Raw genomic sequence first — 55,765 nt, 5'->3', positions numbered from 1 at the left:
TGCCTCGACCCCCGCTTCGTCGAGCAACGCCGTCACCGCCGCCGCATGCCGCTCGGTCAGTTCGCGGGCGACGCTGTCGATTTCGGCGTGCGGCCCGGGAGCGGCCATCGCCAGCGCAGCCGTCATTGCGCCGCGCAACCGGGCGCGGAAGGCTTCGTCATACGCCTCGGTCGAGAACGCGATCCGGCGGACCGCGTCGACCCCGTCGGTCTCGATCAACGCCGCATCGATCCCGTCCATCGACGTTCCCGACATGAGTCCGACTGCGAGCATCACCCACTTCTTTCGATCGCCGTCACCGCGGCTTTCGCAGGGATGACGAATGTTTGCGGATGCTTTAGGCCAATTTCACCATGACCCACGCCTCCACCTTTCTCCGCACCTTGGACGAACGCGGCTTCGTCCACCAGATCACCGATGCCGCCGCGCTGGACGCCGCCGCGCTCGCGGGGCCGGTGACCGCTTACGTCGGCTACGACTGCACCGCGCCGTCGCTTCATGTCGGCAATCTCGTCTCGATCATGATGCTCCGCCACCTCCAGCAATCTGGCCACAAGCCGGTCGTGCTGATGGGCGGGGGGACGACCAAGGTCGGCGATCCGTCGGGCAAGGACGAGGGGCGGCAGCTGCTCGACGATGCGCGGATCGCCGCCAACATGGCGAGCATCCGCCGTATCTTCGAGCGTTTCCTCGACTTCGAGGGCCCGAACGCGGCGGTGATGCTGAACAACGCCGACTGGCTCGACGGACTCGCGTACATCCCGTTCCTCCGCGACATCGGGCGGCATTTCAGCGTCAACCGGATGCTGACCTTCGATTCGGTCAAACTCCGCCTCGACCGCGAGCAGCCGCTGAGCTTCCTCGAATTCAACTACATGATCCTCCAGGCGTACGACTTCCTCGAGCTGTCGCGCCGCACCGGCTGCTCGCTCCAGATGGGCGGGTCCGACCAGTGGGGGAATATCGTCAACGGCACCGACCTGATCCGCCGCGTCGACGCCAAGCCCGCGTTCGGGCTGACGACGCCGCTGATCACCACCGCCGACGGCGCGAAGATGGGCAAGACCGCGGCGGGGGCGGTGTGGCTCCACGAGGATTCGCTTCCCGCGTACGACTATTGGCAGTTCTGGCGGAACACCCACGACGCCGACGTCGGGCGCTTCCTGCGGCTGTTCACCGACCTGCCGCTCGACGAGATCGAGGCGTTCGAGGCGCTGCCGGGCGCGGAGATCAACGCCGCGAAGATCGCGCTCGCCAACGCCGCGACTGCGCTGTGCCGGGGCGAGGCGGCGGCGGTTGCGGCGGCGGAGACCGCGCGCGCGACATTCGCCGGGGATGCGGGCAACGACCTGCCGAGCTTTGCGATCGCGGGCGAGGTCTCGCTGCTCGACGCGCTGATCGGGCTCGGTTTCGCCGCGTCGAAGGGCGACGCGCGGCGGCTGGTCCGTGGCGGCGGCGCGCGGGTCGACGGGGTCGCGGTGACCGATGAGGCGATGCTGGTCAGCGCCCCGGCGAAGGTGTCGGCGGGGAAGAAGCGGCATGGGGTGTTGGTCGAGGGCTGAGAAGCCACTCGACTTGCTGTCATCACCGCAAAAGCGGGGAGCTCTACAACGACTCATTGGTCCGGCGATCCTGAATCTGACCAGCATCATAGCCTTATTGGCAGCGTAACAACCGTTCTGGTGTGACGTAGGTCAGTCCAAAAGCCGCAGCTATAGTTGCGATCAAGCGGGGTTGGGGTCCGCAAGTCGAAACATCAGGACTGTCCCCGCGCGCCGGGTCACCGCGCGGGGACACCGGTGCCGCTAAGCCGCGACGATCGCGGCTCCCCGGTTGCGTCGCGCCATTGCGCCGACGAAGCCAAATCCGGCCAGCAACATCGCCCAGACCGTCGGTTCCGGGACGGCGGCGAAGCTGATGTTGGTGACTTCGAAGCTCGCAGTCGCCGTCTTCAGCGAGCACGTCAGGAAGCATGTCTGCCGGTAGAAGGCGAAGCTTCCCGTCCCGGTCGCGGTGCCGTGGGTAAAGCCGTAACGCGGCGTGGGGAGCGCCCCGGGCAGGATCGTGTCGGTCGAGAAGAACCCCGGCGGCAGTGCGGCGGTGAAGGCAAAGCTGCTGCTGCGGTAATCGCTGTAGACGTTGCCCGAATACGTCAGGTTGGTGAAGCTGCCGGTGAGCCCGTCGGGAGCGCCGTCGATTACGCCGAGCATTGCGGTAGCGGCGTTGATGAATGTGCCCGGGACGATATCGATGAAGTCGCGAGGTATTCCGCCGACGGTGACGACCGGCGACAGCGCATAGGCCCAATTGCCGTTCGGGTCGTCGAAAACCCCGCCCGTCGGGACGGGCAAAACGGGGCTACCGGTATCGTAGAGCAAGCGAAATACGACCGATTTGCCGCCGAGCGCGCCCGACGTGCCGAAGAAATTTCCGGGACCGAACGACTCGACGAAGACATTGTTGATCACCTGCGCGCCGAGGAAGTCGGTCCCGCTGTCGTCACCCGTGGTAATATTGCCGGTGACAGTGAACTGGACGATGCGCGCCGCGGCTGGAACGGCCAGCGCGGCGGTGATCGACAATGCCGTGCCGAACGCGACAAGAAGACGAAGTGTCATGGAAGTCCCCCGCGGCAACAAGGGTGTCACCTGCGATGCGGGCGTTAGGCCTTCGGGCCCCTTGCAATAAGATGCAGCACCGCGCGCACCGGCAAACAACTCGCGTGCAACTTTGTGCATTGCAGTGCGAGACCTTGTGCGAAGCCAGTTGCGAGCATCCGTTGCATCTGCGAAACGAGGCGAATGGCGACGGTGTTCTCCGATGGACTCGAACTGGTGCTCAAGGCGTTGTCGATCAGTCGCGGGCAATTTGCTGCGGACGTCGGCGTCGACAAGTCGCTGGTCAGCCGCTGGTGTTCGGGAAGCGTCACACCGTCGGCGCACAACCTAGCGCGGCTGACCACGCGCATCGCCGAACGTCACCGAGGCTTCACGCTCCACGACTGGGATGCCGGGGTCGTCGGGCTGGCCGCCAAGTTTGGCGTCGTCGCAGCACCGGCGGCATCGTCTGCGCGCGGTTTCGCCGACTGGGTGCCGCTGCCGATGCTCGCGGAGTCGGCGGCGATCCGGGCGCACGGCGCGAGCTACGAGGGCTTTTGGCGGACGACCCGCCCCTCGTCCGAAGCCCCCGGCCAGTTCATCCACGATCACATCGTCCTGCGCTGCTCGGACGACGGGCGGATGAGTTTCCGCCTCGGGGTGATGGACATCCGCTACGTCGGGTGGGCGATGCCGCTGCAGAATAAATTGTTCGGCGTCGCGACCGACGTCACCACCGGCACTTTCGTCTTCAGCATCTTTAACGGTGTCGTTCGTCAGCGCGCGGAGGTCGTCGACGGGCTGATCATGACGTGCATGCGTGACGCGAGCGGCACTCCGATCGCGAGCAAGTGCCTTCTCGAGCGGGTTGGCGACCTGACCGGCGACGTCGCCGACGACGATGCCCAGCTCGACCTGCTCGCCGCCGCCTATCCGTTGACCCCGGCAGCCGCGATTCCCGGATATTTGCGCAACCACTTGTGGGACGATGTCGGGCCGACGGCGCTGGCGGCGGGTGGCGACACGATCCTGATGATGTCGCTCGCGCGGTCGATGTCGCGCGGCGCGGCCTACGAGCATCGCGGAACGATCACCGTCGAAATCCCGTGATCGCGCGCGGCTGAGATCGGCAGACCGGCGATGGGAGGTTGCGAGCCTGCCCCGCCGCAATCGGCGCGCAATACATCATTCCTGAACCGTTATGTCACCGAACCGTCATCTATTGCTGCCAGATGGTAACCGAGCCACTGCTGGTTCAGGAAATTTTGAGGGTTTCGCATGACCGCCCGATTCACGCGCGCCGCGCTTCTGCTGGCCAGCGCCGTCATCAGCACCACCGCATTCGCCGCCGACATCACCGGCGCGGGCGGCACTTTTCCCGCTCCGCTGTATGCCAAGTGGGGCTCGGCGTATAAGGCCGCCACCGGCAACGCACTCAACTACCAGGCGATCGGTTCGGGCGGCGGGCAGACGCAGATCAAGGCGCGCACGGTCGATTTCGGCGCTTCGGACGACCCGATGAAGGCCGAGGACATCAGCTCGAACGGGCTGGTCCAGTTTCCCGCGGTGATCGGTTCGGCGGTGATGATCGTCAACCTCCCCGGCGTCGCCAGCGGCCAGCTCAAGCTGACACCCGACGTCATCGGCGCGATCTACGAAGGCAAGATCACTAAGTGGAACGATCCCGCGATCGTCGCGCTCAACAAGGGCGTGACGCTGCGCCCGATGCCGATCACGCCGGTCTACCGCTCCGACTCGAGCGGCACGACCGCGATCTTCTCGAACTACATGACCAAGGCCGCCAAGGGCTGGTCGCTCGGCGCGGGCAAGACCCTCAGCTGGCCCGCCGGTTCGGGAGGCAAGGGCAATGACGGCGTTGCCGGCACGGTCAAGAACACCGTCGGCGGCGTCGGCTATGTCGAATATAACTACGCCTTCGCCAACAAGCTGACGATGACCAAGCTGTCGAACGCCGCCGGCAAGTTCATCGACCCGACCCCGGCGTCGTTCACTGCCGCCGCGAGCCAGGCCGACTGGGCGCACGCGCCGAACGGCGTCGCCAACATGCTCGCCCTGCCCGGTGCGAACACGTGGCCGATCGTCAGCGCGACGTACATCCTCGTCCCCGCCAAGCCGACCGACCCGAAGAAGACGAGCGCCGCGCTCGCCTTCTTCGACTGGAGCTTCAAGAACGGCGCGAAGACCGCCGTCGAGCTCGGCTACGTGCCGCTGCCGCCGGTCGCGCTTCAGGAAGTTCGCGCCGCCTGGAAGGGCGTCGCCGGCGCGTCGCTGCCCAAGTAAACCCGTCTGGCTGATCGGGGTGCGGCCACGGCCGCACCCCCCTGGAGTATCGATGCCCGACGCTGTGGCCACCAGTCCGACGACCAGCCGCGACCCCGTTGTCGCGCGCATGCCGATGTCGCGCGTTCCCGAGCGCCTGTTCTCGGTGACGGTGATCGGCAGCGGGATGATCGTCCTGCTGCTGCTTGGCGCAATCATCCTCATGCTCGCGACCGGCGCGTGGCCCGCGCTCAAGGCGTTCGGCATCGGCTTCTTCTGGTCGCCGGTGTGGGATTCGGTGAACGAGAAGTTCGGCGCCGGGGTGATGATCTACGGCACCCTCGTCAGTTCGATCCTTGCGCTCGTTATCGCCGTCCCGCTGTCGACCGGGGTCGCTTACTTCCTCACCGAAATCCTTCCGGTTCCGCTCCGTCGCGCGATCGGCGTCGCCATCCAGCTGCTCGCGGCGATCCCGTCGATCATCTACGGCATGTGGGGGTTCTTCATCCTCGCGCCGTGGCTCGCGGCGCACTTCGTCCTCGACGTCGCCGACCTCGCCGCGCCGGTGCCCGGCCTCAACAAGGTCCTCGATTACGGCGGCGGCAACAGCATCTTCACCGCAGGGCTCGTGCTCGCGATCATGATCCTGCCGCTGATCACCGCGATGTTCGTCGAGATCCTCGGCGCGACCCCGGTGGTGCTCAAGGAGTCGGCATACGGCCTCGGCTGCACGCGTTTCGAGGTCGTCCGCAGCGTCGCCGTCCCTTACGGCCGTCGCGCGATGATCGGCGCGATCATGCTCGGCCTCGGCCGCGCGCTCGGCGAGACGATGGCGGTGACCTTCGTCATCGGCAACGCGACGCGCCTCTCGCCCAACCTGTTCGCGCAGGGGTCGACGATCGCCAGCACGATCGCCAATGAATTCAACGAGGCGGGAGCCGGAACGATGAAGCTCGCCGCGCTGCTCGGCCTCGGCCTGACGCTGTTCATCATCTCGTTCATCGTGCTGGCGGCATCGCGCGCGCTCGTCGCGCCCCGGGCGGTGAGCTGATGAGCGCGCGGACCTCTGCCCGCAAGGCGACCAACGTCGTCATCGCCGCGCTCGCCACCGGAGCGGCACTGCTGTCGCTCGCGGTGCTCGCCTCGATCCTGTGGACGCTGATCGTGCGCGGCGCACCGGCGCTCCGCTGGAGCGTGTTGACGACGTCGATGGCCCCGACCGGCGAAAACGGCGGGCTCGCGAACGCGATCGTGGGCAGCCTGATCCAGGTCGGCATCGGCATGCTGATCGCGACACCGATCGGCGTTCTGGCCGGCACCTATCTGTCCGAATATGCCAAGGGCTCGAAGCTCGGCGACGTCACGCGCTTCGTCAGCGACATCCTGCTGTCGGCCCCCTCGATCCTGATCGGCCTGTTCGTCTACGTTCTCCTCGTCGCGACGACGAAGACCTATTCGGGGTTCGCCGGCGGCGTCGCGCTTGCCGTTATCGCGATCCCGATCATCATCCGCACGACCGAGGACATGCTGTCGCTCGTCCCGGTCGCACTACGCGAAGCCGCGGCGGCACTTGGCGCGCCGAAGTGGAAGGTCGTGACACAGATCGCTTGGCGTGCGGCGGGTTCGGGCATGCTCACCGGTATCCTGCTCGCGCTCGCGCGCTCGGCGGGCGAGACCGCGCCGCTGCTATTCACCTCGCTCGGCAACCTCAACTGGTCGACCTCGCTCGGCAAGCCGATGGCGAGCCTGCCGGTCGCGATCTATCAGTTCGCGTCGAGCCCGTATGAAGACCTCGTCCAGCTTGCCTGGGCCGGGGCGCTGTTGATCACGCTCGGCGTGCTGGCGATCAACATCATCGCACAATTGACCGTCGGCCGCCGGCGCTAGGAGATTATCATGGCCGAGACGCCCGAAATGTCGAGCCTCGCCGGGGCAGTCGGCCGCCATGACACCCTTGCGGGGACGGCGCCGTTCATCAAGACGCGAAATCTCGACTTCTATTACGGTGACAATCACGCGCTGAAGTCGGTCAACCTCGACTTTCCCGAAAAGCGCGTCACCGCATTGATCGGCCCGTCGGGGTGCGGAAAGTCGACGCTGCTCCGCGTGATCAACCGGATGTACAGCCTTTACCCCGGCCAGCGCGCGACCGGCGAAGTGCTGATGCAGGGCGAGAACTTGATCGACGCCAAGGTCGACCCGACTGATCTGCGCGCGCGGATCGGCATGGTCTTCCAGAAGCCGACGCCGTTCCCGATGACGATCTACGAGAACATCGCCTTCGGCGTTCGCCTCCACGAGCGGCTCGGCAAGAGCGCGATGGACGAGCGGGTCGAGTGGAGCCTGAAAAAGGCGGCGATTTGGGACGAGGCGAAGGACCGGCTGCACACCTCGGCGCTCGGCATGTCGGGCGGCCAGCAACAGCGGCTGTGCATCGCGCGGACGATCGCGGTGAAGCCCGAGGTGCTGCTGTTCGACGAGCCGACCTCGGCGCTCGATCCGATCTCGACCGCCAAGGTCGAGGAGCTGATCGCCGAACTGCGCGCCGATTTCACCATCGTCATCGTCACCCATTCGATGCAGCAGGCGGCGCGCTGCTCGGACCAGACCGCGTTCATGTACATCGGCGAGGTCGTCGAAGTTGGGTCGACCGCCGACATCTTCACTAAGCCGCGCGAGCAGCGCACCCGCGAATATGTCACCGGGCGCTTCGGCTGACGCCGTATCGACGATAGGTGATCGCACGCATCGGCGATAAGCTGCGCCGAACCCTGGGGGGATTGCGACCATGACCGAGCTCGTCTTCTACACTAATCCACGATCGCGCGGACGGATGGTGCGGTGGATGCTCGAGGAGGTCGGGACCCCGTATCGGACCGAAATCCTCGACTACGCGACGTCGATGAAGGCCGATGCCTTCCGGAAGCTCAATCCGATATTAAAGGTCCCCGTGATCACGCACGGCGACGTCGTCGTCAGCGAAGTCGCGGCGATCTGCGCCTATCTTGCCGACGCCTTTCCCGACGCCGGGCTCGCCCCCGCGCCGAGCGATCGCGGCGCCTATTACCGCTGGCTGTTCTTTGCCGCCGGATGTGTCGAGCCGGCGATGACCAACGCATCGCTCGGCTTCGTGCCGCCGCCCGAACGGCGCGCGATGGTCGGCTATGCGAGCACCCCCGAAACGCTCGATGCGCTCGAAACCGCGGTCGACGGGCGCGAATTCATCGCCGGCAACCGATTTTCCGCCACCGACCTCTACGTCACCTGGCAGATCGGCTTCGGGCTCGCCTTTGGCATGATCACGGATCGGCCAACGCTCGCGACTTATGCGGCCCGGCATCGCGACCGCCCCGCTGCGATCCGCGCGCGCGAGATCGACGACGCGTTGCTCCCGCCGGAGATGCGCGGCAAGATGTAGCCACTGCTCGTTGATGCTATGCAACTCGAGACCGTCCGCGACAGGAAAATCCGATGACCCCGCCGAAAATCACCCAGGCGATGATCGACCTCTACGATCATTTCACCCATGAGGGCCTCGACCGTCGCGCGCTGATGACGGGGCTGGCGCGTCTCGCGGGCGGGACCGCGGCGGCGGCGGCGATCCTGCCGCTGATCGAGTCCTCCCCGGCAGCCGCGTCGATCGTCGCCGCCGACGACAAGCGCGTCATCGCCAAGACGGTCGAATGGCCCGGCGGCACCGTCCATCGCCTGAGCGGCTATCTCGTCCGCCCGGCAGTCAGCAACAAGCTCACGCTCGGCGCAGTGATGGTGATCCACGAAAATCGCGGGCTGACCGAGCACATCCGCGACGTCGCGCGACGGCTCGCACTCGAAGGGTTCATCGTCCTCGCTCCCGACTTTCTCTCGCCCGACGGCGGCACTCCCGCCGACGAGGACAAGGCGCGCGCGATGATCGGCGCACTCGGCCGCGACGCGACGGTCGCCGATGGCGTCGCGACGCTCGACTATATGGCGAAGATCCGGGGCGCGAACGCCCGGGTCGGGACAGTCGGCTTCTGCTGGGGCGGCGGCATGGTCAACGCGGTCGCCTGCGCCGCCGGTGCGCGCCTGCGCGCGGCAGTCGCGTATTACGGCCCGCAGCCGCCGGTCGCGCTGGTTCCCGCGATCAAGGCGCGGATGCTGCTCCACTACGGCGGCCTCGACCAGCGGATCGACGCGGGCATCCCGGCGTACGAAGCCGCGCTCAAGGCGGCGAACGTCAAGTATGAGATCTTCGTCTATCCCGACGCCAACCACGCCTTCAACAACGACACCTCCGCCGAGCGCTACAACAAGGCGGCGGCCGATCTGGCGTGGAGCCGAACGACGGCGATGTTGCACGACTCACTCGGATAGCTTGCGATGCAGCCGCCAGCACAAGCCGTGACCGACGTCGCTCGCGCCCCGCTGCCCATCGAAGCCGTCCGTGCCATGACCGGGCTCGAATTGATGCGCGGGATGATCGACGGGTCGCTCCCTGGGGCACCGATCGGGGGGCTGATGAATATGCGCGGGGTCGAAGCCGGCCCCGGCTACATCGTCTTCGAGGGCATGCCGGGCCCCGAGCATTACAATCCGATCGGCAGTGTCCACGGCGGCTATGCGGCGACGCTGCTCGACAGTTGCATGGGCTGCGCGGTTCATACCGTGCTCGGCGCCGGGATCGGCTACACCTCGATCGATATCAACATCACCTTCGTCCGCGCGATCACCCACGCGACCGGACCGGTCACCGCGCGCGGCGAGGTCATCAACGTCGGGCGGCGCGTCGGGACGGTACGCGGGACGCTAACCGACGCTGCGGGCAAGGTGCTCGCACACGGCACGTCGTCGTGTCTGATCTTCGAGATAAAGTAGGAGTTGACTGGCTCTCTCGTCGAGCCCCTGCCCCACTCTTGCTGGAGCGGGGCGACACAAAAAAGGGCCCCGCGGTTTCCCGCGAGGCCTTCGAGATCGCCGCGAACTGCCTAGTTGCGGTTGCCGCCCATGAAGCGGAGGAGGAACAGGAACAGGTTGATGAAGTCGAGATAGAGCGTCAGCGCGCCCATAACGATCGACTTACCGCGGAAGTCGCTGTTGCCGACGACGTCGTACATGTTCTTGATCTTCTGCGTGTCATAGACCGTCAACGCCGCGAACAACAGCACGCCGACCGCCGAGATCATCAACGACGCGGTGTTTGACGGGAAGAACGCGTTGAGCAGCATCGCGACGACGAGGCCAACGAGGCCCATCATCAGGAACTTGCCCATCGCGCCAAGATCGCGCTTGGTCGTGTAGCCGTACAGGCTGAGCGCGGCGAATGACGCCGAGGTAGCGAAGAACGTCACTGCGATCGAGCTGCCGGTGTAGCGCAGGAAGATCGTCGACAGCGACACGCCCATGATCGCGGCGTAGCCCCAGAACAGCGCCTTGACGCTGAATTCGGACAGGCGGTTGATGCCGAAGCTCATCGTCAGGACGACGCCGAGCGGAGCGATCATCGCGACCCAGCCGAGCAGCGACGGGCGGCCAGCCTCGTTGAACAGCGAGTAGACCAGACCCGACTGAGCGAACAGCAGCGCGACGACGCCGGTGAGCAGGACGCCCGACGCCATGTAATTGTAAACGGACAGCATATACGTGCGCAGCCCGGCGTCGAACGTCACGCCGTCCGCGACCGGCCCGGTCGCGCGCGGGTAGGCGGCGCGGGGATCGAACTGGTTGGCCATCATGGTCTCCATTGGATCGGCAATATGCCGAACAACACTGATATCGGCGCTTGAGAGCAAGTTTTCAAGCAGGCGGCCGTGCCGCCTCGACCCTATCCCGAAGATGTTAATCGTAACGCTTCCGTGATAGATCGCTGCCAAATCCAAGGGGGAAAGTCGATGCCGTCGATCCAGATATTGTCCGAGGCCGACCATAAGATCCGGGCCGACACGCTGATGAATTCGCTGGCGCACGACGCCGTCTCCGACATCATCACCGTCGTCCCAGCCGTCGTGGCGGGGCTGACGACATTGGTGTTATGGGGACACGGCAACGACACCGCGCTTTGCGGCAGGAACGCGCAGGCGATGATCGCGCTTATCAAGGCGTGGCGTGACATCAACCCAGGTCTACGAAACGTCGAGATCATCACCTGCAACTCACGCCACTTCGTCGATCATCCAGGCGGCGTCGCGCCCGCAACATTCTGGCGTAGCCAACTTGCGCACCCGTTCTCGCGCATCAACAATTCGATGGCCAAACAAATCAAGCGCGGCCTCAAGTATAGCTCTAGCACCGCGCTAAAGGCAATCAAGCTAAAGTCGATGCCCGAATCGACCAGTGGCAGTTTCGGAACATATTCGATCCTGTACTGGCAACAGATAAGTTCGACCTGGTGTTATTGCATCGGCGATACCGAGCCCGGGATGTTCAAGCTCGGTGCCTATGTGGCATACCAAAAGAAGATCCCGATCGATCTGGTCAATCCGCATGGTGCGGTCCGCGCCGGAGATTTCGTCGCGAAGCTCGCTGCGGCGAAGATCGATTATCCGGCTGTCAACTTCGGCAACGTCAGCGCCGGCATCCTTACCGCCCTGCGCGGTATCCTGGTCGATATCAACTGACCGCTAAAGCGTCCGCAACACCGTGTTCGGCCGCGCCGACAGCGCCGCCCACGACCCCGCCAGCCCAAGCAGGACAGTGACCACCGCGCCGACGCCCACCGTCGCGACGACTGGCCCCCACGCCGGGGCCCATTCCAGCTGCAGCGTCCGCGTGACGACGTACCACCCCGCCCCCGCCCCGAGCAGCAGCGCGAGGCCCGCGACGACGGCAGCGAGCAAGGTGTACTCGAGCAGCGTCGCAACAACGATCTGGCCGCGGGTCGCGCCGAGGACCTTGAGCAGCACCGCGTCATAGATCCGCGCCTGTCGGCTCGCGGCGAGCGCGCCGATCAGGACCGCGATGCCGGCGGCGACGGTCACCGACGCCGCCGCGCGAACCGCCGCCGACAACTGCCCGAAGACGCTCGCGACCTGCCCGATGATGTCCTTGACCCGCACCAGCGACGTCGTCGGCAAGTCGTGGGTGACGGCGGCGGCGAAGGCTTTCTCGTCGGCCGGCGGCATCGCGACGGTCGCCATCCAGCTGTGCGGCGCGCCCTCAAGCGTTCCCGGCGCAAACAGGATCGCGAAGTTGAAGCCGAACGAGCGCCAGTCGATCTTGCGGAAGCTGGCAATCCGCGCGGTGACGTCGACGCCGAGCACCGCGATCGTCAGCGTGTCGCCGATCTTGAGCCCGAGCGCGGTCGCGGCGTCCTGGTCGATCGAGACGAGCGGCGGCCCGGCGTAATCGGCGGGCCACCACTTGCCCGCGGTCAGGACATTATGTTCGGGGAAGGCGGCGGCGTAGCTCAGGCCGCGGTCGCCGCGCAGGATCCATGCATCCTCGGGCACTTTGAACTTCGCTACAGGGACGCCGTTGACCGCGGTCACCGGGCCGCGCAGCGACGGCACCGTCCGCAGCGTGGCGCCGGGGGCGGTGCGCGCGACAAGGGCGCGGAAGGTGTCGATGCCGTCGGTCGGAATGTCGATCGCGAAGAAACTCGGCGCGCGCGTCGGGATCGACTTGTCGAGCTGTCCGGCAAGGTTGGTCTCGATCACGCTGAGCGTGGCGAACAGCGTCAGGCCGAGGCCGAGCGCGACGACAAGCTGGCGGGTCAGCGCCCCCGGACGGTGGAGATTGGCGAGCGCGAGGCGGGCGAGGACGCCGCGTGGTCGCGACGCGCGGGCGGCGAGCCAGCGGATCAGCGCCGCGAGCGCGGTCAGCAGCGCGAGCAGGCCGAGCGCGGCGGCGACGAAGATCGCGGCGAATTCGGGGTTGTCGGACTGGCCGACCGCGAGCCCGGCGATCCCCGCTCCCGCCAGCGCGATCAGCACCGCTGGACCCCAGCCCGGCCAGCGCGCCGCCTCGCCGGTATCGCGCAGCAGGCGTGCCGCAGGCAGGTCGCGCGCGCGGGCGAGCGGGGCGACGGCAAAGGCGGCGGCGATCAGCAGGCCGTAGGCGGCGGCGGTGAGCAGCGGCCCGGCGTAGATGCCGAGCGCGGGCGGCACCGGTAGCGCGTCGCCTGCAGCCTGCACGATCACCCACGGCACCGCTGCGCCGATGCCCGCGCCGACGACGACGGCGACGAGCGCGACGAAGCCGATCTGGAATAGGTAGCTCTGGAAGATCAGCCGCGACCCCGCGCCCATCGCCTTCAACGCTGCGATCGTCGTGCTCTTGCCCGCGAGGTACGCGGTGACGCCGTTGCCGACGCCGACGCCGGCGACGACGAGCGCGGTCAGCCCGACGAGGGTGAGGAACTGGCCAAGCCGCTCGACGAACTGGCTGGTGCCCGCCGCGCCGTTCGACCGGTCGGTCAGCGTCCAGCCGGTGTCGGGGAGCGCTGCCTTGAGGCTCGCGGCGGCGGACTTCGGGGCGACGCTGGCGGGCAGGCGAACCCGGTAGCTGGCGCGGAACAGGCTGCCCGGCTCGAGCAGCGCGGTCGCGGCGAGATCGTCCGTCTGCATCAGCACGCGCGGGCCGAAGGCGAAGCCGTCGCCGGTCGCGTCGGGCTCGTCGGCGACGACCCCGGCGACGCTGAAGGTTGCGGACCCGATCGCGATCCGGTCGCCGGCGTGGAGGGCATAGCGGTCGGCGAGCACAGGGGCGACCGCTACGCTGCCGGGGACCAGCGCCATGCCGTTCGCTAGGCGCAGCGCGCCATAGAGCGGATACGCCGCGTCGACCGCCTTGACCTCGGCAAGCGTGCGGTCGTCCGACCCCGCCCGCCCGGTCATCGCGCGCAGCTTGACCACCTCCGAAACAGGTCCGAGCTTCGCCAGCGCCGCGCGCTCGGCGTCGGTCGCGCGGCGCTGGGTCAGTTGCGCCGCGATGTCGCCGCCGAGGATCGACTGGCCGCGATCGCTCAGCCCGGTGGTGATCGCGCGGCTCAGGCTGCCGACACCGGCGAGTGCGGCGACGCCGAGGACGAGGCAGACGCCAAGCAGCCGCAGCCCGGCGAGGCCGCCGCGAAGTTCACGCAAGGCGAGGCGGAGGGCGATCATACGATCCGCCCATCCTTCATCTCGATCACCCGGCTGCACCGCGCCGCGAGCGACACATCGTGGGTGATGAGAACCAGCGTCGCCCCGGTTTCCGCGGCTTGAGCGAACAACAGGTCGACGATCGCCGCACCTGTCGTCGCGTCGAGGTTGCCGGTCGGCTCGTCGGCGAACAGCAGGACCGGGCGGCATGCGGTGGCGCGCGCGATGCCGACGCGCTGCTGCTCGCCACCCGAAAGCTGCGTAGGGTAATGCGACAGACGGTGGCCGAGGCCGACGCCGGTCAGCTCGGCCCGCGCGCGCCCGAACGGGTCGGCGATGCCCGCGAGTTCGAGCGGCACCGCGACATTCTCGAGCGCGGTCATTGTTGGGATCAGATGGAACGCCTGCAGGACGATGCCGATGCGCCCGCGCCGCGCCCGGGCCAGCCCGTCCTCGTCGAGCGCGGAGAAATCAGCTCCGGCGACTCGGACAGACCCCGAGGTCGCGCGTTCGAGCCCGCTCAGCACCGCCATCAGCGACGACTTGCCCGATCCCGACGCGCCGAGGATCGCCAGCCGGTCACCCTGCACAACTTCGAGGTCGATCCCGCGCAGCACCTCGACCGCGGCACCGCCGCTCCCGAGCCGCAGGGTGACATCGCGCGCGGCGATGACGATATGGTCGGTCATGCAATTCCCGGGAAACGATAGATGCGGACTGGCACGACACGATATGGCGCGTGGCGCGCGTTTTGCTACCTGTGCGTCGCCGCTATGCTGGCGATGACCGGCGCGGCGGCGAGCGCGGCCCCGGCCAAGTTGATCCTCGCGTTCGGCGATTCGCTGACTGCGGGCTACCAGCTCAAGCCCGGCGAAGGTTTCGCGCCGCAGCTCGAGGCGGCGTTGCGCGCGAAGGGGCACGACGTCCGCGTCCATAATGCCGGGGTGTCGGGCGATACGACAACGCAGGGACGCGCACGGCTCAACTGGGTTCTGACGGGGCTCAAGGCAAAACCCGACCTCGTCGTCCTCGAGCTCGGCGCGAACGACATGCTGCGCGGGGAGCCGGTGGCGACGGCGAAGGCCAATCTCGATGCGATGCTTACCGAGTTCGCGCGCCGCGGCATCCCGGTCGTCCTCGCCGGAATGCGCGCGTCGCCGAATCTTGGGCGCGATTATGTCCGCGCGTTCGATGCGATGTACCCGGCGCTCGCGACGGCGCATCGGGTTCCCCTGTATCCGTTCTTCATGGACGGGGTCGCCGGGGTGCGCGGGATGCAGCTCGGCGACGGACTGCATCCGACTCCGGGCGGGGTCGCGGTGATCGTCCGGGGTATCTCTCCGATTGTGGTGACTGCGCTAACCGCCACCCGCTGACCTCTGACATGGGACGGTTTGTCGCAATCGGCAGAGCGTCGGGTTAATAAATACCCTGTTTGGTTGCGCTACCACAACGGAATTTCGGCCCGCAGCGCTTGCACGGCGTAATAATATATGTTCAAAATGCTCGATAAGAGAACTAAATTACCATAGTCCCTCATAAACGAACCATACCGTACAATTCTAGCGAGGCGTGATGATCGAGCTTGCCGACCCCGTAGCCTCGCCCGCGACTATCGTCGCGCAGCGCCCGGTCAGCAATCCGGTCCGCACCCGCGCCGACTGGGAGGCGATGCGCGCCGCGGTACTCGCCGACCCGGGCAAGTTCCACGGCGACATGGCGCGCGAGACGCTCCACTGGTTCGTCCCCTCCGTCAACGCATGGCTCAACTACGCCGACGGCGTATGGAGCGGCTGGGACGCGGTCACCGCCGCCCCCGTCACCGTCGACCTGCCCGCCGACTTCGCGCCGTGGACGACCGCGTTCGACGCGAGCGACGCGCCGTTCTTCAAATGGTTTTCGGGAGGGCTGACGAACGCCTGCTTCGCCGAGGTCGACCGCCACGTGCTGGCCGGCCATGGCGACGAGGCGGCGCTGATCTTCGAGGGAGACCGCTGGGATATGGCGGCGGACAATGGCCGCGGCGCGCCGGTCGACTGCTATTCCGTGTCGCGGAAAAAACTGCTGCTCGAAACCGCGAAGTGCGCGCTCGCGCTGCAGGAACTCGGGCTCAAGCCCGGCGATCGCATCGCACTCAACATGCCGTCGATCCCGGCGCAGATCTATTGGACCGAAGCTGCCAAGCGCCTCGGCATCCTCTACACGCCGGTGTTCGGCGGGTTCAGCGACAAGACGCTGAGCGACCGCATCCATGACGCCGGTGCGCGCGTCGTCATTACCGCCGACGGCGGCTACCGCAACGCGCAGGTCATCCCGTTCAAGACGGCCTATACCGACCCCGCACTCGACAATTACACGCCGGTCGCGGCGGCGAAGACAATCGTGTCCGAACGCCTCGCTTCGCTCGACCTCGACGCCGATGACACCGCGACGATCGACGCGGCCGTCGCCGACACGCTCAAGGGCGAGGTCACCGTCGAGCGCAGCGACGTCATGCGCGGCGTCGGGCGCGCGCTCGCCGACTTGGGCAAGGCGGGGAAGCTCGACGCCGCCGCCGCCGCCCGGGTCCGCATCGCCGTCGCCGAGGCGCTCGTCGCCACCCCGCCGCGCGTCGACCGCGTCGTCGTCGTCCGCCACAGTGCGCAACCCGACCTCGTCTGGCGCGCGGAACGCGACGTCTGGAGCCATGCATTGACCGACCCGGCGGCGGCGAAGCTGTTCGCCGCGGCAGGCGTCGCGACCGAGGCCGAAATGCTCGCGCTTCCGGCACAGGACTTTGTCGCCGCGATCTGGAGCCTCGCGCCGGTCACGCCGCTCGACGCCGAATTCCCGATGTTCTTCATCTATACCAGCGGTTCGACCGGCAAGCCGAAGGGCGTCGTCCACGTCCACGGCGGCTATACCGCCGGGATCGCCGCGACGATGCCGGTCGCGTTCGACGCACGCCCCGGCGACGTCATCTACGTCGTCGCCGACCCCGGCTGGATCACCGGGCAAAGCTATCTGATCTCGGCGGCGCTGACGATGCGGGTGACGACGGTGATCTGCGAGGGTGCGCCGGTCTTCCCGCACGCCGGGCGCTTCGCCGCATCGATCGAGCGCCACAAGGTGACGATCTTCAAGGCGGGGGTCACCTTCCTCAAGTTCGTCATGTCCGACGCGCAGAATCTGAACGACATCCTTGCCTACGATATGGGCTCACTCCGGGTCGCGACCTTCTGCGCCGAGCCGACCAGCCCTGCGGTCCAGGCGTTCGGCATGGCGAATGTCACGCCGCAGTATATCAATTCCTATTGGACGACCGAGCACGGCGGGATCGCGTGGACGCATTTCTACGGCAACCCCGACTTCCCGCTCCGCCCCGACGCGCACACTTACCCCCTGCCGTGGATTGTCGGCGACGTCTGGGTCGAGGGTGAGTCCAACTCTGCTGTCCCGTTCCCGCGCTCGACCCCCGGTGGCGCGGCGCACCGCTCCGCTGAATTCGGCGAAAAGGGCGAGGTCGTCATCGCCGCCCCCTACCCATATCTCGCGCGCACCGTCTGGAGTTCGGACGGCTTCGACGTAGCCGACAACCAGGTCGCCCCCAACTGGCGCGGCGATGCCGACCGCTGGGAGAACGGCTACTGGACCCGCTGGGCGGGGGCGTGGGCGTACACCCAGGGCGACTTCGCGATGCGCCACGCCGACGGGTCGTTCTCGCTCCACGGGCGGTCGGACGACGTCATCAACGTCAGCGGCCACCGCATGGGGACCGAGGAGATCGAGGGTGCGATCCTCCGCGATAAGGCGCTCGACCCCGACTCGCCCGTCGGCAACGTCCTCGTCGTCGGCGCGCCGCACCGCGAGAAGGGGCTGACCCCGATCGCCTTCGTCGTGCCGTCGCCGGGGCGCAAGATCACGCAGGACGACCGCCGCCGCCTGACCGACCTCGTCCGCACCGAGAAGGGCGCGGTCGCGGTGCCGCAGGATTTCCTCGAGGTCGCCGAATTCCCCGAGACGCGCTCGGGCAAATACGTCCGCCGGATGGTCCGCGCGCTCGTCGAAGGGACCGACGTCGGCGACACCTCGACGCTCAAGAACCCCGACAGCCTGATCGCGCTGAAGGCGACGATCGACGCGTGGCAACGCAAGCAGAAGCTGTCCGAGGACCAGCAGCTGTTCGAGCGCTACCGCTACTTCCGCATCCAGTACAATGCGGTGGCGCCCGGCAAGAAGGTGGCGACGGTGTTCGTCGCCAACCCCCCGGTCAACGCGCTCAACGAACGCGCGATCGACGAGCTGAACATCGTCGTCGAACATCTATCTCGGCGCGACGATGTCGTCGCGGTCGTCTTCACCGGCGACGGCACCGCGAGCTTCGTCGCCGGGGCCGACATCCGCCAGTTCCTCGACGAGATCCACACCGTCGAGGAAGCGCGCGTCCTGCCGAACAACGCCCAGCTCGCGTTCAACAAGATCGAGGCGATGACCAAGCCGTGCATCGCCGCGATCCAGGGTGTCGCATTGGGCGGCGGCATGGAGTTCGCGCTCGCTTGCCATTACCGCATCGCCGAGCCGACCGCGCGGTTCGGGCAGCCGGAGATACGCCTGCGGCTGATCCCGGGGTACGGCGGGACACAGCGGCTGCCGCGGTTGCTCGGCGACAAGCGCGGGACCGAGGGGCTGCGCGACGCGCTCGACCTGATCCTCGGCGGGCGGAGTGTCGATGCCGAGGCGGCACTGGCGATCGGGGCGATCGACGAGGTTACCGACGGCAGCGATAGCGCGCTCAGCCGGGCGCACGCGCTGGTGCGGGAGTTCGTGCAGGGTAGCGGCGGCGCGGTCGCGGAGGCTCACGCCACGCGGATCGAGGCCCGCGCTGCTTGGGCCAAGCCGTCGGACCTCGACCTCGACACCGCCCTCGCCGACCCCTTCGTCGAGCGCATCGCTCGCCAACTCGACTGGGCCGGGCGCGGCGCGGCGCGTGACGCAGCGATCCACGCGATCCGCACCGGGCTGACGCACGGCATCGCCGCCGGGCTCGCCGCCGAGCGCGACGCTTTCGCCACCGCGGTCGTCGACCCGGACGGCGGCAAGACCGGAATCCGCGAATTCCTCGAGAAGAAATCGCCGCCCCTCCCGATCCGCCGCGACGGCGTCTTCGTCGACGGCGAGCATATGGGCCGTGGCAGCGCGCTCGAGGCGATGAACCAGTTGCTCCCCGTCGGCGCGGCGTTCTTCCCCGGGGTGCAGGCAATCCCGAGCCACCAATACGCCTTCGGCATCGCCCGCGACGCCGACACCGGCGCACCGCGCTTCGGCCACCCCGCGAGCCATGAGCGCGAACTCATCGTCCCGGTCGACCGCCCCGCCCCCAACGACGCGCTCGTCTACATGCTGAGCTCGGAGGTCAATTTCAACGATATCTGGGCGTTGACCGGCATTCCGGTGTCGCCGTTCGAGGGGCATGAGAACGACTACCAGACCACCGGATCGGGCGGCGTCGGGCTCGTCGCGGCGCTCGGCTCCGAGGCGCGCGCCGAGGGGCGGTTGAAGGTTGGCGACCTCGTCGCGGTCTATTCGGGGACCAACGACCTGCTCAGCCCCCAGGTCGGGCGCGATCCGATGTTCGCCGACTTCGCGATCCAAGGGTACGAGACGCCGACCGGGAGCCATGCGCAGTTCCTCACGGTGCAGGCACCGCAGCTCCACTCCGTCCCCGGCGACCTGACGCTCGAACAGGCGGGGTCGTACATCCTCAACCTCGGCACGGTGTATCGCGCGCTGTTCACGACGCTCGATATCGCGCCGGGCAAGACCTTGTTCGTCGAGGGCGCGGCGACCGGGACCGGGCACGACGCGATGAAGACCGCAGTCAAGTCGGGGCTGGCGGTGACCGGCCTCGTCTCGTCCGAGGCCCGCGCTGATTACGTCCGCAGCGCGGGCGCGACCGCCGCGCTTAACCGCACCGACCCGCGCTTCGCCGCGCTTTACACGATGGTGCCGGAGGACGACCCCGTCGCGTGGGAGGCCGCCGGCCAGCCGCTGGTCGACGAGTATCGCGCGCAGAACGACGGCAAGCTCGCCGATTACGTCGTCAGCCACGCCGGCGAAACCGCCTTCCCGCGCTCGTTCCAGCTCCTCGCCGAGGGCGGCGTACTCGCATTCTACGGCGCGTCGTCGGGCTACCATTTCAGCTTCGTCGGCAAGTCGGGCAGCATCGCTCCTGAGGCGGCGTTGCACCGCGCGAAGATCCGCGCGGGCGAGGCGGTGCTGCTGTTCTACGGCCCGCGCTCGACCGCCTTGCTCGACGAGGTCGGGCTCGAGATGATCGAGGCGGCTCGGACGGTGCAGGCGCGCACCGTCGTCGTCACCACCACCGACGGCCAGCGCGAATTCATCCAGTCGTTGGGCTTCGAGGATGCACTCGCCGGAGTCGTCAGCCTCGAAGACATCAAGCGGCGCGAGGGCGGCAATTTCGCGTGGCCCGAGGCGATGCCGCGCCTGCCGCAGGCGCGTGACGACATCGAGGCGTTCCGCTCGGCCGTCCGCGATTATCAGGACAAGACTCTCAAGCCCTTTGGCTCGGCGGTCGGCAAGCTGTTGCGCTCGCCCGACAATCCGCGCGGTGCCCCCGACCTCGTCATGGAGCGCAGCGGTCAGGATACGCTCGGGGTGACGACCGCGCTGGTCAAGCCGTTCACCGGGCGCATCGTCTATGCCGAGGACATGGCGCACCGACGCTACACCTTCTACGCGCCGCAGGTGTGGACGCGGCAGCGGCGAATCGTCATGCCGAGCGCCGAGATCCGCGGCACGCATTTGTGCAACGCCTATGAAGTGACCCGGATGAACGACATGATTGCCGCCGGGCTGCTCGACGTCACCGAGCCGACGATGGTGCCGTGGGAGGGGCTGCCCGCCGCGCACCAGGCGATGTGGGACAATAAGCACAGCGGCGCGACCTACGTCGTCAACCACGCACTGCCCGAGGCGGGGCTGCGCGGGAAGGATGCGCTGCTCGAGGCGTGGGCGGCGCGGATGGCTGCCGACCCGCACTAGCCGTCATCCCCGCGAAGGCGGGAACCCGTCACCACGAATGGTTGGGGTGATGGGTCCCCGCCTTCGCGGGGATGACGAACGAAGTTTGGAGGATTCTCGATGGCGACTACGATCAAGACCGCTCCTGCCGACACCGCCCCGCTCCGCGTCGGCCGCCTTGCGGGCAAGGTCGCGCTCGTTACCGGTGCCGCGGGTAATCTCGGCGGGGAGATCGCGCGGCATTACCTCAACGAGGGCGCGACGGTGGTCTTCACCGGGCGGACGCAGGTGCGGATCGACGCCGCCGCCGCCGCCGCGCGTGCCGACACCGGGGCCGACGAGACCGCGACCTCGACGATCGTCATGGACGGCGCCGACGCTGCGTCGTGCCGCGCCGGCATCGCCAAAATCCTCGAGCGCCACGGCCGGATCGACATCCTCGTCAACAACGCCGGGTCGGCCGGGCCGAAGCAGCCGCTCGAACGCCTGCCGCTGAGCCGTGCCGACCTCGAAGCGCTCCAGGCCGAGGGCTCGACCGACACCGAGACCGTCGGCGACGCCGCGCGCAACATCCTCGGCGTCGCGTGGAACATGGTCCGCGCCGCCGCCGGGGCGATGGCCGAGGGCGGGTCGATCATCAACGTCTCGACGATCTTCAGCCGGACGCATTATTACGGACGCACCGCGTACACCGTGCCCAAGGCGGCGCTCAACGCGCTATCGCGCGAGCTCAGCCTCGAACTCGGGCCGCGCGGTATTCGCGTCAACCTGGTCTTCCCCGGGCCGATCGCGAGCGAACGCATCCGCACCGTCTTCGCCGCGATGGACACGATGCGCGGCGACGATGCCGGCACCACCGCGAGCCAGTTCTTCGACCTGATGAGCTTCGAGCGCAGTGTCGAGGGGGCCCCGCGCGCCAAGACCTTCCCGACCCCGCGCGACATCGCGATGACGTGCGTCTTCCTCGGCTCCGACGAGAGCGCGGCGTTCAACGGCCATGACTTCGAGGTCACCCACGGGATGACCGTCCGCAAGGAATCGCGCTCGACGTACCTGTCACGCCCGACGATGCGCTCCATCGACGGCGGCGGCTTGGGCGTCGTCGTCACGGCCGGAACGCAGGTCGCCGAGGCGGTCGCGGTCGCGCGCGTCCACGCCGATTGCGGCGCCGACGTCCTGCTCGGCTTCATCCGCGAAGTCGAGGCGATCGAGGCGCGGCGGATGCTCGGCGATGCGGCGAAGATCACCGTCGTCCAGTTTGACCGCGCCGACCACGACATGATGGACCGTGAACTCGACGCCTTCACCGACCGTTGCTGCGCGATCACCGGGGCGATCGTTCTCCCGGCGTACGGAGCCGATCACTTCACCGGCACCCTCGCCGACGCCAGCGACGCGGCGGTCGACGCGTTCGTCGATGACGAACTGGTCGGGTCGATCGCGGTGGCGCGGACGCTGAGCCGGTACTGGAAGCGCCACGACAGCCTCGTCCACGATCCGCGCTTCATTTTCATGGGCAACGGCAGCGACGGCGCGGGCGACATCTGGACCAATTTCCACCGCGCGATGATCGAGCAGCTGGTCCGCGTCTGGCGCGACGAGAGCGAGGTCGACGTCAGCCACGGGCGCCGCCGCCAGCTCGAATGGGGCAACCAGATCGTCCGCTTCGGCAACACCGAACCCGAGAACCTGCCGTTCGCGGCAGGCCAGGCGGCGCGGACCCTGCTCAAGGAGCGCAAGATCCATTCGGTCAACCTGTACCTGCCGCCGTCGATCGGCGACGCGACCGGCGCGCGCAAGGCGATGGTCGGGTTCAGCGAGAACATCACGGGCTTGCACCTCGGCAAGGTCGCGCTGATCACCGGCGGGTCGGCCGGCATCGGCGGGCAGGTCGCGCGGCTCCTCGCGCTGGCGGGAGCGAAGGTGATGATCGTCGCGCGGCGCGAGAGCGAGCTCGCAACCACCCGTGCGCGCATAGTCGGCGAGCTCGAGGACGTCGGTTTCTCGGGCGTCGAACGCCGGGTGCGGACGCTCAGCGGGATCGATGTCGGCGATCTCAAGACGCTGCAGCGCGCGGTCGACGAGACGATTAAGGCGTTCGGGCGGATCGACTACCTCATCAACAACGCCGGGGTGTCGGGGGCCGAGGAGATGGTCGTCGACATGAGCGTCGATGCGTGGCGCTACACATTGAACGCCAACCTCATCTCGAACTATGCGCTGATGCACATGGTCGTGCCCGGCATGAAGGCGCAGGGCAACGGCTATATCCTCAACGTCTCGAGCTACTTCGGCGGCGAGAAGTACCTCGCGGTCGCCTATCCCAACCGCGCAGACTACGCCGTGTCGAAGTCGGGGCAGCGCGCGATGGCCGAGACGATGGGGCGCTTCCTCGGCCCCGAGGTCCAGATCAACGCGATCGCTCCCGGGCCGGTCGACGGCGACCGCCTCGCCGGGGTCGGCGGACGCCCGGGCCTGTTCGACCGGCGCGGCAAATTGATCCTCGAGAACAAGCGCCTGAATTCGGTCCACGCCGCCACCGTCAAGGCGATCCGCCGCGGCGTCCGGGTCGAGGCGGTGCTGTCGCGCCTCGCGCGCAACGACATCGCGCAGATGGCGCACGACACGAACAACCCGCGCGAACTCCGTGATCTCGCGCTCGACTGCGCCCGCGCCGGGACCGACGACTGCACGTGGGGCCGCTTCCTGATGACCGAGAGCATGGCGAAGCGCCTCGTCGCGCGGCTCCGACTCGGCGGGCATTTCCTCGACTCGCCGTTGCTCGCGGGCAAGCCCGACGACGGCTGGCTGCTCCGCGTACCCCCCGACGATATTGCCTTCCTGCCGCCCAAGCAGATCGCGGTCGAGGCGGCGAAGGTCGGCAACGGCGTGCTGTCGCTCCTCCACCTCGGCAAGATGCCGACCGAGTCAGAAGTCGCGCAGGCGACGGTGTTCTTCCTCGCCGACCGCGCGGTCAGCGGCGAGACCTTCATGCCGTCGGGGGGACTCAACGTCGAACGCTCGAACACCGAGCGCGAATTGTTCGGCTCGCCGAAGCAGGAACGCCTCGACCAGATGCGCGGGCGGACGGTGTGGCTGATCGGCGAGCATCTCGTCGACTATCTCGCCGAGACCGCGCGCGCCTTCGTCGAGCAATGCGGCGTCGCCAAGGTCGTGCTCGTGACGCGGACGGCGGGGGGCGCGGCGGCGATCACGGCACACCTCGCCGACCTGCCGCAGGGGTCGATCGTCAGCCAAATCTGCGACGGCGAGATCGAGGTGTGCCTCGACGACGCGCGGACGGTGTGGGGCGCGCCGACGACGATCGTCTCGACCCCGTTTGCCGGGCTGCCCGACTATCTTTTCGAGCTCGGCAATTCATTGCCTCCCGAAGCCTTTTCCGAACTGGTTGAGGGCAATCTGACCCATCACTTCCGCGTCGCGCGCAAGGCGTCGCTGATCGACCACGCCCAGCTCGTCCTCGTCTCTCCCGACGTGCCGATGGAGCAGAAGGGGCCGGCGTTCGCGCTCGCCAATTTCTTCAAGACGACGCTCCACGCGTTCACGGCCACCTTGGCCGTGGAGAACGAGCGGCTGGTCCACGACGTGCCGGTCAACCAGATCAACCTCACCCGCCGCGTGCGGTCGGAGGAGCCGCGCAACCTTGAGGAGCATCTCGAGGAGGTCCGGCGCTTCGCCCGCGCGGTGCTGCTCGCTGGGGCTCCTCTGCCCGACGCCGAGGACAGCCGCTACCGTGCGCGAATTTACCGCGGGACCTCGATTACCGTGTGACATTTGGCAGTGGCCAAACGGCAGTAGCTCCGGCATTAACCAAGACAATCATAATCTTGGGGAGTCGCCTGATGTCGCTACGCCATGCTTTGCTTGCTGCCGCCATGCTTGCCGGAGCCGCCGGGCCGGCGATCGCCACGCAGCAGCCCGACAAGATATTTGTCTTCGGCGACAGCCTTGTCGATGCCGGCAACATCTCATTCCTGACCAACGGGGCGTATGATCCGCCGTCGAAGGGTTACTTCCCGGGTCGCTTCACCAACGGCCCCGACTACACCGACCTGCTGAGCCAGCGGCTTTACGGCAGCCTGTCGAAGCCGTCGCTGCGCGGTGGCACCAATTATGCGTTCGGCGGCGCGCGCATCGTCAACGACGGCGACGCGATTCCCGACCTGGCCTTGCAGGTCGGCGGCTATCTCGCGGCCGCTGGGCATGTTGCCGATCCGAATGCGCTCTACATCATCAACGATGGCGGCAACGACGTCTATGGCATCGAGGCGGGCAACATCGGCGGCTATGCCAACGTCACCGACTACACCAATGCGCTGCTCGATACGCTCGCGGGGAGCATCGCGACGCTCAGCGCGACGGGCGCGACGCACATCCTCGTCACCGGGATCCCGAACGACGACGCGACCGCCTTCGCCCTCGACGCCCTCGTCCAGGCGCGTCTCGACGCGATCGAGCCGAGCCTGACCGGCACGACGCTCGAACGCTTCAGCTACAATAGCTTCTTCACGCAGCTTCAGGCCGATCCGCAGAAGTTCGGTGTCGCGCCGTTCACGCACCTCCCGACCGATGGCTGCTTCAACCACCTGTCGCCGCCCGCAACCCAGGACTGCAGCGGGTATTTCTCGGTCGACGGCATCCATCCGATTGCGCCGATCCAGGCGGCGATCTTCCGCGAGGTCGCGCACATCACCGGCATCGGCACTGTCCCCGAGCCCGCGAGCTGGGCGCTGATGATCGTCGGCTTTGGGCTGGTCGGCACCGCGCTCCGCCGCCGTCCGGCAACTTCGACGATGGCCGCAGCGTGATCGCCGCCGTCGTTCTCGTCGCCGCTGCGAGCGCCGCAGTCACCCTTCCCGGCGGCACCGTCGCGACCGACGTCAAGGTCGGGACCGGCGCGCTCGCGGTGCCGGGCAAGACCGTCACCGTCCATTACACCGGCTGGCTCGACGTCGCCGGCAAGCGCGGCAAGAAGTTCGATTCGTCGCGCGACCACGGCCAGCCGTTCAGTTTTCCCCTGGGTGGCGGGCAGGTCATTCCCGGCTGGGACGCAGGCGTCGCGGGGATGAAGGTCGGCGGCAAGCGCGTTCTCGTCATCCCGGCAGCCCAGGGCTACGGCGAGCGCGGCGCGGGCGACGACATCCCGCCGGGCGCGACCCTGATCTTCGACGTCGAGCTGCTCGGGGTCGAGTAGCCTAGATCCTCCCCGGCTCGGGGGAGGATCAACCCTTCCCGTCTGGCCCCACCCCTGCTAGCCAAGGGCAACGCCGCGACGACGGCGGTCCTCGGGGAGAGACGAATGCCGGAATCCGCACGGATCGCCGATCGCACCGAGCGCGTCGGCGGACCCTATGCTTGGTACGTCCTCATCGTTTTGATGGTCGTCTACGTCTTCAACTTCATCGACCGCTCGATTCTGACGATCCTCGGGCCGTACATCCAGAAGGACCTCGGGCTCAGCGATGGCCAGATCGGGCTGTTGTCGGGGACGGTGTTCGCGCTGTTCTATGGGCTATTCGGCCTCGCGCTCGGGCGGCTGGCGGATACGTGGGTGCGAACGTGGACGATTGCGCTCGGCCTTTCGATCTGGTCGGGGATGACCGCGTTGTCGGGCTTCGCGACGAGCTTCGGCGCGCTCGCGGCCGCCCGCGTCGGGGTCGGGGTCGGCGAGGCGAGCGCATCGCCCGCAGCCTACTCACTGATTGGCGACTGGTTTCCGCGGGAGAAACGCGCCACCGCGCTGTCGATCTATTCGAGCGGCATCTTCATCGGCGCCGGCTTGAGCTTCGCGATCAGCGGCGTCGTCGTCGCCGGATGGAACAAGGCGTATGCCGGTGGGGCCGCCCCGCTCGGCCTGTCGGGGTGGCAGGCGGCGTTCCTCATCATAGGGATCCCCGGGCTGCTCCTCGCCGCGCTGGTGATGACGCTGCGAGAGCCGCCGCGCGGGCTTGCCGACGGCATCCTGACCAAGGGCCCGCGCGAGCCGCACCCGTTCCTCAAGATGTTCGCCGAACTCGGCACGATCCTGCCGCCGTTCACGCTGTTCACGCTCCGCCGCGACGGGGCGACGGGCCGCGTCGTCGGTGCCAACTTCCTCGCCATCGTCTTCGCCATCGCGGCGGCGATCATCCTGACGCGCTGGACCGACAGCCTCGTTCCCGCCGCCAAGCTCAAGATCTTGTTCAGCGTCGGCAGGACCGCGATCACCTCGAACGCGGTCCAGTGGGCGGCGATGGCGCTCGGCGTCTACGGCGTCTTCGCTTGGTCGCAGTCGCTCAGCGTGCGCGACAAGCCGCTCTACACGCTCGTCTGGAAGACGCCGACCTTACTGCTGGCCGCGCTCGCGGGGACGCTGATCTCGTTCGGCAGCTATGCGATCGGGGCATGGGTCTACATCTACGCCTTCCGCATGCTCCACGCGACCCCGGCGGCGGCAGGCATCGCGCTCGGCCTCGGCGGGGCGCTCGGCGGGCTGATCGGGACGTCGATGGGCGGGATCGTTGGCGACGCGTGGCGCAAGCGCGATCCCGCAGGCCGGCTCAAGGTGTCGCTGCTCGCCTCGATCGTGCCGCTGCCGATCGTCGCCTACGCCTTTTTCACGACGTCGCTGCCGGTGTTCTACGTCTGCTACGCGCTCTACGGGCTGATCGGGACCTTCTGGCTCGGTGGAATCACGACGACGATGCAGGACCTCGTCCTGCCGCGGATGCGCGGGACGGCGGGAGCGATGTTCTTCATGGGCACGACGCTGCTCGGGCTCGGCAACGGCCCGTACATGGTCGGCCTGATCAGCGACGCGACCGGCGACCTGCGCTTCGCCATCTTATGTTCGCTTGGCGGCGCGCCGATCGTCTGGCTGTGCATCGTACTCGCGATCCGCTGGCTTCCTGCTGCCGAGGCAAGCCGCGTCGAACGCGCGCGCGCCGCTGGCGAAAAGATTTAAAGGACCCAAGACCATGAAGATCGCAGACCTGTTCTCCGTCGCCGGCAAGGTCGTCGTCATCACCGGCGGCAGCCGTGGCATCGGCGAGATGATCGCCCGCGCCTATGTCGAGAACGGTGCCAAGGTCTACATCACCGCGCGCAACGCGGCGGTGTGCGACGGGCTCGCCGCCGAGCTGTCGAAGTCGGGCGAGTGCATCTCGATCCCCGCCGACCTATCGAAGATGGACGAGATCGAGCGCTTCGCCACCGCGCTCGAAGCCCGCGAAAGCAAGATCGACGTGCTGTTCAACAATGCCGGGGCGAGCTGGGGCGCGCCGTTCGATTCGTTTCCCGAAAGCGGCTGGGACAAGATCGTCGACCTGAACGTCAAGTCGCTGTTCTTCTTCACCCAGCGCCTCGTCAAACTGCTTGAAGCCGCCGGGAGCGTCGACGACTTCGCCCGCGTCATCAACATCGGCTCGATCGACGGGATGCACGTCAGCAATATCGAGACGTACAGCTATGCCGCGTCGAAGGCCGCCGTCCTCCATCTGACCAAGATGATGGCGAAGAATCTCGCGAGCCGCCACATCGCCGTGAATGCGATCGCCCCGGGCTATTTCCCGTCGAAGATGACCGCCGCGATCCCCGAGGAGTGGGCCGCCGCCTCGGTCGCCGCGACCCCGATGAAGCGGATCGGCAATCCCGCCGACATGGCCGGCGTTGCGCTCTACCTCGGCTCGAAGGCGAGTGGCTTCGTCTGCGGCAGCGTTATTGCGGTCGACGGTGGGTACGCGACGACGGTCTGATCGATCGTCCCCGGCTTCGGCGATCATAAGCCCGAAAATCAGGCACATGCCGCCGCGTTAGGCATGATATCGCGCTGAAAAATCGTGCTGCACCCGCGAAATCCCCCGTTCACCGGCTGGCACGGCCTGTGCTAGGCTATGGTAAAGGGTGGACCCGCACGCGTGAAAAAAATCGAAGCCGTCATCAAGCCATTCAAGCTCGACGAGGTTAAGGAGGCGCTCCACGAGGTCGGCGTCAGCGGCATTACCGTCACCGAAGCCAAGGGTTTCGGCCGCCAGAAGGGCCATACCGAGCTCTATCGCGGTGCCGAATATGTCGTCGACTTCCTGCCGAAGGTCCGCCTCGAAGTCGTCGTCGACGACGACCAGGCCGACCGCGTCGTCGAAGCGATCGCCAACGCCGCGCGCACCGGGCGCATCGGCGACGGCAAGATCTTCGTCTCGACAATCGACGCCGCCGTTCGCATCCGCACCGGAGAGCGCGACTCCGACGCGATCTAATCTTTCATCCGTCAAACACCACACCTGAGCGAGGGAACACCATGGCCGAAACCGCAGCATCAGTCCTCGACATGATCAAGGAAAAGGAGATCGAGTGGGTCGATCTTCGCTTCACTGACCCCAAGGGCAAGTGGCAGCACCTGACGATGGTCGCGGGCGTCGTCGACGAGGACATGCTGTCGGACGGCTTCATGTTCGACGGCTCGTCGATCGACGGCTGGAAGGCCATCAACGAGTCGGACATGATCCTCATGCCCGACCTCGACGCGACGTACATCGACCCGTTCTCCGCCACCCCGATGCTCATCCTGATCTGTGACATCGTCGAGCCGTCGACCGGCCAGCTGTACGGCCGCGACCCGCGCTCGACCGCCAAGCGCGGCGAGGCGTATCTCAAGTCGACCGGCATCGGCGACACGATCTATATCGGGCCCGAAGCCGAATTCTTCGTCTTCGACGATGTCCGCTGGAAGCTCGGCTACAACGTCGGCAGCTACGAGCTCGACGACATCGAACTGCCGACCAACACCGGCACCAAGTATGACGAAGGCAACATGGGCCACCGCCCGCGCGTCAAGGGCGGCTATTTCCCCGTCGCGCCGGTCGACAGCGCGGTAGACCTTCGCGCCGAGATGGTCTCGACGATGCTCGAAATGGGCCTGCCGTGCGACAAGCACCACCACGAGGTCGCCGCCGCGCAGCACGAACTCGGCCTGACCTTCGGCACGCTGACGACGACCGCCGACCGCATGCAGGTTTACAAGTACGTCGTCCACCAGGTCGCGCACGCCTATGGCAAGACCGCGACATTCATGCCCAAGCCGATCAAGGACGACAACGGCAGCGGCATGCACACCCATCTGTCGATCTGGAACGGCAAGACCCCATTGTTCGCTGGCGACGGCTATGCCGGCCTGTCGGAGATGGCGCTGTACTTCATCGGCGGCATCATCAAGCACGCCAAGGCGTGCAATGCCTTCACCAACCCGTCGACCAACAGCTACAAGCGGCTGGTCCCGGGCTTCGAAGCGCCGGTTCTGCTCGCTTACTCGAGCCGCAACCGCTCGGCGTCGTGCCGCATCCCGTACGGCACCGGCGGCAAGTCGAAGCGCGTCGAAGTCCGCTTCCCCGACGCAATGGCGAACCCGTACCTCTGCTACACCGCGCTGCTGATGGCGGGCCTCGACGGGATCGAGAACAAGATTCACCCCGGCCAGCCGATGGACAAAAACCTGTACGACCTGCCCCCGCGCGAACTGAAGAAGGTCCCTACAGTCTGCGCGTCGCTGCGTGAAGCTTTGGGTGCCTTGGACCGTTCACGCGCGATTTTCACCAAGGGCGGGGTATTCACCGACGACCAGATCGATTCGTATATCGAGCTGAAAATGCACGACGTGATGCGCTGGGAGATGACCCCGAGCGCGGTCGAGTTCGATATGTATTACAGCTCGTAAGCGGCCTGCGCCCAACCGGTGATTGCCCTTCGCAATCGCCGGTTGGGCGCGGACTCGCGTCGAGCCAGGCCGGCGGGGTGGCGGCATAGGCCGCTGAACCCGTCCGACGACAGCGGCGGCTTTGCCGACCGCCTTCCTGCCGCCGCCTTGTGCACCTACCTCGCCCCGGAAAACTCTGGCCCATCGAGATAAACCGACACGTTCGCCGTCACGGTAATCAACCCGCGCCCGCTCTGGTCGATCGTCCAGCCATAGCTTTTCCCGTCCCCGGTTCGAAGCGTGCCCGCCGCCGAACACTGGGTCCAGTCGAGCGCCTCGCGCCAACGGTGCTCATCGACCTCGCGCGCCTTCACGAAATAACGCAACGCCGCACGGTCGGACAGGTGAAACCGCGCGCATTGCGCCGGTGTCTGCCCGTTCGCGGGCTCGGCGCTGAAGACGCCGGTGTGGACGACGTGGGCCGAGACGACGCGGAACGATACCGGCATCGCCACCGCCCCAGCGGCGACGGTGAGCGCGACGGCGGCGAGCGCGATCCGGACTACCATACTGCCGTCTCCGCCTCATGGTTGTCCTTGCGCGAGACGACGGGGTGGCGAAACACCTCGGTCGTCGGCACGTGGAGGTTCTCCTCGAGCTGCCCGACGAGCCAATGAAGCGAGACGTTCTGCGCCGCCGACACCGCTTCGTACGGCGCCGCCCCGGTCAAGCCGAGCGCGGCACCGACGAGTTCGATGCCGATCGAATCGCTATTATCGGGGAAGCGATCGGGCACCGACTTCGTGGATTCGTGGGTGTTCATCGCCGTCGGCCCCATCTTCGCCAGCGCCTTCGCCTCGACCGGCGTGCACGTCTTTTCGAGCAGGCACCGCGCCTTGATCTTGCCGACGTGATACTGCCGCCAGAAGATCGACCCGGTCTGGTAGATCGTGCCGTCCTTGTCGATCAGAAAATGTGCGCCGTTGGCCCCCGTGGCGAGGTAGCTGTTGAGCGTCGAACTCGCCGTGCCCGCCCCGGTCTGGTGAACAATGATGCCATGAACCGTCTTCATCGCACCGTGCTGCAGCAGGGGACGCCGCATGATCTCCACCTTCTTGTCGACGACCCACCCGTCCTTGTCGATCAGTAGCATGATCCGCGTCCTCCGCCCGTCATTGCTCCTGTACGCCAACGCACGGAGCAGTGGATCGACCCGTGACTGTCTTGACCTTCGCACCGGATCGGGCTCAGCAGCCCCCACCCCCTCAGATCAGCCCCGCCAGCGGCGAACTCGGATCCGCATACCGCCGCCGCCCCATCCGCCCTGCGCCATACGCCAGCCGCCCCGCCTCGACCGCGAGCTTCATCGCGCGCGCCATCGCGACCGGGTCCTTCGCCTCGGCGATCGCGGTGTTCATCAGGACGCCGTCACAGCCGAGCTCCATCGCGATCGCGGCGTCGGACGCGGTGCCAACCCCGGCGTCGACGAGGACCGGGACCTTCGCGCCCTCGACGATCAACCGGATCATCACCGGGTTCTGCAAGCCTAGCCCCGAGCCGATCGGCGCGCCCAGCGGCATGATCGCGCACGCGCCGAGGTCCTCGAGCTTCTTCGCCGCGATCGGGTCGTCGGCGCAGTAGACCATGACGTCGAAGCCCTCCTTGACCAAGGTCGCGGTCGCGATGAGCGTCTCGGCCATGTCGGGATAGAGCGTCCGCGCCTCCCCCAGCACCTCGAGCTTGACGAGGTTCCAGCCGCCCGCCTCGCGCGCCAGCCGCAGCGTCCGCACCGCCTCGTCGCCGGTGAAGCAGCCTGCGGTGTTGGGCAGATACGTCACCTTCTTCGGGTCGATGAAGTCGGTCAGCATCGGCTTGCCGCGGTCGGTGACGTTGACCCGGCGGACCGCGACGGTGACGATCTCCGCCCCCGACGCGGCGACGGCGGCGGCGTTCTGGGCATAGTCCTTGTACTTGCCGGTGCCGACGATCAGCCGCGAGGTGAAGCGGCGGCCCGCGACCGTCCAGCCATCGTCGGGTTCGCCGCCATCCGAGCCGCCGCCGACAAAGTGGACGACTTCGAGCTTGTCCCCGGCCCCGAGCGCTTGGCTCGTGAACGTCGAGCGCGGGACGATGACGAGGTTGCGCTCGACTGCGACCTTGGCAGCGTCGAGCGATAGGTCGGCGAGCAGCCCCGCGATTGTCGTGCCGGGGGCGACGTGGCGGGGGTCGCCGTTGAGGGTGATGTCGATCATCGGTGTCACTCGCTGATCGTCATCCCCGCGACGGCGGTGACCCACCCACATAGCCGGGGTGATGGGTCCCCGCCGTCGCGGGGATGACGGGTTGAATGGGAGGTCATATAGTCCCGGGCATGACCGATGCCAGCACCCTCGTCTACGTTCTCAACGGCCCGAACCTCAACCTGCTCGGCACCCGCGAGCCCGAGGTATACGGCCACGACACGCTCGACGACATCGCGATGATGCTCGAGGACCGTGCAGCGACGCTTGGTCTCACCATCGACCTGCGCCAGTCGAACCACGAGGGGCATCTGATCGACTGGCTCCACGAGGCAGGGAGCCGCGAAATTCGTGCGGTGATCCTTAACGCGGGCGCGCTGACGCACACCTCGATCGCGCTCCACGATGCGATAAAGGGTGTGCCGGTACCGGTGATCGAGGTCCATCTGTCGAACCCGCACGCGCGCGAGGAATTCCGGCACAAAAGCTGGATCGCCCCGGTTGCGCGCGCGACGATCGCCGGGCTTGGGCCGCTCGGTTATGTGCTTGCGCTGGACGCGGCGGCGACGTTCTGACACTTAAGCCTTCGGGGTAGACCGAGGGTAACCATGACCGATTCCACCGGACCGATGCAGGTCGACACCAAGCTGGTTCGCGAGCTCGCCGAATTACTCGACTCGACGCGGCTCACCGAGATCGAGGTCCAGGACGGCGAACGCAAGATTCGCGTCGCCCGCACCCCCGCGCCGGTCGCGGCCGCGCCGATGTATGCCCAGGCTCCGGCAGCAACCGCCGCCGCTCCTGCCGCAGCCGTGTCCGCCGCACCCGAAGCCCCTGCGGTCGATGATGTCCGCAAGCATCCCGGCCTCGTCCGCTCGCCGATCGTCGGCACCGCTTACCTCACCCCCGACCCCGCCAGCCCGCCGTACGTCACCGTCGGCGCGACCGTGAAGGCGGGCCAGACGCTCCTGATCATCGAGGCGATGAAGGTGATGAACCCGATCACCGCGCCCAAGGCCGGGACCGTCGCGCGCATCCTCATCACCAACGAACAGCCGGTCGAATACGACGAACCGCTGATCGTGATCGAGTAACCGCGGTGTTCAAGAAGATCCTGATCGCCAACCGCGGCGAAATCGCACTCCGCGTCCACCGCGCGGCGCACGACATGGGCATCAAGACCGTCGCGGTCCATTCGACCGCCGACGCCGACGCGATGCACGTCCGCCTCGCCGACGAGGCGATCTGCATCGGACCGCCATCGGCGACCGACAGCTACCTCAACATCCCCAACATCATCTCGGCCGCCGAAGTCGCGCAGGCCGACGCGATCCACCCCGGCTACGGTTTCCTCAGCGAGAACGCGCGCTTTGCCGGGATCGTCGAGGAGCACAACATCGTCTGGATCGGGCCGTCGCCCGACCATATCCGCCAGATGGGCGACAAGGTCGAGGCGAAGCGCACCGCCGCCGCGATCGGCCTGCCGCTGGTTCCCGGCTCCGACGGCGCGGTCGCCGACGCCGCCGAGGGCATCGCGGTGGCGAACAAGATCGGCTACCCGGTGCTGGTCAAGGCGGCGAGCGGCGGCGGCGGACGCGGCATGAAGGTCGTCCCCGATGCCGCCTCGCTCGGCAGCTTGATGGCGCAGGCCAAGGCCGAAGCGAAGGCCGCGTTCGGCGACGACACCGTCTACATCGAGAAATACCTCAGCGAGCCGCGCCACATCGAATTCCAGGTGTTCGGCGATGAGCTGGGCGGCGCGATCCACCTCGGCGAGCGCGACTGCTCGCTCCAGCGCCGCCACCAGAAGATGCTCGAGGAGGCCCCCTCCCCCGCACTCACCCCGACGCAGCGCGCCGAGATGGGCGAGGTCGTCCGCGCCGCCGTTGCCAAGCTTAAGTACCGCGGCGCGGGGACGATGGAGTTCCTGTACGAGGATGGGAAATTCTACTTCATCGAGATGAATACCCGCCTGCAGGTCGAGCATCCGGTGACCGAGGCGATCACGGGCATCGACCTCGTTCGCGAGCAGATCCGCGTCGCGGCGGGCATGCCGCTCTCGGTGACGCAGGACCAGATCCGCTTTGCCGGGCATGCGATCGAATGCCGGATCAACGCCGAGGACCCCGCGACCTTCGCGCCGTCGCCGGGCCGGGTGATCGACTATCACGCCCCCGGCGGCCCGGGCGTCCGGGTCGATAGCGCGCTTTACGCCGGCTACCGCATCCCGCCGCACTACGACAGTTTGATCGCCAAGCTGATCGTCTTCGGCGACGACCGCGAGCAGTGCCGGATGCGGCTCAAGCGCGCGCTCGAGGAGTATGTCATCACCGGGGTCAAGACGACGATCCCGCTCCACCAGGCATTGCTCGACGACCCCGACTTCATCGCCGGGGATTATTCGATCAAGTGGCTCGAACGCTGGCTGGCGAAGCGCGCCGAGGGGTAGGGAACGCCCGCGCCCGGCTGTCGGTTACCGCTCGGCATCTCACCGCAGGATACGGCACATGGACGTCGGGTTTATCGGCCTCGGGCAAATGGGCTCGGGCATGGCGCGGTCGCTAATCGCGGCGGGGCATGCGGTGACGGTGTGGAACCGCGACTCCGCTAAGGCCGAGGCGATCGCGGGCGCGACCGTCGCCGCGACTCCTGCCGAAGCGGCGAAGCCCGGGATCGTCGTGTCGATGCTCGCCGACGACGCGGCGGTCGAGGCGGTCACCTTCGGCGCGGACGGCATCCTCAGCGCGGGAGCCGACGTCTTTCACATCTCGTGCAGCACCGTCAGCGTCGCGCTGACCGACCGGCTCGACGCGGCGCACCGCGAGGCGGGGCAGCGCTTCGTCTCGGCGCAGGTTCTCGGGCGACCCGACGCGGCGGCGGCGGGGAAGCTTGTCGTCTTCGCGGCAGGATCTGACGCCGATATCGACGCGGCACGCCCGGTGTTCGAAGCGCTCGGGCCGAAGCTGCTGATCATGGGCGCCGAGCCCGGCATGGCGGCGGCGGCGAAGCTCGCGGCGAACTTCGGCATTGCCGCGCTGACCGAGCTGGTCACCGAGGCGATGGCGATCGCAGGCGCGCGCGGGGTCAAGCGCGATGCGATGCTCGAACTGTTCAACGAGACCAACTTCGGCAGCCGGATCATCGGGGCCTACGGTGCGATGATCGCCGCGCAGCAGTTCGAGCCGGTCGGCTTCGCGATGCGCCTCGGCCGCAAGGACGTCGCGTTCGGGATTGCCGCCGCCCCCGACGCCGAACTGCCGCTCGCGCGGATGTTGCTCGCGCGGATGGACGCGATCATCGCCGACGGCGGCGGGGATCTCGACTGGGCTTCGCTCGGAGGACCACTGGCATGATGCGTTTCGCTTTGGCGTTGGCGTTGCTCTCAACTCCCGCCCTGGCCGCGACCACACCCGATACGACAACCGTCCGTATCACGACGAGCGACGGCGCGATCGTCGTCGAGCTCGACCGCAAGGCGGCACCGCTGACGACGGCGAACTTCCTCCGCTACGTCGACCAGAAGCGCTTCGACGGCACGACCTTCTACCGCGCGACCAAGGTCGCCCCGGGCATCGGGCTCGTCCAGGGCGGAGTGCGCGGCGACCCCAAGCGCGTCCTGCCACCGGTCGCGCATGAGCCGACGTCGACGACCGGGCTCGCGCACGGCGAGGGGACAATATCGATGGCGCGGACGAGGCCGGGGTCGGCGCGCGGCGACTTCTTCATCACGACCGGACCACTGTCGTCGCTCGATGCGCACCCGCAGGATACCGGTGACAACGCCGGCTTCGCCGCGTTCGGCCACGTCACTGAAGGCATGGATGTTGTTCGCCAGATCCTCGACGCCCCGGTCGGCGATACCGGCACCGGGGTGATGCGCGGCCAGATGCTGGTCAAGCCGGTCAAGATCGTCAGCGTCCGGCGCGAGTAAGCCTACCTCGTCCCCTCGACGAACCCCGCGACCGCGTCGAGCAGCCCTGGCGCGAGCGGCAGCGACGGGTCGCTGTACGTCGCGACATTGGCGGCGCGGTCGATCGGCGCGGTCTTGAGGACGTGGTTCATGCCCGGCACGATCACGAGCTTCGCATCGGGTTTCGCCGCCGCGAGCAAACCGGCATCGCGTTTGCTGATCTGGAGGTCGGTCGCGCCCTGGACGATCAGCACCGGGATCTTCAATTTCGCCAGTTCCGCCGCCGGATCGAGCGGGAGCCACGACATCAGGTACGGCTGGACGCTCGGGCGGAACAGGACGAGCAGTTCGGGCGGCGGCTCGGCGACGAGCTTGCCCGCCGCGAGGCTGTCGAGCGTCGCTTCGGCGGGGGCAATCAACGCCGGGGGCATCGCGCCCGAATGAAACTGGCGGCGCAGCACCGCCGCCGCGGGCTCGCCCGCGCCCGCGACCGACACGACCCCGGCGACCCGCATCGTTTCCGCTGCCATCGTCGCGACCAGCGCCCCTTCGCTATGCCCGATGAGGACGACGCGGCTGATGCGCTGATCGGCGGCGAGGAGCGCGGTCCACTTCGCGGCATCGGCGACAAAGGTCCCGAAACGCAGCGTCGACTCGTCGAGGCCGACGACCTTGCTCTCGGCAATCCCGCGCTTGTCGTAGCGCAGCGAGGCGATGCCGCGCGTCGCGAGCCCCTCGGCGAGCAATTTGAGGCTGTCGTTGTGGAGCGTCTCGCCGCGGATATGGCTGTTGCCGTCGCGGTCGGTCGGCCCCGACCCGGCGATGAGGACGACACCGGGCACCTTCGCCTCGCCGTCGGGCAGCAGGATCGTGCCATGGAGCGTGACCGCCCCGTCGACGATCGTCACCTCGTGCGGCGTTGCGGCGCTGGCCGACGCGGCGAACAGGGCAGCCAATACGATCGCCCCGGCAAATCTGCGCATACCCGCTCCCCGTCTCGATGCGGGATTCTAGCAGCTCGCCGGGAGGCAGCAAACTTTTCGCTGCGGCTGGTCAGCAGCATGACAAACTTCGCAGCCGCCCCTCCTCGCGTGAGGAGGGGCGGCGCGAGCGCGGGGTGGCTATTCGTGGCGGGCTTTTTCGGCCTTCTTGTAGCTGGCGATCTCGGTCTTCGTCGCCGGGCGGCCGTCCTTCATGTATTTGCCGCCCTCCTTGGTGACGCCGTCGAACGCGGCCGCGGTCGTCGTGGTCGCGGCATCGGCGGCAACAGGAGCGGGAGCCTGCGACGTGGGTTCGGCAGGGACCGCGGTCACGCTCGGCGGTGGTGCCTGGTCGGCGGGTGCGACAGCGGTGGTCGGTGCAGTCGACTGAGCGTGGGCGACCGAGCCGCCAGCAATCAAAATACTCGCAAGAATAAGATTAGCGTTCATCGTCAAACTCCTCGAAATGAACACCGCGACCAAAAGGATATTTCTACCAGAATTGCGTCGCGGCGCACTGGATTAGGTATGATCAAATGATCTCCCCCGGCAGTGCCTCATAATACATGATTGGCGCCCCCGTAGGAGCGCCAATATATTCCGGTTACCGTGTTTCGGGTCCGGTTCGTCCTAACATCGCGTAATTATGTTACCGGCGGCGAGGGATCTTGCGATCGCACGCGCCGCCGACGACTCAGGTCGTGCTCAGGCGTCGAACAACGTCTTGAAGCGCGCCGGTTGCGACCGCAGGTACTGGGGGGCGGCGTGGACCTTCGCGCCGAGATGCGCCGCCGCGTGCCACGGCCAGCGCGGGTCGAACAGGATGCCGCGGGCGAGCGCGATCGCATCGGCGTCACCAGTTGCAACGATTGCCTCGGCCTGCTCGGGCTCGGTGATCATCCCGACCGCGATCACCGGCATCGCCACCGCCGCCTTGATCGCGCGCGCGAATGGCACCTGATAGCCCGGGCCCGCGGTGATCTTCTGGACCGACGTCAGCCCGGCGCTCGAGACGTGGATATAATCGCAGCCGCGCGCCTCGATCGCCTTGGCGAAGGCGATCGTCTGCTCGACGTCCCATCCGCCGGGAGCCCAGTCGGTCGCCGAGACGCGGATGCCGACGGGCTTGTGCGCCGAGAACACGGCGCGGGCCGCGTCGAACACCTCGAGCGGGAACCGCATCCGGTTTTCGAGGCTGCCGCCATACTCATCCTCGCGAATATTCGACAGCGGCGACAAGAACTGGTGGAGCAGGTAACCGTGCGCGCCGTGGAGCTCGATCAGGTCGATCCCGAGCCGATCGGCCCGCCGCGCCGCTTCGACAAATCCGTCCTTGACCCGCGCCAGCCCGGCGGCGTCGAGCGCGACCGGCGGGTGCTCGGTCGGCGAATAGGTCAGCGCCGACGGCGCGACGGTCTGCCAGCCGTCGGGCTCGCGCGGGGTGAGCTGCGCGCCGCCCTGCCACGGCAATTTGGTCGACGCCTTGCGTCCGGCATGGGCAAGCTGGATGCCGACCGGCATCGGCGACCAGCGGCGGATCGCTGCGAGTACCGGAACAAGGGCGGCCTCGTTGGCGTCGGACCATAGGCCGAGGTCGTCGGGGCTGATCCGCCCTTCGGGAACCACCGCGCTCGCTTCGAGGATCAGCAGCCCTGCGCCCGATTGCGCGAGGCTGCCGAGATGCGTCGTGTGCCAGTCGGTCGCGCTGCCCTCGCCGTCGGCAGAATACTGGCACATCGGCGCGATGACGATGCGGTTGGGCAGCGTCAGGCCGCCGAGGTTCAGCGGGGCGAACAGGCGGGAGTCGGGCATCGATAGGTCCTTCGCGATTGGCGGGCACCAAGCGTCACGCACGGCGATAGGTTGCACGGCGCGGGTGGTCTATTAGTCTGGAGGCGGGAGGACCAGCATGACAACGGTCACACGACGGCGCTTTCTCGAAGCGGGAGCGGTGCTCGCCGCGCTCGCGCCGCTGACCGGCGTCGAGGGCAAGCGCAAGCCGCCACGCGATGCGGTCGGCGCGGCGTCGGCGCTCGACCGCGGGCGGACGACGCCAGCTGCGCTGACCGAGGCGGCGATCGTCCGGCTCGATCGCGCCAACCCGCTGATCAATGCGGTGTCGCATCCGAACTATGACCGCGCCCGCGCCGCCGCGGCCAAGAACCCCGACGGGCCACTCGCGGGCATCCCGACGCTGATCAAGGACAATGTCGAGCAGGCGGGACTGCCGTGGACGAGCGGCTCCCGCGCGCTGCGCGACCGCATCGGAACCACCGACGCCCCCGGTGTCGTCGCGATCGCGCGCGCCGGGCTGGTCTCGATCGGGCGGTCGAACCTTCCCGAATTCGGCCTGCTGCCGACAACCGAGGCGCTGCTGACCGGACCGACCCGCAATCCGTGGCGGCTCGACCGGTCGGCGGGCGGATCATCGGGCGGGTCGGCGGCGGGGGTCGCGGCGGGGGTCGTCGCGGTCGCGCACGGCAACGACTGCGGCGGCTCGATCCGCATCCCGGCGTCGTGTTGCGGGCTCGTCGGATTGAAGCCGAGCCGCGCGCGGATGATCGGCGACACCGGGCGCGCCGTCACCGATTTTACCGTCCAGTCGTGCCTCAGCCGGACAGTCCGCGACACCGCGGCGTGGTTCGCGGCGATGGAGCGCCCCGCCGGTGACGCGGTCTACCCCCCGGTCGGGCTGGTCACCGGGTTCGAGGGCCGGCACCTTCGAATCGGGCTCCAGCGCGCATCGGCGACCGGACACGAGCCGCATCCCGATGTCGCCGCGGTGTTCGAGCTCGCCGTCCACGAGTTGAAGAAACGCGGCCACCGCATGGTCGATGCGCCGCCCGTTTACGACGGCGCGGCGGTGGCAGCGGCGTTCGAAACGCTGTGGAGCGCGGGAGCGGCCGGGCGGATCAAGGCCGCAGAAGCGTTCATCCACCGCAAGCCAACCGCGCGCGATATCGAGCCGCTGACCCTGAGCTGGGCGGCGGCGGGTGCGCGCTACGGCGAAGCAGATATCGCCCGCGCGACGGCGGCGCTGCAGCTGCTCGAACGCCAATATGCGGCGCAGTTTGCCAACTACGACGTGCTGCTGACCCCGGTCCTCGGGTCGCCACCGCTCGCGATCGGCGTGCTCGATCCGACCAAGCGTTACGCCGATCTCGCCGATACATTGCGGACGTACGTCGCGTATACGCCGATCGAAAATGCGGCGGGGGCGGCGGCGATCGCGCTGCCGATGGGTTTCTCGCGCGACGGGATGCCGATCGGGATGCAGTTCACCGCCGAGCCGGGGGGTGAGCGCAAGCTGCTCGAACTCGCCTACGAACTCGAACGCGAGATCGACTGGCACCACCGCCGTCCACCGATCTGGGTCGGCGGCGCGCTTTGACGGGGGGAACCCAGTGACACGACGGCTCGACCCCGACCTCCTGCTCCGCGCTTACGCCGCCGGGGTGTTCCCGATGGCCGACAACCGCAACGCCGCCGACGTCTTTTGGGTCGAGCCGCAAAAGCGCGGGGTACTGCCGCTCGATGGCTTCCATCTGCCCGCCCGGCTGGCGCGCGTGCTCAAGTCCGAACGCTTCGGCATCACCGCCGACCGCGCCTTCGCCGACGTCATGGCGGAGTGCGCCGCGCCGGTCCCCGGCCGCCCCGACACGTGGATCAACGCCGACATCGTCGCCGCGTATCGCGGCCTGTACGCGCGCGGCAACGCCCATTCGATCGAATGCTGGCAGGACGGCAAGCTCGTCGGCGGGCTGTACGGGGTCAAGCTCGGCGCAGCATTCTTTGGCGAGAGCATGTTCACCCGCGTCACCGACGCCTCAAAATGCGCGCTCGCGGCGCTGGTCGCTCGGCTGCGCGTGGGCGGCTTCCGCCTGCTCGACACCCAGTTCCTGACCGAACATCTCGCGCGCTTCGGCACCGTCGAGGTGCCGCGCGCCGCCTATAAGGTCTTGCTCGAAGGGGCTTTGGCGACATCCGGAGATTTCGCCGCCTTGGACTGGGACGTCACCGCGCGCCCGACGACCAAGGTATCCGGACCCGTATCGGGAAAACGCATCGTGCAGCTTTTGACCCAGACATCGTAGAGCGGGTGCTGGAGCGGGTTGAGCGACGGGCTTTCGGCGAACATCCAGCCTGAGAAGACGCGCTTGACCTTGACCGCGGTCGCTGTCCGCACCTGCGCCGGGGCATCATCGACCTGAAGATAAGCCGCAGTCTGCTTCGCTTCCCACGGCGGGGTCGTTTCACACGCGCGGACGCGGATCGTCAGCGTGGCAAACTTGAGCGTGTCGCCGGGGTGCGCGGTAAAGTCCTGCGTCGTGCCGTTGCGTTTGTTGAGCGCGGCGAGAACAACGACGCGCTCTGCCATCGGCGTGACGGCGGTGGCGGCCTCGGGCGCTTTCGCCGGGCGAGCCGCGGGTGCGGAAGGCTTTGGCACCGGAGCGACGGGCGACGCAGCCGCGACGACCGCCGCCGCAAGCGCAATCATCACTTCGCCGAAGCCGCGCTGTCTGCCGGGGCGGCGGCCGGAGCCGCCTTCGACGCATCGCCGCTGCGGTTGATGAACGACCCCATCAGGCCCATCAGGTCCTGCGCGCCTTGGGTATCGGTGATCTCGTCACCGGGCTTCAGCATCGTCGTGTCGCCGCCGGGGAGCAGAGAAATATAGCTGCCGCCGAGGATTCCCTCCGACGTGATCGCCGCGCTCGAATCGGTCGGGAACTTGACGTCGTTGGCGACGCGGAGCTGGAGCACCGCCTGGAACGTCTTGGGGTCGAGCCGCTGCGTCGCGACCGTCCCGATCTTGATCCCCGAAACGCGGACATCGGTGCCGACCGACACGCCGGTCGAGTTCGGGAAGCGCGCGGTGACGAGATAGCCCGAACCGCCGCCGCCCGACGTCCGCGCATAAGCGGTCGTGACAAACCAGATCGCCACAAGGACGACGACCAGCCCGACGATCGATTCGACGACGTTTTCCTTAAACAACGCGCGCATTAGTCGGGGCTCCACGCTTCGTAATCACCGGTCGTCTTCGCGCGCGTCGCGGCGACCGCGAGGCTGCCCGACGGGCGATGCGCCAGCGGGGTTCCGGTCGCGTTGGGGATCCACGGCTTCTCCCACACGCGCGCCTTGAGCGGCGCTTCGGCCGGCGTGGTCGCGACGGTCTTGTGCAGCCAGATGTGCCATTCGGGCGGGATCCGGCTTGCTTCGGGCATGCCGTTGTAGATCACCCAGCGGCGCTCGCGGCGGCCGGGCTTCGACATGTAATATATATTGCCCTGATCGTCGCGGCCGACCTCGATACCGGTGCGCCAGCCAACGAGCCGCGTCCCAAGTCCCGGACCGTGCCACCAGGTGAAGATCGACAGGATGCCCATGCGGCGGCGTTACAACCCAAAGCGCCGTGCGGCGCAACCCATATCGACCGCGCGGCAGCCAGCGACCGCGATGTGCGTGTCGTGCGGGCTAATAGCCCAGTGCCGTCTCGGTCGCCGAATCGGCAGCCTGCAGCGTGATACGGGCCGACTGGCGTGCGGTGTCGGTGTCAGCCACAGGATCGACGAGAACGGTATCGGGGTGGATAAACCGCTGGCCGATCGTGCCCATGCCCTGGGTTCCGACCGACGGAACGATCCACATCACCGCCGCAAGGCCGGCGATCGCTGCACTCGAAGACAGTCGTTGCTTCATGCGAATCCATCTAATTCGCAGCGGCCTCCCCCCGGCACCACTGCAACATTCGTAAACACTCATGCCAAAAAGATGTTGCAACCTAGTGAACACGCAAAAGAATAGTACCGCCGCGAGGCGCTCCGATCAACCCCGGCGTTCGGCGGCAATCGGCTGAACGACGCCGCGCTGCGCCGGACCGATGCCGCGAACATGGTCGCGGTAGTCCGCCGCGATGCCGCGGACCAGCGCCCCGACCTCGAAGCGCCATGGCCCGATTTCGGCGAGCGGCGTGACCTCGGCGGCGCTGCCGGTGAGGAACGCCTGTTCGAAACTCTCGAGTTCCTCGGGCCAGATCGCGCGCTCGACGACCTCGATTCCGCGCGCCCGCGCCAGCCCGATCACCGTCCGCCGGGTGATCCCGTCGAGGAAGCAATCGGGGGTCGGGGTGTGGAGGACGCCGTCGCGCAGGAAGAAGATGTTCGCCCCGGTCGCTTCCGCCACCTGCCCGCGCCAGTCGAGCATCAAGGCGTCGTCGTAGCCCGCGTCCGACGCGGCGTGCTTCGACATCGTGCAGATCATGTACAGCCCCGCCGCCTTGGCGTGAACCGGCGCGGTGTACGGCGCGGGCCGCCGCCACGGCGCGATGTTGAGCCGGAGGCCCTTGGTCAGCGCCTCGTCGCCGTAATAGGTGCCCCACTGCCACACCGCGACCGCCATGTGCGGCTTGGTCTTTTGCGCCGCGACGCCCATCTGCTCCGACCCGCGCCATGCGACCGGGCGGACGTAGCAATCGGTCAGGTTGTTCGCAGCAACAGTCTCGTTGACCGCCGCGTCGATCTCAGCGCGCGACCACGGCAGGTCGAAGCCGAGCATCTTCGCCGAGTCGATCAAACGCTGGCTGTGCTGCGACAGCGCGAAGACGTTACCATCGTAACAACGCGCGCCTTCGAACACCGAACTCGCATAGTGCAGCGCGTGGGTTAGGACATGAACCTTGGCGTCGCGCCACGGGACGAGCTTGCCGTCGAACCAGATCCAGCCGTCACGGTCATCGAAAGTAGGTTCAAGCATCGCGGATAACGCCTCCCCGGCGCATATTATTACAAATATTCGTTGTGGTGCGTAACATTCAGTGCCATATACGTCAACATGGCTGACGTAAACTTTGTTCGGGCAGCGCCGGTCGGGGCGTCCCCTTTGTTCCTGCGCGAGGCAGAAATCCGCCGCGGCATCGAGCTGCTCTACTTCGGCTACACCAACATGGTCAAAGGCGCCGATGCTCGGCTCGCCGAACTCGGCCTTGGCCGCGCACACCATCGCGCGCTTTATTTCATCGCCCGGCGCCCGGGGATGCCGGTCGGCGACCTGCTCGACCTGCTCAATATCACCAAGCAGTCGCTAAGCCGGGTTCTCGCCGACCTGCAAGCGCGCGAACTCGTCTCCCAGACCGTCGGCACGCGCGATCGTCGCCAGCGGATGCTGCGGCTGACCCCGGCCGGAATCGCGCTGGAAACCGAGCTGTTCGAATGCCTCCGCGACGGCGTAACGCGCGCGTACGGCCATGCTGGCCAGGCGGCGGTCAGCGGCTTCTGGACGGTGCTGACCGGGCTTATTCCGCCGGGCGATCGCCCATTGATCGAGGCGCTGCAAGTAGCGGAATAGCCGGTTCGCCGACAACCGCTGCGGCGCGATACGGCAGCCGCCGCGCCCATGTCTCCGCCTGCGCGAGCCGCGTATCGAGCTCTTTCATCGTCGCCGCGAGATCGTCACTGTCGTCGGCCAGCCAGACCCGCGCGACCGCGAGGTACAACGCCGTCAGCGCCTGGACGCGCAACGGCCCAAGCAGTCCGCCCGTCGCAACCCCGGCGGCATCGGCGATCCGCGCGATCGACACCGGGAGCGACAGCAGCATGAACGCGGCGAGGCCCGGGTCGCGCCGGGCGGCGTCGGCCAGCTCGATCGCACCCGCGCGCTGCGGCTGTGCCGCGTCGAAGCGCTCCATCAGCAGCGTGAACAGCCGGTCGCGGACGCTTGCCCCCGAATCGGCTCCGGCCTCGCCAAGCGCGGCGTTATCGAGGCCACGGCCGTAATGGCGCAGCGCCTCCCACCGATCGGCGGCGACTGCGGCGACCGCTCCGGTCGACACCCCGGCGGCGAGCGCGACCGCATTGATCCGCGCGCCCGTCCAGCCGTCGCGGGCGATTACCGTCATCCAGGCGTCGAGGATGTCCATGGAATCGGTCCTACACTTGATCATTACCGCTGCGAGTGCGGCGATCACGAACGCAACAGGTCAGCGTCCGCGCCAACCAGCGGCGTTACGCCTCGCCGACGGTGTCGAGCAGCGCCGCTTCGATCGCCTCGGCGGGGGACTTGCCCGCCCACAGGACGAACTGGAACACGGGGTAAAAGCGCTCGCACTCGTCGATCGCGGCGTCGACCAGCATCTCGGCCTGGCCGAGCGTCAGGTCGATATCCTCGTCATCCTCGAGACTGTCGAGCAGCGTCGCGTGCCGGAACAGCACGGTGCCGTCGGCCGCCCACATCTCGAAATGGCCGATCCACAGCTGCTCGTTGATCAGCCCGAGCGTCTCGTACATCACCGCGCGCTTGGCTTCGGGGACGCGGATGTCGGGCATCGCGATGAACTGAAGGACACGCTCGTCCTCGCGCCACAATGCCCGCAGCTGGAAATTAGCCCAGCTCGCGGCGACCGATGCAGTGATTTCCTCGTCACCGGTCCGCTCGAACGCCCAGCCGTGCGCGTTGAAATAATGTTCGAGCATGTCGATCGGCGCGGCCGGCGCGGATTCAAAGCTGACATCGAGTTGCGTCATGCGCCCCAGCTCCTGCTCACCGCCGTGCCGGCACGCTGGCGGGGCCCGCCACATGATGCAAGCAATGAATCGCGGCGACCCACCAAATGATGTGGGTAACTAGACAATCGGCGCGCTGCCCCCGGCAGGAGCGGCTGCGGGCGACGGGTTCGCCGACGCCATCGCGGCGCGAAGCTCGGCGAGTTCGGCCTTGAGCGCCTCGGCATCGGCGCGCGCGGTCGCCGCCATCGCCTTGACCGCTTCGAATTCGTCGCGGTCGACCATGTCGAAGCCGCCGACGAGTTCGCGCACACGACCACGGATCATCGTCTCGACCTCGCGGCCGACGCCCGCCATCGTTCCCATCGCCGAGGTGGCGACCTTCGACAGATCCTCGAAAACCCGGTTTTGCGACTGCATCTCGTCACTCCTCATTCGTCGGGTATTTGGGCGTCCGAGGTGCCATCGTCAACGTTGTGCGGTGCACGCTGCGCCGCGATGAGAAACTCGACGTTGCCCTCGGGCCCGGTGATCGGGCTCGGGACGATGCCATCGACGCGCCACCCCTGCCCCGCAACCCACGCCGCGACCTCGGCGCAGACCCGCTCGTGGATCGCGGGATCGCGGACCACCCCGCCCTTGCCGACCTCGCCGCGCCCCGCCTCAAACTGCGGCTTGATCAGCGCCATCAGCCGCGCGGCGGGAGCGGCGAAGGTCAGCGGTACGCCAAGCACCTTCGCCAGTCCGATGAAGCTCGCGTCGCAGACAATCAGGTCGACCGCCACCGGGATATGCGCCTCGGTCAGGATCCGCGCGCTGGTCTGTTCGAGCACGGTGACGCGCGCGTCGTCGCGCAGTTTCCACGCGAGCTGGTTGGTCCCGCTGTCGACCGCGAAGACGTGGTTTGCGCCGCGCGTCAGCAGCACATCGGTGAACCCCCCGGTCGACGAGCCGACGTCGATCGCGGTGGCCCCCGCGACGTCCCAGCCGAAATGGTCGAGCGCGTGTGCGAGCTTGACCCCGCCGCGCGACACCCAAGGATGATCGCGCCCCTTGACCGTCAGCAAGACGTTGTCGGCGACCACCTGCCCCGCCTTGTCGACCTTGCGGTCCCCGGCGAAGACCAGCCCGGCAAGGATCAGCGCCTGCGCGCGCGTCCGCGATTCGGCGAGGCCGAGGGTGACGAGCAACTGATCGGCGCGGGTCTTGGTCATCGCCGGCTCAACGCCGCGGCCGCGCCCAGAGATAAAGGCCGATCGCGGCGGCCAGCGCGACGACGACGAAGCCGCTGGCAAGGCCGAACGCGACGTGCGTCGCGACCATCATCGGCATCAAACGTCGCCGCTCAATATTTCGTCGCGGCGGGCACGGCGGAGAAGCGGACGCGAGTCGTCGTCGATGCCGCGCGCGAGACCGCGGACGATCGCAGCGGTGACCGCCGCGAAAACGGCAAAGCCGATCACGAGGGCCGCGACCTGCACCAGCGCGGCGCGCGGCAGATTTCCGGTCCCGGCGAAGGCGGCGATCATCGGAAGCACGAGCCCGACGCCAAGGACGCTCGCAGCCATCGCCCCAAGGATGCTCGAAATTTGTTCGAGCACGCCGAAGACGAACTTGCGGCGGCCGCGCTCGGCGGGGGTTTCGTGGGTCATGGACGTTTGATAGCCGGTCGGGGGTGGTTCTGCCAGCGATCGCACAGGGCTGTGCAGCGCCGAAAATCCTGCGCTACACTGCCGCCATGATCGCGAACCTCGCCACCGTCGCCGCTGCCGTTTCGGCCGCCGCATCGGCGACGGCGGCGTTCGGCGCGCTCGGCCAGGTCCGCAAGTCGGCGCAGGGCAGCGAGGCGAACGCGTATCTCCAGCTGATGGACCGCTATTCCGCACCCGAAATGCGTGAATCGATCGTCGCGCTGGCGAAGTTATGGCGCGTCGCGCAGGCGCGCAATGAGACCGTGCTGCGGACCTATCTGCACCTGCTCGACGCCGACAAGATCGTCGCCGACACGCTGTTCAGTCATTGCCGGCGGGTATCGTCGTATTTCATCGACACGACCCGGCTTTACACTGCCGGGCTGATCTCGAAGAAAGTCTTCGTCCTCGCCGTCGCTCATCCCGGCCTCAATACCTTCTACGAGGTCGCCGTCCCGCTCAACGAGCACAAGGCGGGCGGGCATAATTCGGTGTGGGCGCAGAAGGAATTGAAGAAGATCATGCCGGCGCACGGTGAGGGCATGTACTGAGTGGGCGACCCGGAAATAGCGGTTCGGGCCGGTCCAGTCAGACCGATCCCGAAATCGCCAGGTCGAAACACCCTGCCCGGCTAGCAGATACCCGACCGCGCGGGGTGCGGTATTGGACCGATCGCGACAATGAAGACGGTTATTTCTCGAAAGCTAAGCCGGCGGGGGACGGGCCGATCACAAATCCAGCAGTCCTTGCCGGTTTGATCCCGGCATTGCGGAGTCGTGTCTGGGCGGGGCTGATCCTCGCACTCGCATCATGCTTGCTGTCGATCGCGCTGCGACGCCTGCTCGACCGGATTTTCCCGGTCGGCTTTCCGTTCATGATGTTTTTCCCGTCGGTGATGGTCACGACATATTTTGCCGGCACCCTGCCGGGATTGGCGTGCACCGGGCTATGTACCGTCGCGGTCTGGTACCTGTTCACGCAACCGTACAATAGCTTCGCGCTCGACACCGGCACAGCGCTTGCGCTGGTGTTGTTCGTGCTGGTGGCGGGCCTCATCGTGCAGGTTATCAGCCACATGCGGGTCGTCAGCGAGCGCCTCGACACCGAGCGGCGAAAGTCGACGCAGCTTTATGAACGTGAACGCGTGCTGTTCCAGGAACTGCAGCATCGGGTCGCGAACAACATGCAATTCGTTGCCAGCCTGCTCCATCTTCAGCGGCAGCACATGCCGGACGATGCTACGGATGCCGCCCGAGCACTCGACGAGGCCTCGCGCCGTATCCAGGTTATGGCCCGTGTCCATCGCCGCCTCTACGACGCCACCGCCGCCGATACGCTGCTCGGCGCATATCTCGCCGAAGTTCTCGGCGAGGTCATCGACGCCTCAGGCGTTACGGGCATCACCTGCAAGTTCGATGTTTTTCCCGTCCGCTTCGATATCGATCGGCTGATGCTGTTGTCGCTGATCACCACCGAAGTCGTGACCAACTGTCTCAAGCACGCGTTCGGCGGCCGGAGCGATGGCACGATCTTGATCGAGCTGCATCGGCTCGGCGCGACCGAACTCGAGCTGACGATTACAGACGACGGCTGCGGGATCGCCGCTGGCGATCAGTCGCCCAAAGCCGGACTCGGCACGCGCATCCTCAAGGGGCTGGCGACGCAACTCGGCGGACAGATCAGCATGACCAGCAACGCCGGGACGATCACGCGGCTGAGGTTTCCGCTGCGCGATGCGCAGATCGCCAGCGACTAGCGACCGCGCACCAAGATGATCGCGATCCCGCTGCGCGACGTCGACCCTTAAGCCCGAACGCCCTCGACCACGCCGACGCTGTTGTGGCGCAACGCCGACAACACCGTGCTGACGATGTGCTCGGCATCGAGCCCCGCAGTCGCATACTGCGCCACCGGACCGTCCTGGTCCTGGAACACGTCGGGAAGGCGCATCGTGCGGATCTTGAGGTCGCCGTCGGTCAGGCCTTCGTCGCTGGCAAACGTCAGGACGTGCGCGCCGAAGCCGCCGATCGCGCCCTCCTCGATCGTGACGAGGACGTCGTGGCTCAGCGCGAGCTTGCGGATCAGTGCTTCGTCGAGCGGCTTGGCAAAGCGCATGTCGGCGACGGTGGTCGACAAGCCGCGCCCGTCGAGGTCGTCGGCGGCGGCCATCGCTTCCTGCAACCGGCAGCCGAGCGACAGGATCGCGACGGTCTTGCCCTCGCGGACGATCCGCCCCTTGCCGATCTCGAGTTCGACCGGCGGGTTGGGCAGCGCGACGCCGGTGCCCTCGCCGCGCGGATAACGCACCGCCGACGGGCCGCTGTCATGGCGCGCCATCGTGTGGACCATGTTGACGAGTTCGGCCTCGTCCGACGGCGCCATGACGACGAAATTCGGCAGCGTCGACAGATACGTCACGTCGAACGACCCGGCGTGGGTCGCGCCGTCGGCCCCGACCAAGCCGGCGCGGTCGATCGCGAAGCGGACCGGCAGGTTCTGGATCGCGACGTCGTGGACGACCTGATCGTACGCGCGCTGGAGGAAGGTCGAGTAGATCGCCGCGAACGGGCGCATCCCCTTCGCCGCCATGCCCGCGGCAAAGGTCACCGCGTGCTGTTCGGCGATGCCGACGTCGAAGGTCCGGTCGGGGAACTTCGCCTCGAACTTGTCGAGCCCGGTGCCCGACGGCATCGCCGCGGTGATCGCGACGATCATCGGGTCGACCTCGGCCTCGGCGATCAGCTGCTGGGCGAAGACATTCTGGTACTGCGGCGCCTTGGGCTTCGACTTGACCTGCGCGCCGGTGATGACGTCGAACTTCTGGACGCCGTGATACTTATCCGCCGCCGCCTCGGCCGGAGCATAGCCCTTGCCCTTCTGCGTCACGACATGGACGAGGATCGGCCCCTCGGCGGCGTCGCGGACATTCTCGAGCACCGGGATCAGATGGTCGAGGTTATGCCCGTCGATCGGCCCAACGTAATAGAAGCCGAGTTCCTCGAACAGCGATCCGCCGCTCGCGAGCGTGCGGACATATTCCTCGGCGCGCTTGGCGGTGCGCTGCATGTTCGGCCCGAGCGTGCGCTTGGCGAGCAGCTTGGCAAGGTCGCGGAGCTCTAGGAACGGGCGCGACGAATAGATCCGGGCGAGATACGCCGACAGCGCGCCGACCGGCGGCGCGATCGACATGTCGTTGTCGTTCAGGATGACGACGAGCCGGTTGCCCGCGGCTTCGGCGTTGTTCATCGCCTCATACGCCATGCCCGCCGACATAGCGCCGTCGCCGATCACCGCGATCGCCTTGCCCGGGCGATCGGCGAGCTTGTTCGCCACGGCGAAGCCGATCGCCGCCGAGATCGAGGTCGACGAATGCGCCGCGCCGAACGGGTCGTACTCGCTCTCCGATCGCTTGGTGAAGCCCGACAGGCCCTGCGGCGCGCGGAGCGTCCGGATACGGTCGCGGCGGCCGGTGAGGATCTTGTGCGGATACGCCTGGTGACCGACGTCCCAGATCAGCGTGTCCTCGGGCGTGTTGAAGACATAATGCAGCGCGACGGTAAGCTCGACGACGCCAAGACCGGCCCCGAGATGCCCGCCGGTGACGCTGACCGCGTCGACGAGTTCGGCCCGCAGTTCAGCGGCAAATTGAGTCAGGTCGGCGCTGTCGAGACGGCGAAGATCGGCAGGCGTGTCGACGGTATCGAGAAGCGGTGTAATTGGGCGTTGGCTCACGCGGGGCACCTGCGAAAAGGTCCAAGGTAATTTTCCGGGTAGCGCCTCGCGGCCGCAATGTCGAACCCGATCGGGTCGCGGCCCCGCGGTTTCACCGCGATCCGATGCGACTCAGCCACATGCAGCGCAAGTTCCGCGCACCTCGATGACTGGCCGCGTGGGCGTGAACCCCGCCGCCGACGCCGCGCCGCGAACCTGGTCGGCGGCGCGGTCGTCGTCGATGTGCGTCGTCCGGCCGCAGGTGTCGCAGACAAGGAAAATGCAGTCGTGGCGGCAATCGGGGTGGGCGTTGGCGAGGTAGGCGTTGCGGCTTTCGACCCGCCTCGCGACGTTGGTCGCGACGAAGAGATCGAGGATCCGGTAGACGCTGTTCGCCGCGATCCGCCGCCCGAGCGCGACCGAAACCGCATCGGCGATGTCGTATGCGCTCGCGGGCTGATCGAACCGCGCGAGAATTTCGAACACCGTCGCGCGCATGTCGGTCCATTGCTCGCCGCCCTTGATGACGGCGGCAGCGGCGGCGGCGGCGAGTTCCGGGCCGGCGTGGTCGTGATGAGCTTCGGCGGTGGTGACGGTCGTGAGCATGGCAGTATCCTGTTACCCACGATATCGGCCTTCCGCAGCGCTTCCGCAACTCACCCTCATGCCCAACCGCGACGCGGTGACGGCTTGGCGGCGCGCGGCGGCGGGGGCATAGGGCGCGCATGGCTACTGTTGCACTGCCCTTCTCCGCGACCGCACCCGCGACGCGCGCGCACCCGAAAGCCATTGCCGCATGGCTATTTGCGGTTGCCGCACTCGTGTTCGCGATGGTCGTCGTCGGCGGCATCACCCGCCTGACCGAGTCGGGACTTTCGATCGTCAAATGGAACCCGATCGGCGGCATGGTCCCGCCGCTGAGCCGCACAGAATGGGACGCGATGTTCGCGCTGTACAAGGCGAGCCCGCAGTATCAGCTGGTCAACAGCGGCATGACGCTGTCGGCGTTCAAGGGCATCTTCTTCTGGGAGTGGCTCCACCGGCTGCTCGGCATGTCGATCGGCATTGTCTTCGCCGTGCCGCTGGCGACCTTCGCCGCGCTGCGCTGGATCCCGCGCAGCTACGGCTGGCGGCTGGTCGCGCTGCTCGCGCTCGGCGGGCTACAGGGCGCAGTCGGCTGGTGGATGGTCGCGAGCGGGCTGGTCAACCGGCCGTCGGTCGCGCACGAGCGGCTGGCGGTGCACCTCGTCAACGCGCTGATCCTGATGTCGGGGTGTATCTGGACCGCGCTGAGCCTGCGGGAGAGCGTACTTGAGGTGCCCGTCAAACGGCACCCGGTTGCAGCCCGTCCAACCGTCTGGATCGTTCCCTTCCTCGCCCTCCTCACCATCCAGATCATCTGGGGCGCCTTCACCGCCGGCCTCCGTGCGGGACACGCCTCCGACACCTGGCCGCTGATGTTCGACCAGTGGGTGCCCCCCCTCGCGAGTATTATCGACGACCCCGTCTCGGTCCAGTTCGTCCACCGCACCCTCGCCTACGCCGTCGCGCTCGCCGCGCTCGCAGTCGCGACCGTCACCTTCCGCGCCGGGGCGGGGCGCCGCGCGGTGGCGATGGGTGTGCTCGTCATCCTGCAAGTCGCGCTCGGCATCGCGACGATCGTCCACGGCGTCCCGATCCCCCTCGCTGCCGCGCATCAGGCGTGCGCCGCGTTGCTACTCGCGAGCACGATCTGGACTGCTCACTGGTCGCTGCGCGGCGCGCACTGGTCGCTGCGGCGCGCGCGCCGATGACCGCGCGCAATGTTCTCGGTGGCCCGCTCGAGGTTTGCTCGACCGATCCGCTGACCGGGTGGAAGCGCGACGGCTGCTGCGACACCGACGCCGCCGACCGCGGGCTCCACGTCGTCTGCGCGGTCGTGACCAACGATTTCCTGTCGTTCTCGAAGGATGCGGGCAACGACCTGTCGACCCCGCGCCCCGAATATAATTTCGCCGGACTCCACGACGGCGACCGCTGGTGCCTGTGCGCGGCACGGTGGGAGGAGGCGCGCGTCGCCGGTTTCGCCCCCGGCGTGATCCTCGAAGCGACCCACGAACGCGCGCTCGAGGTCATCCTGCTCGGGCACCTCCAGGCGCATGCCGAACCTGCGGTATCATAATACCACCGGCTAAACGCGCCAATTTCCTTGCATTCCGGGGCCGTTTCACCGATAGACCGCGCACCTTAATTATCGGACACCCCCATGCTCTCCCGGATGACCGCCTCGGCGAAGCCCGCCGAAGTCGACAAGAAGTGGCTGCTGATCGACGCTGATGGCCTCGTCGTCGGCCGTCTCGCGTCGCTGATCGCCAACCGCCTGCGCGGCAAGCACAAGGCGAGCTTCACCCCGCACGTCGATTGTGGCGACAACATCATCGTCATCAACGCCGAGAAGGTCCGCTTCACCGGCAACAAGGCGAAGAAGAAGATCTATTACCGCCACACCGGCTATATCGGCGGCATCAAGGAAATTACCGCCGACAAGATTCTGGACGGCCGTTTCCCCGAGCGCGTCCTCGAAAAGGCCGTCGAGCGGATGGTCCCCCGCGGCCCGCTCGGGCGCCAGCAGATGCGTAACCTGCGCATCTTCAAGGGCTCGGAGCATCCGCACACCGCCCAGTCCCCCGAAGTCCTCGACGTCGCGGGCATGAACCTCAAGAACACCATCGGCCGGACCGGGTCCACGATGACCCCCGCCGCAACCAGCACCACGGGTGAAGCATGATCGACGACAACCGCCAGTCGCTCGCCGATTTGGGCAACCTCCAGGTCCACGACGCGACGACCGCTGCCGCCGCGCTGCATAACGATGGTGTCTCCGCCGCGCCGCTGCGCGAGCAGATCATCGACGCGCAGGGCCGCGCCTACGCCACCGGCAAGCGCAAGAACGCGATCGCGCGCGTCTGGATCAAGCCGGGTTCGGGCAAGATCCTCGTCAACGGCCGCGACCAGACCGAGTATTTCGCGCGTCCGACGCTCCGCCTCGTGATCAACCAGCCGTTCGACGTCGCCGAGCGCCGCGACCAGTACGACGTCACCTGCACCGTCAAGGGCGGCGGCCTGTCGGGCCAGGCCGGCGCGGTCAAGCACGGCATTTCGCAGGCGCTGACCCGCTTCGAACCCTCGCTCCGGTCGGTCGTCAAGCACGCCGGCTTCCTGACGCGCGACCCGCGCGTCGTCGAGCGGAAGAAGTACGGTAAGGCGAAGGCACGTAAGAGCTTCCAGTTCTCGAAGCGGTAAGCGCTGCCGCGGCGACGAAAAAAGGGCACGAACGCACCTCGCGTTCGTGCCCTTTTTCGTGACTCGCGGCGAGCCGGCCGGCGGGGCGGCGGGTCTCCCCCGCCGAACCCGTCCGACGAAGGGCGCGGCTTTGCCGCGACCCTCGCTATGCTTTCCAAACCTACCCCACGGCGGCCTTGCACCGTAAAGGGCAACAGTCAGGCAATGCAGCCTCTCGATTTATGTAAGCCTGGGTTTCACGAACACACTCTCCCGACGATTCACGGAAGGGCCTAACTGCTTGTGCCGGGTCAGCAATGGCTAACCCCGACCAAGAGCAGGCGCAATGTCCCTTATCCACACCCCAACCGTCAAAGATGCCCCTGCCGCCTCCCAATCGATGCTCGCAGAGACCGAAAAAGGGCTCCCCCGCTTCGTCGTCCAAACTGAAGTCGGATCGATGACGATAGCGTCCTACCGCGGAATGGATCGAGCTGCACTCGACACCGCCTATAACAATGTCAGGGCCGACCGGGACTACCAAGCGAGATTGGCCGACTTCAAGGAACGGAGCGACGCGCTTTATCGTGATGCGGCCGTGAGGCGCGACATTGCTTATGGCACCCAACCGCGCCAGCGCTTCGATTGGATGTCGTGCGGTAGAGCGGAGGCTCCAACCTTCGTCTTCATCCACGGCGGTTATTGGCAAAATTACGCAAAGGACGACTTGGCCTTCGTTGCCGCTGGTCCCCTGGCGAGCGGCTTCAATGTTGCGCTCGTCGAATATACGCTTGCACCAGAGGCATCGATGACTGGCATCGTCG

56 protein-coding genes and 1 pseudogene (2 of these 57 running past the window's edge) are annotated in these 55,765 nt (G+C 67.3%); 34 read left to right on the top strand and 23 right to left on the bottom strand.

The window, feature by feature from the left end; genetic code table 11:
- Positions 1-273, bottom strand: partial view of an anhydro-N-acetylmuramic acid kinase gene (locus tag KZX46_RS11730; protein ID WP_219776719.1) — the beginning only. 876 nt of this gene lie to the left of the window's left edge; only the first 273 of its 1,149 coding nucleotides appear in the window; it begins with the start codon at positions 271-273; its stop codon lies off the left edge, out of view.
- Positions 274-353: 80 nt separating this feature from the next.
- On the opposite strand from KZX46_RS11730, the gene tyrS reads away from it, so the two are divergent.
- Positions 354-1,562 carry a tyrosine--tRNA ligase gene (tyrS, locus tag KZX46_RS11725; protein ID WP_219776718.1) on the top strand — a complete coding sequence of 403 codons (1,209 nt, stop codon included), beginning with the start codon at positions 354-356 and terminating at the stop codon, positions 1,560-1,562.
- A gap of 243 nt (positions 1,563-1,805) precedes the next feature.
- Here the strand turns inward: tyrS and KZX46_RS22880 are convergent, their stop codons facing one another.
- Entirely contained in the window at positions 1,806-2,618 is an 813-nt protein-coding gene (locus KZX46_RS22880; protein WP_226896240.1) for a PEPxxWA-CTERM sorting domain-containing protein, read from the bottom strand.
- A 183-nt stretch (positions 2,619-2,801) separates the two neighbouring features.
- Here KZX46_RS22880 and KZX46_RS11715 point away from each other — a divergent pair, with 183 nt between their 5' ends.
- The 8 genes from KZX46_RS11715 to KZX46_RS11680 all read left to right on the top strand — a co-directional run bounded on the left by KZX46_RS11715 (position 2,802) and on the right by KZX46_RS11680 (position 9,734).
- Positions 2,802-3,707 (top strand): helix-turn-helix transcriptional regulator, encoded by a 906-nt coding sequence (locus tag KZX46_RS11715; protein ID WP_219776717.1) that lies wholly within the window; start codon positions 2,802-2,804, stop codon positions 3,705-3,707.
- A 168-nt stretch (positions 3,708-3,875) separates the two neighbouring features.
- Positions 3,876-4,898 carry a phosphate ABC transporter substrate-binding protein PstS gene (pstS, locus tag KZX46_RS11710; protein WP_216709263.1) on the top strand — a complete coding sequence of 341 codons (1,023 nt, stop codon included), beginning with the start codon at positions 3,876-3,878 and terminating at the stop codon, positions 4,896-4,898.
- A gap of 52 nt (positions 4,899-4,950) precedes the next feature.
- On the top strand, positions 4,951-5,928 hold the full coding sequence (gene pstC / locus KZX46_RS11705) for a phosphate ABC transporter permease subunit PstC (protein ID WP_226896239.1): 978 nt from the start codon (positions 4,951-4,953) through the stop codon (positions 5,926-5,928).
- The gene (pstA, locus tag KZX46_RS11700) at positions 5,928-6,764 is read left to right on the top strand and encodes a phosphate ABC transporter permease PstA (protein ID WP_219776716.1); all 837 of its coding nucleotides are present in this window, start codon (positions 5,928-5,930) and stop codon (positions 6,762-6,764) included. Before pstC ends, pstA begins: the two co-directional genes overlap by 1 nt.
- A gap of 27 nt (positions 6,765-6,791) precedes the next feature.
- Entirely contained in the window at positions 6,792-7,595 is an 804-nt protein-coding gene (pstB, locus tag KZX46_RS11695) for a phosphate ABC transporter ATP-binding protein PstB (RefSeq protein WP_216709364.1), read from the top strand.
- A gap of 70 nt (positions 7,596-7,665) precedes the next feature.
- The gene (locus tag KZX46_RS11690; protein WP_219776715.1) at positions 7,666-8,295 is read left to right on the top strand and encodes a glutathione S-transferase family protein; all 630 of its coding nucleotides are present in this window, start codon (positions 7,666-7,668) and stop codon (positions 8,293-8,295) included.
- Positions 8,296-8,348: 53 nt separating this feature from the next.
- Positions 8,349-9,233 (top strand): dienelactone hydrolase family protein, encoded by an 885-nt coding sequence (locus KZX46_RS11685; RefSeq protein WP_219776714.1) that lies wholly within the window; start codon positions 8,349-8,351, stop codon positions 9,231-9,233.
- A 27-nt stretch (positions 9,234-9,260) separates the two neighbouring features.
- Positions 9,261-9,734, top strand: coding sequence for a PaaI family thioesterase (locus KZX46_RS11680; RefSeq protein ID WP_219776713.1), 474 nt, complete (start codon positions 9,261-9,263; stop codon positions 9,732-9,734).
- A gap of 110 nt (positions 9,735-9,844) precedes the next feature.
- Here KZX46_RS11680 and KZX46_RS11675 read toward each other — a convergent pair whose 3' ends face one another.
- Positions 9,845-10,588 (bottom strand): Bax inhibitor-1/YccA family protein, encoded by a 744-nt coding sequence (locus KZX46_RS11675; RefSeq protein WP_219776712.1) that lies wholly within the window; start codon positions 10,586-10,588, stop codon positions 9,845-9,847.
- A gap of 159 nt (positions 10,589-10,747) precedes the next feature.
- Here KZX46_RS11675 and KZX46_RS11670 point away from each other — a divergent pair, with 159 nt between their 5' ends.
- Positions 10,748-11,473, top strand: coding sequence for a hypothetical protein (locus KZX46_RS11670; RefSeq protein ID WP_219776711.1), 726 nt, complete (start codon positions 10,748-10,750; stop codon positions 11,471-11,473).
- 3 nt (positions 11,474-11,476) lie between these two features.
- Here KZX46_RS11670 and KZX46_RS11665 read toward each other — a convergent pair whose 3' ends face one another.
- Positions 11,477-13,957, bottom strand: a complete 2,481-nt coding sequence (locus KZX46_RS11665) for an ABC transporter permease (RefSeq protein WP_219776710.1) — start codon at positions 13,955-13,957, stop codon at positions 11,477-11,479.
- Positions 13,954-14,625, bottom strand: a complete 672-nt coding sequence (locus KZX46_RS11660; protein ID WP_219776709.1) for an ABC transporter ATP-binding protein — start codon at positions 14,623-14,625, stop codon at positions 13,954-13,956. Before KZX46_RS11660 ends, KZX46_RS11665 begins: the two co-directional genes overlap by 4 nt.
- 21 nt (positions 14,626-14,646) lie before the next feature.
- Here KZX46_RS11660 and KZX46_RS11655 point away from each other — a divergent pair, with 21 nt between their 5' ends.
- The 9 genes from KZX46_RS11655 (at position 14,647) to glnA (ending at position 30,668) form a co-directional block, all read left to right on the top strand.
- Entirely contained in the window at positions 14,647-15,312 is a 666-nt protein-coding gene (locus KZX46_RS11655; RefSeq protein WP_370647542.1) for an arylesterase, read from the top strand.
- 199 nt (positions 15,313-15,511) lie between these two features.
- Positions 15,512-20,980 (top strand): AMP-binding protein, encoded by a 5,469-nt coding sequence (locus KZX46_RS11650; RefSeq protein ID WP_219776708.1) that lies wholly within the window; start codon positions 15,512-15,514, stop codon positions 20,978-20,980.
- Positions 20,981-21,079: 99 nt separating this feature from the next.
- Entirely contained in the window at positions 21,080-24,751 is a 3,672-nt protein-coding gene (locus tag KZX46_RS11645; RefSeq protein ID WP_219776707.1) for an SDR family NAD(P)-dependent oxidoreductase, read from the top strand.
- A gap of 71 nt (positions 24,752-24,822) precedes the next feature.
- Positions 24,823-25,788 carry an SGNH/GDSL hydrolase family protein gene (locus KZX46_RS22875; protein WP_226896237.1) on the top strand — a complete coding sequence of 322 codons (966 nt, stop codon included), beginning with the start codon at positions 24,823-24,825 and terminating at the stop codon, positions 25,786-25,788.
- A complete protein-coding gene (locus KZX46_RS11635; protein ID WP_226896236.1) occupies positions 25,785-26,174 on the top strand; it encodes an FKBP-type peptidyl-prolyl cis-trans isomerase in 390 nt (129 codons plus the stop codon). Before KZX46_RS22875 ends, KZX46_RS11635 begins: the two co-directional genes overlap by 4 nt.
- Positions 26,175-26,279: 105 nt before the next feature.
- A complete protein-coding gene (locus KZX46_RS11630; RefSeq protein WP_219776706.1) occupies positions 26,280-27,923 on the top strand; it encodes an MFS transporter in 1,644 nt (547 codons plus the stop codon).
- A gap of 13 nt (positions 27,924-27,936) precedes the next feature.
- On the top strand, positions 27,937-28,713 hold the full coding sequence (locus tag KZX46_RS11625; protein ID WP_219776705.1) for an SDR family oxidoreductase: 777 nt from the start codon (positions 27,937-27,939) through the stop codon (positions 28,711-28,713).
- A 162-nt stretch (positions 28,714-28,875) separates the two neighbouring features.
- Positions 28,876-29,214, top strand: a complete 339-nt coding sequence (locus KZX46_RS11620; protein WP_216709250.1) for a P-II family nitrogen regulator — start codon at positions 28,876-28,878, stop codon at positions 29,212-29,214.
- Positions 29,215-29,255: 41 nt separating this feature from the next.
- Entirely contained in the window at positions 29,256-30,668 is a 1,413-nt protein-coding gene (gene glnA, locus KZX46_RS11615) for a type I glutamate--ammonia ligase (protein WP_219776704.1), read from the top strand.
- Between the two features lie 155 nt (positions 30,669-30,823).
- Here glnA and KZX46_RS11610 read toward each other — a convergent pair whose 3' ends face one another.
- From KZX46_RS11610 to thiS, 3 genes are all read right to left on the bottom strand, one after another.
- Positions 30,824-31,216: a hypothetical protein gene (locus KZX46_RS11610; RefSeq protein WP_219776703.1), complete on the bottom strand. Its 393-nt coding sequence runs from the start codon at positions 31,214-31,216 to the stop codon at positions 30,824-30,826.
- The gene (locus KZX46_RS11605; RefSeq protein ID WP_219776702.1) at positions 31,210-31,800 is read right to left on the bottom strand and encodes an N-acetylmuramoyl-L-alanine amidase; all 591 of its coding nucleotides are present in this window, start codon (positions 31,798-31,800) and stop codon (positions 31,210-31,212) included. The genes KZX46_RS11610 and KZX46_RS11605 overlap by 7 nt, the downstream gene beginning before the upstream one ends.
- A gap of 112 nt (positions 31,801-31,912) precedes the next feature.
- Positions 31,913-32,899 (bottom strand): sulfur carrier protein ThiS, encoded by a 987-nt coding sequence (gene thiS, locus KZX46_RS11600; protein WP_219776701.1) that lies wholly within the window; start codon positions 32,897-32,899, stop codon positions 31,913-31,915.
- 119 nt (positions 32,900-33,018) lie between these two features.
- On the opposite strand from thiS, the gene aroQ reads away from it, so the two are divergent.
- The 5 genes from aroQ to KZX46_RS11575 are packed head-to-tail and all read left to right on the top strand — an operon-like array spanning position 33,019 to position 36,818.
- Positions 33,019-33,462 carry a type II 3-dehydroquinate dehydratase gene (gene aroQ / locus KZX46_RS11595; protein WP_219776700.1) on the top strand — a complete coding sequence of 148 codons (444 nt, stop codon included), beginning with the start codon at positions 33,019-33,021 and terminating at the stop codon, positions 33,460-33,462.
- A 33-nt stretch (positions 33,463-33,495) separates the two neighbouring features.
- On the top strand, positions 33,496-33,981 hold the full coding sequence (gene accB / locus KZX46_RS11590; protein WP_219776699.1) for an acetyl-CoA carboxylase biotin carboxyl carrier protein: 486 nt from the start codon (positions 33,496-33,498) through the stop codon (positions 33,979-33,981).
- Between the two features lie 5 nt (positions 33,982-33,986).
- Entirely contained in the window at positions 33,987-35,336 is a 1,350-nt protein-coding gene (accC, locus tag KZX46_RS11585) for an acetyl-CoA carboxylase biotin carboxylase subunit (protein WP_219776698.1), read from the top strand.
- A 58-nt stretch (positions 35,337-35,394) separates the two neighbouring features.
- The gene (locus KZX46_RS11580; protein ID WP_219776697.1) at positions 35,395-36,240 is read left to right on the top strand and encodes an NAD(P)-dependent oxidoreductase; all 846 of its coding nucleotides are present in this window, start codon (positions 35,395-35,397) and stop codon (positions 36,238-36,240) included.
- Entirely contained in the window at positions 36,240-36,818 is a 579-nt protein-coding gene (locus KZX46_RS11575) for a peptidylprolyl isomerase (RefSeq protein ID WP_370647553.1), read from the top strand. Before KZX46_RS11580 ends, KZX46_RS11575 begins: the two co-directional genes overlap by 1 nt.
- A 2-nt stretch (positions 36,819-36,820) precedes the next feature.
- On the opposite strand, the gene KZX46_RS11570 is transcribed toward KZX46_RS11575, so the two are convergent.
- The 3 genes from KZX46_RS11570 to KZX46_RS11560 all read right to left on the bottom strand — a co-directional run bounded on the left by KZX46_RS11570 (position 36,821) and on the right by KZX46_RS11560 (position 39,589).
- A complete protein-coding gene (locus tag KZX46_RS11570) occupies positions 36,821-37,780 on the bottom strand; it encodes an alpha/beta hydrolase (RefSeq protein ID WP_219776695.1) in 960 nt (319 codons plus the stop codon).
- Between the two features lie 138 nt (positions 37,781-37,918).
- A complete protein-coding gene (locus KZX46_RS11565; RefSeq protein WP_219776694.1) occupies positions 37,919-38,227 on the bottom strand; it encodes a hypothetical protein in 309 nt (102 codons plus the stop codon).
- A gap of 255 nt (positions 38,228-38,482) precedes the next feature.
- Positions 38,483-39,589 (bottom strand): NADH:flavin oxidoreductase/NADH oxidase, encoded by a 1,107-nt coding sequence (locus tag KZX46_RS11560; RefSeq protein ID WP_219776693.1) that lies wholly within the window; start codon positions 39,587-39,589, stop codon positions 38,483-38,485.
- Positions 39,590-39,686: 97 nt separating this feature from the next.
- Here KZX46_RS11560 and KZX46_RS11555 point away from each other — a divergent pair, with 97 nt between their 5' ends.
- Together KZX46_RS11555 and aat are read left to right on the top strand one after the other, a co-directional pair.
- Positions 39,687-41,168, top strand: coding sequence for an amidase (locus KZX46_RS11555; protein ID WP_219776692.1), 1,482 nt, complete (start codon positions 39,687-39,689; stop codon positions 41,166-41,168).
- 73 nt (positions 41,169-41,241) lie between these two features.
- Positions 41,242-41,871: a leucyl/phenylalanyl-tRNA--protein transferase gene (gene aat, locus KZX46_RS11550; protein WP_255615549.1), complete on the top strand. Its 630-nt coding sequence runs from the start codon at positions 41,242-41,244 to the stop codon at positions 41,869-41,871.
- 35 nt (positions 41,872-41,906) lie between these two features.
- Here aat and KZX46_RS22865 read toward each other — a convergent pair.
- The 5 genes and pseudogenes from KZX46_RS22865 to KZX46_RS11530 form a co-directional block, all read right to left on the bottom strand.
- Positions 41,907-42,155: pseudogene (locus tag KZX46_RS22865) on the bottom strand (DUF2155 domain-containing protein); the annotation flags it as partial.
- A 119-nt stretch (positions 42,156-42,274) separates the two neighbouring features.
- Entirely contained in the window at positions 42,275-42,784 is a 510-nt protein-coding gene (mlaD, locus tag KZX46_RS11545) for an outer membrane lipid asymmetry maintenance protein MlaD (protein ID WP_219776690.1), read from the bottom strand.
- A complete protein-coding gene (locus tag KZX46_RS11540; protein WP_219776689.1) occupies positions 42,784-43,167 on the bottom strand; it encodes an NADH:ubiquinone oxidoreductase subunit NDUFA12 in 384 nt (127 codons plus the stop codon). Before KZX46_RS11540 ends, mlaD begins: the two co-directional genes overlap by 1 nt.
- Positions 43,168-43,255: 88 nt before the next feature.
- A complete protein-coding gene (locus KZX46_RS11535; protein ID WP_216709234.1) occupies positions 43,256-43,480 on the bottom strand; it encodes a hypothetical protein in 225 nt (74 codons plus the stop codon).
- A gap of 126 nt (positions 43,481-43,606) precedes the next feature.
- On the bottom strand, positions 43,607-44,533 hold the full coding sequence (locus tag KZX46_RS11530; protein ID WP_216709233.1) for a branched-chain amino acid aminotransferase: 927 nt from the start codon (positions 44,531-44,533) through the stop codon (positions 43,607-43,609).
- 78 nt (positions 44,534-44,611) lie between these two features.
- Between KZX46_RS11530 and KZX46_RS11525 the strand changes: the two genes are divergently transcribed.
- On the top strand, positions 44,612-45,124 hold the full coding sequence (locus KZX46_RS11525) for a MarR family winged helix-turn-helix transcriptional regulator (RefSeq protein WP_219776688.1): 513 nt from the start codon (positions 44,612-44,614) through the stop codon (positions 45,122-45,124).
- Here the strand turns inward: KZX46_RS11525 and KZX46_RS11520 are convergent.
- From KZX46_RS11520 to KZX46_RS11500, 5 genes are all read right to left on the bottom strand, one after another.
- Positions 45,072-45,695 (bottom strand): hypothetical protein, encoded by a 624-nt coding sequence (locus tag KZX46_RS11520; protein ID WP_219776687.1) that lies wholly within the window; start codon positions 45,693-45,695, stop codon positions 45,072-45,074. The genes KZX46_RS11525 and KZX46_RS11520 overlap by 53 nt on opposite strands.
- A gap of 85 nt (positions 45,696-45,780) precedes the next feature.
- Positions 45,781-46,299 (bottom strand): YbjN domain-containing protein, encoded by a 519-nt coding sequence (locus tag KZX46_RS11515; RefSeq protein WP_219776686.1) that lies wholly within the window; start codon positions 46,297-46,299, stop codon positions 45,781-45,783.
- Between the two features lie 99 nt (positions 46,300-46,398).
- Complete coding sequence (locus KZX46_RS11510; protein ID WP_219776685.1) at positions 46,399-46,698, bottom strand: accessory factor UbiK family protein; 300 nt, start codon at positions 46,696-46,698, stop codon at positions 46,399-46,401.
- Between the two features lie 11 nt (positions 46,699-46,709).
- On the bottom strand, positions 46,710-47,492 hold the full coding sequence (locus KZX46_RS11505; RefSeq protein ID WP_219776684.1) for a TlyA family RNA methyltransferase: 783 nt from the start codon (positions 47,490-47,492) through the stop codon (positions 46,710-46,712).
- Positions 47,493-47,609: 117 nt separating this feature from the next.
- Positions 47,610-47,930, bottom strand: a complete 321-nt coding sequence (locus KZX46_RS11500) for a hypothetical protein (RefSeq protein ID WP_216709227.1) — start codon at positions 47,928-47,930, stop codon at positions 47,610-47,612.
- 23 nt (positions 47,931-47,953) lie between these two features.
- Between KZX46_RS11500 and KZX46_RS11495 the strand changes: the two genes are divergently transcribed.
- Both KZX46_RS11495 and KZX46_RS11490 read left to right on the top strand, forming a co-directional pair.
- Complete coding sequence (locus KZX46_RS11495; protein WP_219776683.1) at positions 47,954-48,520, top strand: hypothetical protein; 567 nt, start codon at positions 47,954-47,956, stop codon at positions 48,518-48,520.
- A gap of 215 nt (positions 48,521-48,735) precedes the next feature.
- Positions 48,736-49,725: a histidine kinase dimerization/phosphoacceptor domain -containing protein gene (locus tag KZX46_RS11490; RefSeq protein WP_219776682.1), complete on the top strand. Its 990-nt coding sequence runs from the start codon at positions 48,736-48,738 to the stop codon at positions 49,723-49,725.
- Between the two features lie 47 nt (positions 49,726-49,772).
- Here KZX46_RS11490 and dxs read toward each other — a convergent pair whose 3' ends face one another.
- Positions 49,773-51,701 carry a 1-deoxy-D-xylulose-5-phosphate synthase gene (dxs, locus tag KZX46_RS11485; protein WP_219776681.1) on the bottom strand — a complete coding sequence of 643 codons (1,929 nt, stop codon included), beginning with the start codon at positions 51,699-51,701 and terminating at the stop codon, positions 49,773-49,775.
- A 111-nt stretch (positions 51,702-51,812) separates the two neighbouring features.
- Entirely contained in the window at positions 51,813-52,286 is a 474-nt protein-coding gene (locus KZX46_RS11480; protein WP_216709223.1) for a Fur family transcriptional regulator, read from the bottom strand.
- Positions 52,287-52,405: 119 nt separating this feature from the next.
- Here KZX46_RS11480 and KZX46_RS11475 point away from each other — a divergent pair, with 119 nt between their 5' ends.
- The 5 genes from KZX46_RS11475 to KZX46_RS11455 form a co-directional block, all read left to right on the top strand.
- Positions 52,406-53,473 carry a COX15/CtaA family protein gene (locus KZX46_RS11475; RefSeq protein WP_219776680.1) on the top strand — a complete coding sequence of 356 codons (1,068 nt, stop codon included), beginning with the start codon at positions 52,406-52,408 and terminating at the stop codon, positions 53,471-53,473.
- Positions 53,470-53,841, top strand: coding sequence for a DUF2237 family protein (locus KZX46_RS11470; RefSeq protein WP_216709221.1), 372 nt, complete (start codon positions 53,470-53,472; stop codon positions 53,839-53,841). The genes KZX46_RS11475 and KZX46_RS11470 overlap by 4 nt, the downstream gene beginning before the upstream one ends.
- 84 nt (positions 53,842-53,925) lie before the next feature.
- Positions 53,926-54,447 carry a 50S ribosomal protein L13 gene (gene rplM, locus KZX46_RS11465; protein WP_216709220.1) on the top strand — a complete coding sequence of 174 codons (522 nt, stop codon included), beginning with the start codon at positions 53,926-53,928 and terminating at the stop codon, positions 54,445-54,447.
- Positions 54,447-54,962, top strand: coding sequence for a 30S ribosomal protein S9 (gene rpsI, locus KZX46_RS11460; protein WP_216709360.1), 516 nt, complete (start codon positions 54,447-54,449; stop codon positions 54,960-54,962). Before rplM ends, rpsI begins: the two co-directional genes overlap by 1 nt.
- Before the next feature lie 325 nt (positions 54,963-55,287).
- On the top strand, positions 55,288-55,765 hold the 5' portion of the coding sequence (locus KZX46_RS11455; RefSeq protein WP_219776679.1) for an alpha/beta hydrolase. It continues 503 nt past the right edge of the window; the window shows 478 of its 981 coding nt (coding positions 1-478); it begins with the start codon at positions 55,288-55,290; its stop codon lies beyond the right edge, outside the window.

Source organism: Polymorphobacter sp. PAMC 29334 (genome assembly GCF_019431245.1).
GTDB lineage: Bacteria > Pseudomonadota > Alphaproteobacteria > Sphingomonadales > Sphingomonadaceae > Polymorphobacter_B > Polymorphobacter_B megasporae.
The sequence above is the reverse complement of the archived record's forward strand: the minus strand, read 5'-3'. Positions and strand labels throughout refer to the sequence as shown.

What these genes read in the sequence shown, in the direction of transcription:
- KZX46_RS11505 (WP_219776684.1), bottom strand. Translation starts at nt 47,492, where the DNA reads ATGACCAAGACCCGCGCCGATCAGTTGCTCGTCACCCTCGGCCTCGCC.
- KZX46_RS11470 (WP_216709221.1), top strand. Translation starts at nt 53,470, where the DNA reads ATGACCGCGCGCAATGTTCTCGGTGGCCCGCTCGAGGTTTGCTCGACC.
- KZX46_RS11625 (WP_219776705.1), top strand. Translation starts at nt 27,937, where the DNA reads ATGAAGATCGCAGACCTGTTCTCCGTCGCCGGCAAGGTCGTCGTCATC.
- mlaD (WP_219776690.1), bottom strand. Translation starts at nt 42,784, where the DNA reads ATGCGCGCGTTGTTTAAGGAAAACGTCGTCGAATCGATCGTCGGGCTG.
- KZX46_RS11660 (WP_219776709.1), bottom strand. Translation starts at nt 14,625, where the DNA reads ATGACCGACCATATCGTCATCGCCGCGCGCGATGTCACCCTGCGGCTC.
- aroQ (WP_219776700.1), top strand. Translation starts at nt 33,019, where the DNA reads ATGACCGATGCCAGCACCCTCGTCTACGTTCTCAACGGCCCGAACCTC.
- KZX46_RS11580 (WP_219776697.1), top strand. Translation starts at nt 35,395, where the DNA reads ATGGACGTCGGGTTTATCGGCCTCGGGCAAATGGGCTCGGGCATGGCG.
- pstC (WP_226896239.1), top strand. Translation starts at nt 4,951, where the DNA reads ATGCCCGACGCTGTGGCCACCAGTCCGACGACCAGCCGCGACCCCGTT.
- KZX46_RS11480 (WP_216709223.1), bottom strand. Translation starts at nt 52,286, where the DNA reads ATGCTCACGACCGTCACCACCGCCGAAGCTCATCACGACCACGCCGGC.
- KZX46_RS11510 (WP_219776685.1), bottom strand. Translation starts at nt 46,698, where the DNA reads ATGCAGTCGCAAAACCGGGTTTTCGAGGATCTGTCGAAGGTCGCCACC.
- KZX46_RS11685 (WP_219776714.1), top strand. Translation starts at nt 8,349, where the DNA reads ATGACCCCGCCGAAAATCACCCAGGCGATGATCGACCTCTACGATCAT.
- pstA (WP_219776716.1), top strand. Translation starts at nt 5,928, where the DNA reads ATGAGCGCGCGGACCTCTGCCCGCAAGGCGACCAACGTCGTCATCGCC.
- KZX46_RS11630 (WP_219776706.1), top strand. Translation starts at nt 26,280, where the DNA reads ATGCCGGAATCCGCACGGATCGCCGATCGCACCGAGCGCGTCGGCGGA.
- KZX46_RS11570 (WP_219776695.1), bottom strand. Translation starts at nt 37,780, where the DNA reads ATGCGCAGATTTGCCGGGGCGATCGTATTGGCTGCCCTGTTCGCCGCG.
- KZX46_RS11665 (WP_219776710.1), bottom strand. Translation starts at nt 13,957, where the DNA reads ATGATCGCCCTCCGCCTCGCCTTGCGTGAACTTCGCGGCGGCCTCGCC.
- aat (WP_255615549.1), top strand. Translation starts at nt 41,242, where the DNA reads ATGGCCGACAACCGCAACGCCGCCGACGTCTTTTGGGTCGAGCCGCAA.
- KZX46_RS11530 (WP_216709233.1), bottom strand. Translation starts at nt 44,533, where the DNA reads ATGCTTGAACCTACTTTCGATGACCGTGACGGCTGGATCTGGTTCGAC.
- rplM (WP_216709220.1), top strand. Translation starts at nt 53,926, where the DNA reads ATGCTCTCCCGGATGACCGCCTCGGCGAAGCCCGCCGAAGTCGACAAG.
- KZX46_RS11605 (WP_219776702.1), bottom strand. Translation starts at nt 31,800, where the DNA reads ATGCTACTGATCGACAAGGACGGGTGGGTCGTCGACAAGAAGGTGGAG.
- KZX46_RS11525 (WP_219776688.1), top strand. Translation starts at nt 44,612, where the DNA reads ATGGCTGACGTAAACTTTGTTCGGGCAGCGCCGGTCGGGGCGTCCCCT.
- thiS (WP_219776701.1), bottom strand. Translation starts at nt 32,899, where the DNA reads ATGATCGACATCACCCTCAACGGCGACCCCCGCCACGTCGCCCCCGGC.
- KZX46_RS11645 (WP_219776707.1), top strand. Translation starts at nt 21,080, where the DNA reads ATGGCGACTACGATCAAGACCGCTCCTGCCGACACCGCCCCGCTCCGC.
- KZX46_RS11520 (WP_219776687.1), bottom strand. Translation starts at nt 45,695, where the DNA reads ATGGACATCCTCGACGCCTGGATGACGGTAATCGCCCGCGACGGCTGG.
- KZX46_RS11670 (WP_219776711.1), top strand. Translation starts at nt 10,748, where the DNA reads ATGCCGTCGATCCAGATATTGTCCGAGGCCGACCATAAGATCCGGGCC.
- pstS (WP_216709263.1), top strand. Translation starts at nt 3,876, where the DNA reads ATGACCGCCCGATTCACGCGCGCCGCGCTTCTGCTGGCCAGCGCCGTC.
- KZX46_RS11555 (WP_219776692.1), top strand. Translation starts at nt 39,687, where the DNA reads ATGACAACGGTCACACGACGGCGCTTTCTCGAAGCGGGAGCGGTGCTC.
- accB (WP_219776699.1), top strand. Translation starts at nt 33,496, where the DNA reads ATGACCGATTCCACCGGACCGATGCAGGTCGACACCAAGCTGGTTCGC.
- tyrS (WP_219776718.1), top strand. Translation starts at nt 354, where the DNA reads ATGACCCACGCCTCCACCTTTCTCCGCACCTTGGACGAACGCGGCTTC.
- KZX46_RS11650 (WP_219776708.1), top strand. Translation starts at nt 15,512, where the DNA reads ATGATCGAGCTTGCCGACCCCGTAGCCTCGCCCGCGACTATCGTCGCG.
- KZX46_RS11540 (WP_219776689.1), bottom strand. Translation starts at nt 43,167, where the DNA reads ATGGGCATCCTGTCGATCTTCACCTGGTGGCACGGTCCGGGACTTGGG.
- KZX46_RS11500 (WP_216709227.1), bottom strand. Translation starts at nt 47,930, where the DNA reads ATGACCCACGAAACCCCCGCCGAGCGCGGCCGCCGCAAGTTCGTCTTC.
- KZX46_RS22875 (WP_226896237.1), top strand. Translation starts at nt 24,823, where the DNA reads ATGTCGCTACGCCATGCTTTGCTTGCTGCCGCCATGCTTGCCGGAGCC.
- KZX46_RS11675 (WP_219776712.1), bottom strand. Translation starts at nt 10,588, where the DNA reads ATGGCCAACCAGTTCGATCCCCGCGCCGCCTACCCGCGCGCGACCGGG.
- KZX46_RS11575 (WP_370647553.1), top strand. Translation starts at nt 36,240, where the DNA reads ATGCGTTTCGCTTTGGCGTTGGCGTTGCTCTCAACTCCCGCCCTGGCC.
- KZX46_RS11655 (WP_370647542.1), top strand. Translation starts at nt 14,647, where the DNA reads ATGCGGACTGGCACGACACGATATGGCGCGTGGCGCGCGTTTTGCTAC.
- glnA (WP_219776704.1), top strand. Translation starts at nt 29,256, where the DNA reads ATGGCCGAAACCGCAGCATCAGTCCTCGACATGATCAAGGAAAAGGAG.
- pstB (WP_216709364.1), top strand. Translation starts at nt 6,792, where the DNA reads ATGTCGAGCCTCGCCGGGGCAGTCGGCCGCCATGACACCCTTGCGGGG.
- KZX46_RS11560 (WP_219776693.1), bottom strand. Translation starts at nt 39,589, where the DNA reads ATGCCCGACTCCCGCCTGTTCGCCCCGCTGAACCTCGGCGGCCTGACG.
- KZX46_RS11610 (WP_219776703.1), bottom strand. Translation starts at nt 31,216, where the DNA reads ATGGTAGTCCGGATCGCGCTCGCCGCCGTCGCGCTCACCGTCGCCGCT.
- KZX46_RS11475 (WP_219776680.1), top strand. Translation starts at nt 52,406, where the DNA reads ATGGCTACTGTTGCACTGCCCTTCTCCGCGACCGCACCCGCGACGCGC.
- KZX46_RS22880 (WP_226896240.1), bottom strand. Translation starts at nt 2,618, where the DNA reads ATGACACTTCGTCTTCTTGTCGCGTTCGGCACGGCATTGTCGATCACC.
- KZX46_RS11535 (WP_216709234.1), bottom strand. Translation starts at nt 43,480, where the DNA reads ATGAAGCAACGACTGTCTTCGAGTGCAGCGATCGCCGGCCTTGCGGCG.
- KZX46_RS11715 (WP_219776717.1), top strand. Translation starts at nt 2,802, where the DNA reads ATGGCGACGGTGTTCTCCGATGGACTCGAACTGGTGCTCAAGGCGTTG.
- KZX46_RS11515 (WP_219776686.1), bottom strand. Translation starts at nt 46,299, where the DNA reads ATGACGCAACTCGATGTCAGCTTTGAATCCGCGCCGGCCGCGCCGATC.
- KZX46_RS11565 (WP_219776694.1), bottom strand. Translation starts at nt 38,227, where the DNA reads ATGAACGCTAATCTTATTCTTGCGAGTATTTTGATTGCTGGCGGCTCG.
- KZX46_RS11690 (WP_219776715.1), top strand. Translation starts at nt 7,666, where the DNA reads ATGACCGAGCTCGTCTTCTACACTAATCCACGATCGCGCGGACGGATG.